This is a genomic window from Arthrobacter sp. 2RAF6 (assembly GCF_052115205.1).
In the GTDB taxonomy this organism is placed as follows: domain Bacteria; phylum Actinomycetota; class Actinomycetes; order Actinomycetales; family Micrococcaceae; genus Arthrobacter.
In genome coordinates this window covers 1-55,296 of sequence record NZ_JBFRGF010000027.1, presented here as the reverse complement: position 1 = coordinate 55,296, position 55,296 = coordinate 1, and the positions used below count along the sequence as shown (strand labels likewise).

The following is a 55,296-nucleotide window of genomic DNA, read 5'->3' as shown; positions in this document are numbered from 1 at the left end:
CTCGTGGCGTTGTCGGAGGGCGAGACGCGCCAATGGGCCATTGACGGGCTTGTCGACGCCGCGAAACGCAGCCAAGCCTGGGGAACTCCGGTTGGCCCCTTCGCCGGACTTTCGATCGACAACACGGCGCTGCCACTGCTGCCGGCCGGCGCCCCGGCTCCATAGGAAAGCCTTTCTTTGCTGGCGGCAGCAGTTTCCAAGTGCTTGGCTTGTACCATGGCTTCCATCGAAACTGCAGCCCTGCACGAGAACGAACCACACGCCAACGACCTCGCCCACAGACTCAATTGGCTCCGGGCCGGGGTCCTTGGCGCCAATGACGGAATCGTCTCCGTTGCCGCCATCGTAGTGGGCGTCGCCGGCGCCACGACGAACACCGGCGCCATCCTCACCGCCGGAGCGGCCGGACTCGTGGGTGGCGCGGTGTCCATGGCACTCGGCGAGTACGTATCCGTCAGCAGCCAAAGCGACAGCCAAAAGGCGCTCATCGAGAAGGAACGCCGGGAGCTCGCCGAGGAACCCGAAGAAGAGCTGGCGGAATTGACTGCGATCTACGAGGCCAAGGGCCTGCGGCCTGAAACCGCGCGGAAAGTGGCCGCGGAGTTGACGGAGCACGACGCCTTGGCCGCCCACCTTTCCGCCGAATTGAACATCGACGAGGACGACATCGTCAGCCCGTGGCATGCGGCCTTCGCGTCCGCCATTGCTTTCACCCTCGGCGCGGTGCTCCCCCTGCTCGCGATTCTGCTCCCGCCCCCGGGGTTGCGGGTGCCGCTCACCTTCATTTCCGTGCTGCTCGCGCTCGCAATCACCGGAGCCATAGGAGCATGGATCGGCGGCAGCTCGAAGACCCGTGCCGCCGTGCGCGTCGTCATCGGCGGCGCCCTTGCACTTGCCGCGACGTTCTTCATCGGAAGCCTCCTGGGCTCCTCCGGAGTGGTCTGAACCGCTCCCGGACCGGCTTGGGTAGGCTGACAGTGATGACTACCTTCGTTTCCATCCCTGGCGACCTCCAGGCACGCTACTCCCGCACAACGGAAGGGCGGGCGTGGCTCTCAGGGCTGCCCGGACTGATCAATGCCAGCCTGGATCGTTGGCAGCTGTCCGTTGACCTGGAACCCGGCGCGGAACCATGGAACGGCCACGGCGGCATCGTCATTCCGGTTCTCTACAGCGGCGCGCGTTCGGTGCTCAAGATAGCGTTCCCGCACGAGGAGGCCCTCGTTGAGCGGCATGCGCTGGCCCTGTGGGGCGGTACGGGAGCCGTAAAGCTGCTCGACGCCGATGCGGCCTCCTGCGCGATGCTCCTGGAGCGGCTCGACGCCGTCAGCTGGCTGCAGAGCGCCCCGATGGACGAAGCCCGCGACGCCTGGGGATCGCTCGTGAGGGAACTCAGCATCGAGCCGGACGAGCGGCCGGAATGGAAGGAGTTCGAGCACATAGCGGCCCGTGCCGAGCGTTGGAGCGATGAGTTGCCTGCCGACTGGGAGCACCTTGGCCAGCCTTTCCCCCGCTGGCTCCTCGAAGCCGCGTTGGAGGTGTGCCAAACGCGTGGCGCTGTCGGGCGCCGGGCGGGCAGGGACGTCCTGGTGCATTGCGACCTGCATTTCATGAATATCCTCCCCCATCTCAATGGCGCCCTCGGTGGCGCCGTCCGTGGCGCCCGGGCCATCGGAAAACGCGGATATGTGGCGATCGATCCGCAACCGAAGATCGGTGAAGCGGAATTCGCCGTAGCCCCGATCCTGTGGAACCGTATCCGTGATCTCTCCACGACGGCTCCGGAAGTTGCCCTCCTGGAGCGCTGCGCGGATTTCAGCAGCGCGGCTGGCCTGGACGGCGAAGCGGCCCGGGAATGGAGCCTGGTCCGCGAGGTCGAAAACGCCCTGTGGTATGCCGGAAAACCACGGCATGAGGGCGATCTGGCACGCTCCCTGTGGGTAGCCAGCACCCTCGCAGGACGGCCCCTGGACGGGCTGCCCGCGGCGCACGATCTGCCCGAACCGGGACTCGCCGCCTCGAATTAGCTTCGGGGGCGCCGGATCGTCCCGACGCCCGGCTTAGCCGGCGGCCTCCAGCGCGTCTTTGACGGCCTGCACCGCGATATCCAGGTCTGCCGAATCCGTTGACCAGTTGGTCACCGAAACACGCAGGATGTCCCTGCCCTGCCAGCGCGAACCGGACATCCAGACCCTCCCGTCATCCATGATGAAGTCCGTCACGGCCCGGGTCCTCTCGTCTGAACCGAAGGCCAGGGACAACTGCGTGAACACCACATCGTTGAGGACTTCCACGCCTGGCAGTTCGGCAAGCCGCCTGGCCAGTTCCGCGGCACACTCCGCACGTCCGGCGACAAGCTCCCGCACGCCGTCGCCGCCCAAGGAGCGCAAGGCCGCCCACACCGGCACTCCCCGGGCACGGCGGGACAATTCGGGCACTTTCTCCATAGGGTCGCCGGGGCCGTGGTCATCCTGTATCAGGTATTCGGCGTGCATGCCGACGGCGGACCGCAGGGCAGCAACGTCGCGTACCACCACGATTCCGGCGTCGTACGGCACGTTGAGGGTCTTGTGGGCATCGGTTCCCCACGAATCGGCCAACTCGACGCCCTCGACCAGATACCGCAGTCCCGGCACGGCCGCTGCCCATAAGCCGAAAGCCCCGTCGACGTGGACCCACGCGCCGTGATCCTTCGCAGCCGAAATCGCCTCGAGGAAAGGATCGAAGGCTCCGGAATGCAGGTTCCCAGCCTGGAGACACACGATTGCCGGACCGGAACCGGCTTCCAACGCGGCCCGCAGCGCGGCTGGATCGATCCTGCCTTGATCGTCCGCCCCGACAACTTCGGGTGCCCCAAACCCCAGGAAGCGCAATGCCATATCCAGGCTCTCGTGCCGCTCGGCTCCGACGAGGACACGCAGTTTCGGCGCGCCTTGGAGTCCCCCGGCGTTGACATCCCAGCCGACGCCGGCCAGTTGGCGCCATCGGGCGGCCGCGAGGGCCGTGAAGTTGGCCATGCTGGCGCCGGTCGCGAATCCGACGTCGGAGCCAACAGGTAGGCCGAGCAGCTCAAGGAGCCATTGACCGGCGGCCTCTTCGATCCCGGCAGTAGCGGGTGTGGCGAAGCGCAGACCGGAGTTCTGGTCCCATGCGGAAACCATCCAGTCCGCGGCCATGCCTGCCGGCACCGTACCGCCGATGACCCAACCGAAAAAGCGCCCCGATTGCATGGCCATCAGCCCGGGCTCGGCGTGTTCGGCGAGGAAATCAATGACTGCGGCCGGATCCAGTCCGGTGGCCGGCAAGGGTCCGCCGAAGACCGCCGTGATGTCATCGGCCGCAGCACTTGGCCGTACCGGCCGCCCAGGCAAGGCCCTCAACCACTCGCGGGTATGTTCCCATGCACGTTCGAGTGCGTGCTCATAGTCGCCGGAATCGACCCACATGAGTGCATGCTACGCCCGCGGGATCCCTCCGGCCATCGCTGGCGACAACCGGAAGACTACTTGGCGAAGTAGTCGTTCCAGACGTCCATACCGAGTTTGATGATCAACGCGCCGACCACGATCAGGAACACAACCCTTACAAAGCCGCTGCCCTGTTTCACTGCGGTCCGCGCGCCCAGGTAGCCGCCGGCCATGTTGGACAGGCCAAGCACCGCGCCGACGCCCCACAGTAGTGATCCGTGCGGCAGGAAGAAGAACAGGGCACCGGCGTTCGTGGCCATGTTGACGATCTTCGCCTTGGCGCTGGCCTCAAGGAAGGCATAGCCCATGGCCGAGACGAGGGCTATCACCAGGAACGAGCCTGTTCCTGGACCTATCAGTCCGTCGTAGAACCCGATCACGGCACCTATGGCGCAAGCCACGACGTAGTGCCTGTGGCCGTCGTGACGCAGGGCGGTCAACTCGCCTGCATTGGGCCGCAGCGCGGTGAAGAGCGCGACGGCGATGAGCGCCACTACGATGATGGGTTTGAAAACGCTCGCGGGAAGGTTGGCGGCCAGGAGGGCTCCGCCGAAACTGCCCGCGAGGGCAATCACCGCCATGGGTATGGCCGTCTTGAGGTCAGGGCCAACGCGTCGGTAATAGGTGACGGCACTGGTCGTTGTCCCGAAGATGGAGCCCATTTTGTTGGTGGCCAGCGCCTGGACCGGGGTGATCCCCGGAACCAGGAGCAAGGCGGGGAGCTGGATCAGTCCCCCGCCGCCCACCACTGCGTCTATCCAACCGGCTGCGAATCCAGCCACCACGATCATGATGAGCGTGGTGAGCTGGACCGATTCGAAGCCGGAGATCACTTCTGTCGTACGGCGTTGACCACGTAGTCGGCAGCCTTCTCGACTGCCACGTTTTCGGCCTCACCGGTGCGACGGTCCTTGATCTCAACAACACCGTCTACCAAGCCACGGCCAACCGCCACGATGGTCGGGACGCCCACGAGCTCGGCGTCACCGAACTTCACGCCCGGGGAAACCTTGGGGCGGTCGTCGTAAATGACGTCAAGGCCGGCGGCCTCGAGTTCGGCGGAGAGCTTCTCGGCTGCCGCGAAAATTTCCTCGCCACGTCCGACGGCGACCACGTGGACGTCCGCGGGAGCCACGGAGCGCGGCCAGATCAAGCCACGGTCGTCGTTGTTGGCCTCGGCCAGGGCGGCCACGGCACGCGTCACGCCAACGCCGTACGAGCCCATGGTGACCACAACCTGCTTGCCGTTCTGGTCAAGGACCTTCAGGTCGAGGGCCTCGGCGTACTTGCGGCCGAGTTGGAATATGTGGCCCATTTCGATGCCGCGAGCAGTCTCGAGGGGACCGGAGCCGTCCGGGGCTTCGTCTCCCGCGCGGACCTCGGTGCATTCAATGACGCCGTCCCAGGCGAAGTCGCGCCCCGCCACGAGACCGAAGACGTGCTTGCCGTCTTCGTTCGCTCCGGTGACCCAGCTGGTACCCGAGACAACCCGGGGGTCAACGAGGAAGAGCAATTTGGACGTGCCTTCGAGCCCGAGAACGGCTTCGCCGAGGACCAGTCCGGGGCCGATGTAGCCCTTGACGAGTTCCGGGATCTTCTTGAGGTCTTCCTCGTTGGCCGCTTCCAGCCCGATCTCCCCGCCAATGGGCAGGAATGAACCGATGTTGGCTTCGACCCGCTTGAGGTCCACCGCGCGGTCACCGGGAACGCCGATGACCACGATCTGGCGCTCGCGGGTGGGCAGCGTGACGGCGAGGACCACATTCTTGAGGGTGTCGGCGGCAGTCCAGGCGCCGCCGTCGGAATCGCTGCGGGGGGCGAGCTGGTTGGCGGCGGCCACGAGGGTTTCGATCGTGGGCGTGTCCGGGGTGTCCAGGACGCGTGCGGGAGACGCGTTGCTGAAGTCGATCTCGGCCGGGACCACGGTGGTCACGGCTTCGACATTGGCGGCATAGCCACCTGGCGAGCGCACGAAGGTGTCCTCGCCGATCTCGGTGGGGTGTAGGAATTCCTCGCTCTTGGAGCCGCCCATGGCGCCTGCCGTGGCGGCTACGGGGATGACCTCAAGGCCGAGGCGCTCGAAGATTTTCAGGTACGCGCCGCGGTGCGCCGCGTAGCTCGCGTCCAGGCCGGCGTCGTCGACGTCGAACGAGTAGGAATCCTTCATGATGAATTCACGGCCGCGGAGGAGGCCTGCCCGGGGGCGTGCTTCGTCGCGGTACTTGTTCTGGATCTGGTACAGGCTCAGCGGCAGGTCCTTGTACGAGGAGTACAGGTCCTTGACCAGGAGGGTGAACATTTCCTCGTGCGTGGGGGCCAGAAGGTAATCGGCACCCTTGCGGTCCTGGAGGCGGAACAGTCCCTCGCCGTATTCGGTCCAGCGGTTGGTGGCCTCGTACGGTTCCCGGGGCAGCAGTGCCGGGAAATGGACTTCCTGGGCGCCGATGGCGGCCATTTCCTCGCGGATGATCTGCTCGACCTTGCGCAGGACGCTCAATCCCAAGGGCAGCCATGTGTAGATGCCCGGTGCGGCACGGCGGATATAGCCCGCACGGACCAGGAGTCTGTGGCTTGCGACTTCGGCGTCGACGGGATCTTCACGCAGGGTGCGCAGGAACAGCTGGGAGAGGCGAAGGACCACGGGTCAGAATCCGTTTCTATGGCAAGAGCTGGCAAAAACTACTGTGTACCAATCTACCGGCTTGTGGCCGAGGAACCTGCCGTGGCCCGTCCCCGGGGTTCCTCCCCGAAGCAGGCACCTCACCAAACGAAGATGAGCCACGCCATGATGCGAGGAAGCCCCTGGCCGCTGGGCGGCTGGTCATCCTGCCATGGCGTGGCTCAGCGGCCGATCGGCCGCGGGCGCTGTCCTGGAGGCTTAGTCAGACCTGTCGAATGCCTTCGAAGGATCAACGCTTACAGCCATTTGGTTTGTGTTTCCTCTCTGAAACCGTCCGCGCCCCAGCGACACGGCTGGTTCTGAATTTATGTGATGGTGGACACTTTTTTCAAGGGCTTGGACTTATCAATATTTGTTGACGCACGTGGGCCTAGCCCTAGCAACGAACAACGCGGGGTCACTTAGCGCCCATCCGGAGGTCCGACATGGGCCGTAAGTGACCCCGCGTTGCAGAACGAAGGGCCAGATCCGTCCCCGAGGCTCACAGTTGACGAGCCTGTGTATCGGACTTACCTTTTATTCATCACCTGATGAATAAATCGGAGGCCGCGATGTCCCACAGCCCAGCGGGAAGTCCCGCATCAGGTATGTCCCCTGCGCCCCCGGCGGTCACAGTGGAGGGCCTGCATGTCACGCGCGGCCACAAGAAGATCCTGCGCGGCTTGGACTTCGCTATGGAGCCTGGGCGCATCACCGGCCTGCTCGGCCCCTCGGGGAGCGGCAAGACGACCCTCATGCGCTGCATCGTGGGAGTCCAGCGACTGACAGCCGGCAGCGTGGATGTATTGGGCCGTCCTGCGGGCACCCCGTCATTGCGGCACGACGTCGGATACGTCACCCAGGCACCGAGCGTCTACACGGACCTCAGTGTCGAGGCGAACGTCAGGTATTTCGGAGCCATGCACGGCGTCACGGCCGCCGACACCGCGGAGGCGATTGCCGCCGTCGGGCTCGAATCACTGGCACGGCGGAAGACGGCAGACCTTTCCGGCGGCGAATTCAGCCGGGTCTCCCTGGCCTGCGCACTCGTCTCCCATCCGAAGCTGCTGGTCCTCGACGAACCGACGGTTGGCTTGGATCCGGTACTGCGTGCCGAGCTGTGGGAGCGGTTCGCCGCGATGGCCGAATCGGGCACCACCTTACTGGTTTCCAGCCACGTCATGGAAGAGGCCTCCCACTGTTCCTCCCTGCTCCTGCTCCGCGACGGCTTGCTGCTTGCGCAGCTCAGTCCTGCGGAACTCAGCGAGCGGGGACACAGCAACGATCTGGAACGGGCCTTCCTGCACATCATCCAGGAAACGAGCGCCACTTCGAACCGCACTGGTGCCAATGAAAGCCAGGTGGCGTCATGAATTCAGGGATGATGTTTGCCACCACCAGGCGGGTTTTGGAACAACTAAGGCACGACCACCGCAGTGTCGCGCTCATCATGGTGGTTCCCGCCCTGCTGCTCACGGGCGTCTACTATCTGTTCGAGAACGAAACCCTGCCTCCCGGATTCCCCCGCACCTTTGACCGTGTGGGACTCATGATGCTGGCCATTTTCCCGTTTGTGGTGATGTTCCTGGTCACCTCGATCACGATGTTGCGCGAAAGGACTTCGGGGACGTTGGAACGCCTCCTGACGACGCCCATCCACAAAGCGGATCTCCTGTTCGGCTACGCGTTGGCGTTCTCCATCATGGCTGCCCTGCAATCGCTTGTAGCCACGGCCGTGGCCTACTGGATCTTCAATCTGGATATCAAGGGCGGTCCGGGTTATGTCGTGATGATCGCCGTCATCAACGCAGTGCTCGGTGTCGCCCTTGGCCTTTTGTGCTCAGCCTTTGCGCGGACCGAATTCCAGGCGGTGCAGTTCATGCCGGTTGTGGTGATTCCGCAGATCCTGTTGTGCGGACTCTTCGTGGCCCGGGACCACATGAACAGCCTCTTGGAGAGCATTTCCAACGTGCTGCCGCTGACGTTTTCGGTCGATGCGCTCCAAAAGATCGCCGACAACACCGAGGCGACGCAGGCCATGTGGCAGGATGCCGGGGTCATGGCGGCGATCGTCGTGGGAGTTTTGGTCCTTGCCTCGTTCACCCTCCGACGGCGGACCTCGTGAGCGGCGCCTTGCCTCCCGTGCGGCGGGGACGCCGCAGCGGAGGGAGTGACTCCCGCGAACTGATCCTTGCCACAGCGCGCAGGCTCTTCGCCGAGCACGGTTTCGACGGCACGAGCCTGCGGCAAGTGGCCCGCGAAGCCGAAGTGGACCCCGCCATGGTCCACCACTTCTTCAAGGGCAAGGACGAACTCTTCGCCCAGAGCATCGAACTCCCGGCGGACCCCAACGAGGTTCTTGCCGGCGTCGAATCATTGGATCCGTCGCAACGCTCGGAGGCAATCGTCCGCGCCGTCGTGCGTCTGTGGGAAAGCCCGGCGCAACACGGGCTTGTCGCGTTCGTCAGGGGAACGATCGGTTCCAAGGCCAAGACCGCCCTGTTGCGCGAGATGGTGGCGAGGACCATCCTCTCCAGGATCACGGCAGGGCTTCCCGGCTCCCCTGAAGAAGCAAGGATGCGGGGCAACCTTGTTGCCACGCAGATGGTCGGGCTCATGCTGATGCGCTACGTGGTCCGGCTCGAACCCCTGGCTTCGGCCTCCCAGGACGAAGTAGTCCGGTTTGTTGCACCGAACGTCCAGCACTACCTCACGGGCGGACTCACTCCACCCAACTAACTAGCATTTGTTGTCGTTATGAGCCCCCAAAACGACAACTACTGCGAGCCAGTTGGGCTGGTCAGTACAGAACTGTGGCGAAGGTTCCGAGGCGTTGGAATCCGACCCGCTCGTACGTGGCGCGTGCCCTGGTGTTGTATTCGTTGACGTAGAGGCTCGTGATCGGCGCGAACTGCTGGGCCAGGACAACCACTCCCGCCATGTACCCGGCGCTGAGTCCCTGGCCGCGGAACTCGGGGTTCATCCAGACGCCCTGCACCTGGGTGGCCTGCGCCGTGACGGCCCCGAGTTCGGCTTTGAACTTCACGGTCCCGCCGGCGTCGATGTGCACCAGGGAATGGCCTTGCCGGATCAGTCCGGCCACCCTGCGGCTGTAGAAGTCCTCGCTCCCGAGAAAGGGCGAATAACCCACTTCCTCTTCGAACATGGCCGCACAGGCGGGCAGGATCCGGTCGAAATCCGCGATGTTTCCGAAGCCGAGCTGCGGATTGGCTTCGACGGCGGGTGGCCCCGATATGGCCAGAAGCGGCTGGTCTGCACGTACCTCGTGGGCGAAATGCCCCAGTTGCTCCAAGCGGGAATGGAGCGCCAGCACGGTCTCCGCGGGCCCGAAGATCGAGGCGTAGCGACGGCCCGCCCGGTGTGCAGCCGCAGCCACTCGGGAAGCCAGTCCGGGGTCCAGCTGCACCGGAACCAGGTTGGCACCGGCCCAGCAGGCACCTACCAGGGCGTCGCCGTCGAACACTCCAAAGACGCTCGCGCCGCCGGAAGTGGGTGCGGCGCTCCCCGACGAATCGAGGTGCGCCAGAATGAAGACGTTCGCCACCGGGTCTTCCATCGCGAGCACGCGAAGGGCCCGGGTGTCGGCAGCGCCGAGCACCCGGACGGAAATCCCATCGGCGGCAGTCTCGTTACGAGACGCTAACCACGGGGCTACCCTTGACAGCATCTTCGCCATCGGCCTCCCCCATCTCTTCGGCGATACGCATGGCCTCTTCGATCAGTGTCTCAACAATCTGGCTCTCGGGGACAGTCTTAATGACTTCGCCCTTCACGAAGATCTGCCCCTTGCCGTTTCCGGAGGCTACACCGAGATCGGCTTCTCGTGCCTCACCCGGGCCGTTCACGACGCAACCCATGACGGCGACGCGCAGCGGGATCTCCATTCCTTCAAGCCCGGCCGTGACCTGCTCGGCGAGCGTATAGACGTCCACCTGGGCGCGTCCGCATGAAGGGCAGGAGACGATTTCGAGCTTGCGGGGGCGCAGGTTGAGTGACTGCAGGATCTGGTTTCCGACCTTGATTTCCTCAACAGGCGGCGCGGAGAGGGACACGCGGATGGTGTCACCGATGCCCCGGGAAAGCAGCGCACCGAAGGCCGTTGCGGACTTGATGGTGCCCTGGAAAGCGGGTCCGGCCTCGGTCACGCCAAGGTGCAGGGGCCAGTCGCCCTTTTCGGCAAGCATCTCGTAGGCCGCCACCATGATGACGGGGTCGTTGTGCTTGACGGAGATCTTGAAATCGTGGAAGCCGTGTTCCTCGAACAAGGAAGCTTCCCACACTGCCGACTCCACAAGGGCTTCCGGCGTGGCCTTGCCGTACTTCTTCAGGATGCCGGGCTCCAGGGATCCCGCGTTGACGCCGATCCGGATGGACGTACCGTGATCGCGCGCTGCCGCCGCGATTTCCTTCACCTGGTCGTCGAACTTGCGGATGTTGCCCGGATTGACGCGCACCGCGGCGCAACCGGCCTCGATCGCGGCGAAGACGTACTTCGGCTGGAAATGGATGTCCGCGATCACAGGAATCTGGGACTTACGGGCGATGATCGGCAGTGCCTCAGCGTCGTCCGCTGAAGGGCAAGCGACACGGACGATGTCACAGCCGGACGCCGTCAGCTCAGCGATCTGCTGCAGGGTGGCGTTGATGTCCGTGGTGGGCGTGGTGGTCATCGATTGCACGCTGATCGGTGAATCGGAGCCGACGCCGACCGAACCCACCTTGATCTGGCGGGTCTTGCGGCGGGGCGCGAGAACGGGGGGCGGGGCTGACGGCATTCCCAGGCTGACCGAGGTCACGTGGACTCCTTGGGTTGAAATGGGTGGATCGTAGGGCCGGAATCAGGACCCCGGCCGGTCATGCTGCTAGGAAGCGTGGGCGGAGAGCATTCCGATAATGGGGTTCCACTCGGACGTGCGGATGCCTGCAATCCCCCGGACGGCGGCGAACGGGTCCTCCTTCAGCGTGGCGTTCAGCTCGGACTCGTCGGCGGCCTCGAGCAACAGCAGCGCACCCGCGCCGTCGGTGTAAGGGCCGCTCGCCAGCAGGGTTCCCTGCTCGGCGAGGCTGGCAAGCCAGGCACGGTGGGCAGGGCGGTTCGCGTCGCGCACCTCGGCGGACTCGGCGTCGTACACGTACTCAACAGCGAAAACAGTCATATGGATAGCCTATCCCCCCAATTCAGGGGCCGGCCCAATCCGGGGCGTCCGCCGAGAGCTCATGCGCACCCGGATCAGCCGAAGAGGTTGACCGGCTTGACGATGTCCGCGTAGATCAGGAGTGCGCTCATGGCCATGAGGACACTCGCCACAACATAGGTGAGCGGCAGGAGCTTGGCGATGTCGAAAGCGCCTGGATCCGGTTTGCGGAACAGCTTGGCGATTCGACGCCGGGCTCCCTCGTAGAGCGCGCCCGCCACGTGTCCGCCGTCGAGCGGCAAGAGCGGAACCAGGTTGAACACGGCGAGGGCGAAGTTCAGTCCGGCGAGGAGCCCCACGAGGGCGCTGAGGCGCGATTGCAGCGGAACCTGATCCATGGCAGCCACTTCACCGGCCACCCGGCCGACGCCCACCACGCTGATGGGGCCGTTGGGATCGCGCGGTTCGGAGCCGAAAGCCGCTTGCGCCACGCCGACCACCCTGGCGGGGAGGTTGAGGATGACTCCTGCGATTTGCTTGATGTTCTCGCCGGCCATCGGAAGAACGGTCGACGCCGGTTGGGGCACCATCGCGGTCTGCGCGCCGATGCCGAGGAACCCGACTTCCTCGTACAACGGCTTGCCGTCGGCACCCTTGGCCTGCTGCCCGTTGTCGCCGATCACGGGACGAGCCGACAGCACCGGGGTTACTTGCGTGGTGACGCTCTTGCCGCCACGGTCCACGGTGACTTGGACTGCCTTGCCGGCGGATGCGCGGATCCAGCCGCTCATTTCCGCCCAGCTCGTCACCGGCTTGCCGTCAAAGCTCGTGACGACGTCGTTGGGCTGGAGCTTGGCCACTGCGGCCGGGGTCAGTTGGCAGTTCGGAGAGTTCGGATCGACGGTCTCGCCGGCCTTGACCTGGCACTTGGACACCTCGGCAATGGTGGTGGTGGCCGTGGACACGCCGAAGCCCATCAGCAACACCGCGGTCAGCACGAGGCCAATGAGCAGGTTCATGGCCGGGCCACCCAGCATGATGATGACCTTTTTCCAGACCGGCAGCCTGTAGAAGACCCTGTTCTCGTCGCCGGGGCCTACTTCCTCATGCGCCGCGGACCGGGCCTCGGTGGCAAGGGTCTGGAACATGCCGGTGCTGGACGGCCTCACACTGCCGTCTTCCTTGTTGGGCGGGTACATGCCGATCATGGCGACGTAGCCGCCCAGCGGGATGGCCTTGACGCCGTATTCGGTCTCGCCTTTCCGCGTGGACCACAGGGTAGGGCCGAAACCAATCATGTATTTCGTGACGCGCACCTTGAACAGCTTGGCAGGAAGCAAGTGCCCCACCTCGTGCAGCGCAATGGAGACGGCCACGCCGATCGCGACGAAGACGACTCCGAGAATGAACAGAATGACGGGATTCATGCCTTAAGTACTGCTTCCTAAAGGGTGCTGTTGGCTAAACGATCGTGGGTGCGCGTGCGTGCCCACCTCTCAGCATCCAACACGGAGTCCACCGTCAGCTCCAAGGATCCTGAATGTTCGCTGAGGACGGACTCCACCGTGTCCACGATGTCGGTGAAGCGGATCCTTCCGGCATGGAAGGCCTCAACGGCTTCCTCGTTGGCCGCGTTGAAGACGGCCGGAAAGGTGCTCCCGTGCTTTGCGGCGTCCTTGGCCAGCTCCACGGCCGGGAAGGCTACCGAGTCAAGGGGCTCGAACGTCCAACTGGTGGCCTGGCTCCAGTCGCAGGCCTTGGCGGCGCGGGGCACGCGGTCCGGCCAACCGAGTCCGAGCGCGATGGGCAGCCGCATGTCCGGCGGAGAAGCCTGGGCAATGATGGAGCCGTCCACGAACTCCACCATGGAGTGCACCACGGATTGCGGGTGCACCACGACGTCGATCCTGTCCAGGGGGACGTCGAAGAGCAGATGCGCTTCGATGACCTCCAGGCCTTTGTTAACCAGGCTGGCCGAGTTGGTGGTGACCATGAGGCCCATGTCCCACGTGGGGTGCGCAAGGGCTTCAGCCGGGGTGACGTCGCGGAGTTGCTCTCGGCTGCGGCCCCGGAAAGGCCCGCCGGAAGCCGTCAGGATAAGTTTCTCAACTTCATTGTCGGTTCCCGCGCGAAGGCATTGGGCGATGGCCGAGTGCTCGGAATCCACGGGCACGATCTGGTCAACGGCTGCCGCGGCCTTCACCAGTGCACCGCCCACGATCAGGGATTCCTTGTTCGCCAAGGCCAGGATAGCGCCGGACTTCAATGCTGCGAGTGTAGGCGCCAGACCAATGGACCCCGTGATTCCGTTGAGCACAACGTCCGCTTCGATCGCAGCAATCTTGGTGGACGCATCCGCCCCTGTGATGATCGCCGGATCGTAGTTCCGGAGCCCGGCGGCGGAGGCGGCGGCGCCGATAAGTCTCTGGAGTTCATGGGGATCGCCGTAGGCGATGCCGACCGCCTGGGCCTTGGTGTGGACGGCCTGCTGCGCGATGAGTTCCAGGTTCCCGCCGCCCGCGCTCAGCGCCACGACCTCGAAGAGATGGGGAGCGGCGTCGACGACCTCAATCGCTTGTGTGCCGATGGAACCAGTGGACCCGAGGAGGATGATCTTGCGCGGCTGCATTGCTTAAGTATCCCGCACCCCAGGCGTAGCGTTGACTTGTGGACTGGGTCTCGTGGTTCGAGGCGCCGGACTATGAATTCGCCCGGCAGGTGCTCCAGCGCGGCACGGCCGCGCTCTATTTCATCGCGTTCCTGTCCAGCCTCAACCAGTTTCCCGCGCTCCTTGGCGAACACGGGCTCCTGCCTGTCCCGAGGTACGTGGACGGCCACCGGGTCTTGCGCAGGCCCAGCCTGTTCCGCTGGAAGTATTCGGACGCTTTGCTCCGCGCCGTGTGCGCCGCCGGCCTTGCCGTTTCCTTGTCGCTCGTGGGTGGGCTGCCGCAGCTGGGCCCGCCGTGGCTTCCCCTGGCCGCGTTCCTGGCTTTGTGGTTGCTCTACATGTCGATCGTCAACGTCGGCCAGACCTTCTACGGCTTCGGTTGGGAAATGCTGCTTTTGGAAATGGGCTTCACTGTCGGCTTCCTCGGTTCGGAACAGACTCCCCCGCCCAGGACCATCCTGGTCCTGCTCGGGTGGCTGCTGTTCAGGCTGGAATTCGGCGCGGGCATGATCAAGATCCATGGCGGAAGTGAGTGGCGTGATTTAACCGCCTTGTACTACCACCACGAGACACAGCCCATGCCCGGACCGTTGAGCCGCCAGGCGCATCTCTTGCCGAAGCCACTTCACCGCATGGAAGTGCTCGGAAACCATTTCGCCCAACTCGTGGTGCCGTTCTTCCTGTTCGCCCCGCAGCCACTGGCCACGATTGCCGCCGGAATTGTCGTCTTCACGCAGCTTTGGCTTGTGGGGAGCGGAAACTTTGCGTGGCTCAATTGGTCCGCGATCGTGCTTGCCTTCGCTGCGGTGAGTGACCCCGTCGCCCACGCGGTGCTGCCTTTCATTCCGCAACGGCCGAACCCGGCAGCGGCGGTTCCGCAGACCCCGGTGTGGTGGCTCGCCGTCGTACTCGCGGTGACGGTGCTCCTCTTGGTGCTCAGCTATTGGCCCATCCGCAACCTGCTTTCGCGGGAGCAGCTCATGAACGCCAGCTTCAACCGATGGCAGTTGGTCAACACCTACGGCGCGTTCGGCACGGTGACGCGGCACCGGGTGGAAATCGTGGTGGAAGGCACGCAGGCCGACGTTCCCGTCGATGAGGCCGATTGGCGCGAATACGGCTTCAAGGGCAAGCCCGGCGATGTCCGCCGGCTCCCCCGGCAGTGGGCGCCGTACCACCTGCGCCTCGATTGGCTGATGTGGTTCCTGCCCTTGCGCACGGTGCATGAGGAATGGTTCTACGCGTTCCTCGGCAAGCTGCTCGACGCCGACCGGCCCACCTTGCGCTTGTTGCGCCGGGACCCGTTCGACGGCGAACGGCCGCGTTGGGTGCGGGCCCGCAGCTTCCTGTACCGCTTCGCCACGAGGTCCGAGTTCCGCGAGACAGGCCAGCGCTGGATCCGGATGGAGCTCTACGAGGTCATCGCCCCGTTGTCGCTGCCGAAGTCACGACGTCGCGGTCAATAGACCCGGCCGGAGCTGCTGGAATCCTTGTGTGGCCCTCAGGAAAGCCGGGCCCTGCGCAGCGTGGATTCGGCGTGTTTCAGGATGGGGCCGTCCACCATTTTGCCCTTGTGCTGGAACACTCCGGTTCCAGCCGCGGCCGCGGCGTCAAGCAGTTCCCGGGCCCCTGCGACGGCCTCGGGCGACGGCGCGTAGGCTTCGCGGACAACGGCAACCTGGTTCGGGTGGATGCAGGCCTTGGCACCGAATCCGCTGGCCACGGCGTCTGCGGATTCCAGGGCCAGCCCGGCGAGGTCGGGAATGTCTACGTAGACCGAGTCGATGGCTTCCTTGCCTGCGGCCTTCGCGGCCAGCAGCACGGTAGAACGGGAGTGCGTTGCGACGGCGCGGTAGCCGCCGTCGTCCTTGCGGCTCGAGGCGCCGCCCATCGAGGCGATCAGGTCCTCGGCACCCCACATGAGCCCGACGACGTTGGGAGCCTGGGCGATCTCGCTCGCGTTGATAATTCCCTTGGCCGTCTCGCACAGGGCGATGACGTGGTAACCCTCAAGTGCCTTCAGCTGTTCGCCGGTTTCGGCCTTGGCCAGCATGACAGTGCGGTAAGGGGTATGCGCGAGGCAGTGCAGGTCCTTCTCGAAGTCCGGGGTGCCCACCGGGTTGACGCGCACAATCGTGCGGCTGGGGTCGAGCTCGGCGGTCTCCCCGCCGGAGCCGAGCTGGGCGAGGATGGCGCCCCGGGCCCGCTTCTTGTCTGCGGGCGCGACGGCGTCCTCAAGGTCTACGATGACGGCGTCGGAACGCTCGGCGGCCTTTTGGAACCGTTCCGGACGGTCGGCGGGGCAGAAAAGCAAAGCGGGGCCCATGGTGAAGGTCATGTATTGATTGTCCCCTGTTGCGCCTCCAGATGCGCGGTCCGGGTCCACATGAGGCAAGCCCGCGTGGCCAGCGCCACAACTGTCCCGTCCTGATTGCGGCCGGTGTGTTTCATGGTCACTACGCCCTGCCCGGGACGCGACGACGACTCCCGTTTCCCCGCGACGACAGTCTCCGTGTAAAGGGTGTCGCCGTGGTAGAGCGGGTGCGGGAAAGACACGTCCGTGAGACCCAACTGGGCAATGATGGTGCCCTGGGTCAACTGGGTGACGGACTGTCCCACCATGGTGGACAAGGTGAACATCGAGTTCATGAGCCTTTGCCCGAAGGGCTGAGTGGCGCTCCAGGCCGCGTCCAGGTGGAGGGCTTGTGTGTTCATGGTCAGCGTCGTGAACAGCACGTTGTCCGCTTCGGTGACGGTCCGCCCGGGCCTGTGGGCGTAGACAACGTCTTCCTCGAGTTCCTCGAAGTACAGCCCCCGCTGCTCAACGATGCGTGGTTCAGGGACACGGGGTCCAGCGCCCGCGGTCATACAGTCAGCTCCTGGTCCTCTTCGAAAAGCTCGACGCCGGTCGCGGCGGCCACGTCCTCGGCGGAGACATTCGGTGCCAACTCGCGCAGGACGAGCCTCGAGACTCCGCCTTCGGAGACGACATCGATCACGGCGAGGTCGGTGATGATCCGATCCACGCAGCCTTTCCCCGTGACAGGCAACGAGCATTCCTTGACGATCTTGGGCTTGCCGTTGCGGTCCACGTGCTCCATCATCACGATCACCCGTTTGGCGCCGAAGACCAGATCCATGGCGCCGCCCATGCCCTTGACCATCTTGCCCGGGATCATCCAATTGGCCAGGTCCCCATTGGCCGCGACCTCCATCGCGCCAAGCACTGCTACGTCCACATGTCCGCCGCGGATCATGCCGAACGACGTAGCCGAGTCAAAGAACGCGGCGCCCGCGTTGACGGTGACCGTTTCCTTGCCGGCGTTGATCAGATCGGGGTCCACTTGATCGTCAGCGGGATAGGGGCCGACGCCCAGGATCCCGTTCTCGGAATGCAGGATCACCTCGACCCCCTCGGGGATGTAGTTCGGAATCAGGGTGGGCATCCCGATCCCGAGGTTGACGTATTGCCCGTTGGTGAGTTCGCGGGCTACGCGGGCGGCCAGTTCGTTCCGCGTCCAGCCTTTTCCCTCGTGGTGTTCGGCGCCGGCGCGGCGGTACTCGTGCCTGACCGCCTCGGGACGCGGCGGCACATCCTGGGTGATGTTCGATTCCATGGCTACGCTCCTGCCTGCGGGGTAGCCCCCGCGGACGCCGGGGTCAATGCGACCGTCCGCTTTTCGATGCGCTTCTCGGTATCCGGTGCAAGCACGACCCGCTGGACGAAGATGCCCGGAGTGTGGATATGTTGCGGATCGAGCTCGCCGGGTTCCACAAGCTCTTCGACCTCGGCGATCGTGATCCGGGCCGCCATGGCACACAGTGGGTTGAAGTTCATGGCCGTCGCATGGAAGACGAGGTTCCCGTGACGGTCGCCCTTCCAGGCGTGGACCAGTCCGAAATCGGGTGTCAGGGATTCCTCCAGTACATAGTCCGCCCCGTTGAAGGTCCGCACTTCCTTGGGTGAGGACGCGATCGCCACGTTGCCGTCGCCGTCGTACTTTTGGGGAAGGCCGCCTTCCGAGACCTGTGTCCCGACGCCGGCCGCCGTGAAGAACGCGGGAATGCCGGCGCCGCCGGCGCGCAGTTTCTCGGCCAGGGTGCCTTGCGGGGTGAGGACCACCTCGAGCTCGCCGGCAAGGTACTGCCGCGCGAACTCCTTGTTCTCACCAACATAGGAACTGATGGTCCGGCGGATACGCCCGTCCCTCAGCAGGATGCCCAGGCCCCAGTCGTCCACGCCGCAGTTGTTGCTGACTGTTTCAAGGTCCTTGGTGCCTTGATCGTGGAGCGCATCGATCAGCGCCACCGGGATACCGCACAAGCCGAACCCGCCGACGGCGAGAGAGGCGCCGTCGTGGATGTCCTTCACCGCTTCCGCGGCGCCGGCAACAACTTTGTCAATCATCGTTCACCTTCCCTGACGGTTAAAGGCCCAGCTCGCGGGCGATGAGCATCAACTGGACCTCCGTGGTGCCTTCCCCGACTTCCAGGATCTTGGAGTCGCGGTAGTGGCGTGCCACCGTGAATTCGTTGATGAAGCCATAGCCACCGAACACCTGGGTGGCGTCCCGTGCGTTGTCCATGGCTGCCTCGCCTGCGACCATCTTAGCGATGGCCGCTTCGGTCTTGAACGGCTTGCCTGCCAGCATCCGCGCGGCCGCGTCGTAGTAGGCCAGGCGCGCTGTGTGGGCCCGTGCCTGCATGCGGGCGATCTTGAACTGGATGGCCTGGTACTTGCCGATGTTCTGTCCGAAGGCCACGCGTTCCTTGGCGTATTTCACGGACAAGTCGACGCAGCCCTGCGCCGCACCGGTGGCGAGCGCGGCGATGGCGATACGGCCTTCGTCCAGGATCGACAGGAAGTTGGCGTAACCCCTCCCCCGGACGCCGAGCAGGTTCTCTTCGGGTACCCGGACGTTGTTCAGCGTCAGCGGGTGGGTGTCGGAAGCGTTCCAGCCCACCTTGTTGTAGGCCTTTTCCGCGGTGAAACCGGGCGTGTCGGTGGGAACCAGGATGGTGGAGATTTCCTTCTTGATGCTCCCGTCCTTGCGTTCGTGCTGCCCGGTAACGGCGGTAACGGTGACGAGCCGGGTGATGTCGGTCCCGGAGTTGGTGATGAATTCCTTGTTGCCGTTGATGACCCAGTGGCCGTCTTCGAGGTGCGCGTTCGTTTTAGTGCCTCCGGCGTCCGAGCCGGCTTCCGGCTCGGTCAGTCCGAAGCCTGCGAGCGCTTCGGCCGAGGTCAGTTGGGGCAGCCAATGTTCCTTTTGCGCCTGGGTGCCGAAGCGGTACACCGGCATGGCGCCTAGCGAGACGCCCGCTTCGAGGGTGATGGCCACCGACTGGTCCACCCTGCCCAGCTGTTCCAGCGCGAGGGCGAGCGCGAAGTAGTCCCCGCCCATGCCGCCGAACTCTTCAGGGAAAGGCAAGCCGAACAGGCCCATCTCACCCATCTGCTTGACTACCTCGTACGGGAAGCTGTGTTCCTCGTCGTGCTTGGTGGACACAGGGGCCACTACCTCGTCGGCGAATTCCCGGACGGAGTCGCTCAGGTCCTGGTATTCCTCGGTGAGTTCAAAACTTGCCATGGCTAGACTTCCTCGTCTTTCTGGTTTTCTGCTGTGACTTCGGGGGCGGGTTCTTGGGTGGGTTCCGCCGCCACGTGGATGGTGGCGAGGACTTGGTCGGCCTTGACGAGGTCCCCGGTCTTGCTGCTGAGGTGCACGGTGCCGGACACCGAGGCCACCAATTGGTGTTCCATCTTCATTGCTTCCACTGCGAGGAGGACGTCGCCCGCTTCCACGTGATCGCCGTTGTGCACCGAAACGGAGACGACGGTTCCCGGCATGGGAGACCGGACTTCAGGGTCCGCGGCGCCTTCTTCGCGCTGGATGCCCGCGAGGATGCGTTGGAGCCGGTCCTCGCGGTCCAGGATCTCGAGCCGGCAGGACCAGCCGTCGCTGCCCAGCCAAAGTTCGCCTGCCTCACGCCCCGGAGACGGTGAGCCGTGCGCGAAATGGTGCTCAACGCCGTCGAGCACCAGCACCGCATGCCCGGCAGACCCCGGCCGCATGGCGGCAGAGTGCTCGAAGCCGTTGTCCACACGCCCCGCGAAGCCCGGCCCATTAACGGTCAACCCCACAGTGGCCAGGCCGCCGTCGGGGCGTCCGATGGTGGTCTTCCACGGAGCGGGGGCGCCGACGCGCCAGCCATCGGCAGTGTTCCAGGGTGCTGCCGCCCCGGTCGGAACCGGTTCCGGGCGGTTAAGCAGGGCTGCGGCGATCAGCTCGACGTCGGTCACTTGACGGAATTCCATCCCATCGAGCTTGCGCTCGATCAAGCCGGTGTCGAGGCGGCCGGCGCGGACGTCGTCGTCGGTGATCAGGAGCCGCAAATACTCAACGTTGGTGTGCACGCCCAGCAGCGTGTAGTCCCCCAGTGCGTGGTCAAGGGTGTCCAGCGCCGCTTTGCGGTCCGGGCCCCAGGCGATGACCTTTGCGAGCATGGGATCGTAGTCGCCGGTGACGGACAGTCCGGGAAGCATGGCGGAGTCGACGCGGACGCGTGGATCGCTGCTTGCGCGTTCCCGGAGCGCCACGATTTCGCCGATGGATGGCATGAAACCGCGTTCGGGTACCTCCGCGTAGACGCGCGCCTCCACCGCGTGGCCGTCAAGCACGACGTCGGACTGCGCCACCGTGAGGACCTCACCTGCGGCGATGCGCACTTGCCATTCGACAAGATCGACGCCCGTCACCATTTCCGTAACAGGGTGCTCCACCTGGAGGCGGGTGTTCATCTCCATGAAGAAGAAGTGCTCCGGGTCCTGGTCCGAGACCAGGAACTCGACCGTGCCCGCACCGCTGTACTTGACGCTCCGGGCAGCCTGGCAGGCGGCCTCACCGATCCGGGCCCTGACCTCGGCGCCGTTCACGAGGGACTCCAGCAAGGGGGACGGTGCTTCCTCGATGACTTTCTGGTGGCGGCGCTGGAGCGAGCATTCGCGCTCGCCGAGGTGGATGACGTTGCCGTGGCTGTCGGCGAGGACCTGGACCTCGATGTGCCGGGGCGCCTGGATGAGCCGCTCGAGGAACAGGGTGTCGTCACCGAAGGCACTCGCCGCCACGCGGCGGGCCGTCAGCAAGGTGGCCGCCATATCCTCGAGCCGCTCCACGATGTGCATGCCTTTGCCGCCTCCCCCGGCCGAAGGCTTGATGAGCAGGGGGAAGCCGACGCCGGGCGCCGCCTCGATCAGTGCCTCGTCGCTCAAGCCCGGTTCGGCGATGCCCGGAACACAGGGGACGCCGTAGGACATGACGTGGTTCTTGGAACGGATCTTGTCGCCCATGATCTCGATGGCGTCAATGCCGGGCCCGATGAACGCGATACCGGCCGCGTCGAGGGCCTTGGCGAATTCCACGTTCTCGGCGAGGAATCCGTAACCCGGATGGACGGCCTGGGCGCCGCTTTGCAGGCAAGCCTCGATGATCGCGTCTATCCGGAGGTAGCTGTCCGCCGCCGCGGCTGTGCCGATCCGGACGGCAGCGTCGGCTTCGCGCACGTGGCGGGCACCGGCGTCGGCGTCTGAATAGACCGCCACCGAACGGATGCCCATGGCCTTGAGGGTGCGGATCACGCGGCAGGCGATCTCGCCGCGGTTGGCGACGAGGACGGTGTCGAAGGAGTTGATTGTCATGGGGTCACATCCGGAAGAGGCCGAAGGAGGTATCCGGCAAGGGGTGGCGGGAGACAGTGTCCAAGGCCATGCCCAGGACGCGCCGGGTGTCTGCGGGGTCGATGATGCCGTCGTCCCAGAGCCGTGCGGTGGAGTAGTAGGGGCTGCCTTGGTCCTCGTACTGCTGCTTGATGGGGGCCTTGAAGGCTTCCTCGTCCTCGGCCGACCATTCTTCGCCGCGGGCCTCGTATTGCTCCCGTTTGACGGTGGCCAGCACGCTGGAGGCCTGGTTCCCGCCCATGACGGAAATCCGGCTTGCCGGCCACATCCAGAGGAAGCGCGGGGAGTAGGCCCGTCCGCACATGGAGTAGTTTCCGGCACCGAAGGAACCGCCGATCACCACCGTCAGTTTCGGCACGCGGGCAGTAGCGACGGCGGTGACCATTTTGGCGCCGTTCTTGGCGATGCCGCCGTGCTCGTAGTCCTTGCCCACCATGAAGCCGGAGAGGTTCTGCAGGAAGACCAAGGGGATGCCGCGCTGGTCGCACAGCTCGATGAAGTGCGCGCCCTTGAGCGCGGACTCGCTGAACAACACACCGTTGTTGGCGACGATGCCCACGGGGTGGCCATGCAGCTTCGCGAACCCCGTGACCAAGGTGGTGCCGTAGTTCTTCTTGAACTCGTGGAACCTCGAGCCGTCCACGAGCCGGGCGATGACTTCGCGGACGTCGTATTGCGCGTTGACGTCCGTGGGAACGGCACCATAGATTTCGGCCGGGTCCACCACGGGCTCGACGACGGCGTCCACGTCCCACGTGGGGGCTGCCGGTTTGGGCAGGGTGGCGACGATATCGCGGACGATCTGCAAGGCGTGCTCGTCGTTTTCGGCCAAGTGGTCCGTCACACCGGAAATCCGCGAGTGGACATCGCCGCCGCCGAGCTCTTCGGCCGTAACGATCTCCCCGATGGCCGCCTTCACGAGCGGCGGGCCGCCCAGGAAAATGGTGCCTTGGTTGCGGACAATCACGGTTTCGTCGCTCATGGCCGGAACGTAGGCACCCCCGGCCGTACAGGACCCCATGACCGAAGCGATCTGCGGGATCTTTGCCGCTGACATCTTCGCCTGGTTGAAGAAGATCCGGCCAAAGTGCTCCTTGTCCGGGAACACCTCGTCCTGCCTGGGCAGGAACGCTCCCCCGGAATCCACGAGGTAGACGCAGGGCAGCCTGTTCTCCAAGGCGATTTCCTGGGCCCGGAGGTGCTTCTTGACCGTCATCGGGTAATACGTCCCGCCCTTGACCGTGGCGTCGTTGGAAACCACCATCACCTGTCGTCCATGGATCAAACCGATTCCCGCGATCACGCCGGCGCCCGGCGAATCATCGTTGTACATCCCGTTGGCCGCCAACGGGGCGATCTCCAGGAACGGGCTGCCCTCGTCCAGCAAGTAGTTGATGCGCTCGCGCGGCAACAACTTTCCCCGGGAGATATGCCGCTCACGCGACTTCTCCGGGCCACCGAGGGCGGCCACGGCAAGGCGCTTCTTCAGCTCGTGCACCAGTGACAGCTGCGCTTCCGCGTTGGCCGCGAACTGATCGCTGCTGGTATCCAGCTGGCTGGCGAGTGTCTCCATCGACTGTGTCCCATCCCGGCCAATGGCCATCTCAGTTAGTACCGCATAACTGGAATTTAGGTTAGTCTCTATTAACTGTGTTGTCCATCACCTCGACGCTGGGCCCGTCCCGGCATCGACGCTGAATTGGACGCGTGCAAAAGGAGGAATTGTGGTCACCTTCCAGCGGAGCTCCCAACAGGACGGCCCAACCCCGCGGAGCCCCAAGCAAGACAGCCCGACCCCAAGAAGCCAAGCCAAGGAAACACGGCGCAAGGCCCTCCTGACCGCCGCAGCCGGGTTGTTCGCCGCGGACGGTTTCAACCGCGTGTCCCTTGAGGACCTGGGGGCCGCGGCAGGAGTCAGCGGCCCTGCGGTGTACCGGCATTTCCCGGGAAAACAAGCCGTGCTGGCCGAACTGCTGTTGAGTGTGAGCCGGAATCTGCTCGACGGCGGCCGCACCGTGGCGGCCGAAGCCCCCGACGCCGAAGCTGCATTGCGCGGATTGGTGGAGTTCCACGTGGACTTCGCCCTCAGCAACCCCGATGTCATCCGGGTCCAGGACCGCGACTTCAGCAACCTCAGCGACTCCGACCAGGCCGAAGTCCGCACCTTGCAGCGCAACTACGTGGAACTGTGGGTGGGAGTGCTCGGCGAACTGCATCCTGACACGGATCCTGCCGAACTACGGGTCCGCGCCCACGCAGCCTTCGGCCTCATCAACTCGACACCCCACTCCGTCCGGCACCACGGACGACGCATGGCGGTCAAAAGCGCCCGGCCAATCCTCGAACGCATGGCACTGGCGGCCTTGACGGTGCGCTAGCTAGGCCCAACTGACTCGCAGCAGATGTCGTTATGAGCCTTCAAAACGACAACAACTGCGAGTTAGTTGGGCCTGAGAGCTCTACTAGATCATCGTCATGACGGTTGCAGGGTCGGACAGGATCGCACCCAGGTCGGCAAGGAATTTAGAGCCCTGCTCGCCGTCCACCAGCCGGTGGTCGAACGACAGGCTCAGTGACATCACCTGGCGCACCGCGAGTTCGTCGTTGTGCACCCAAGGAGCTTTGCGCACCGATCCCAGTGCGACGATGGCAGCCTCGCCCGGATTCAAGATGGGAGTCCCGGCGTCGATCCCGAACACTCCGATGTTCGTGATGGAAATGGTCCCGCCCGTCAGATCTGCCGGGGAGGTCTTGCCTGAACGTGCCGTGTCCGTGAGAGCGGACAAAGCCGTGGACAGTTCCAGCAGCGTCATCCTGTCGGCGTCTTTGATGTTAGGAACGGTCAGTCCCCGCGGCGTGGCTGCCGCGATACCCAGGTTCACGTAATTGAACTGCACGATCTCCTGTGCGGCCTCGTCCCAGCGGGAGTTCAGGGTCGGGTTCCTGCGCAGGGCAATCAATACCGCCTTGGCCGCGATGGTCAACGGCGTAAGCTTGTACCCGGCAAATTCGCGGCTTGCCTTGAGCCGCGTCAGCAGTTCCATGGTGGGCGTGACGTCAACGGTCAGGAACTCCGTCACATGCGGCGCAGTGAAGGCACTTTGCACCATGGCAGCGGCCGTGAACTTGCGGACTCCCTTGATAGGGGTTCGGGTCTCGCGTTCAGCGGAAACCCCGACGGCGGACGCGGCGGCCGGGGCGAGCTCGGGAACGGCAAGCTGCGGCTGAGCCCCGGCTGCGAAGTCCTGGACATCCGAACGGGTGATCAAGCCTGCCGGACCGGTTCCCTTGACGAGTTCAAGGTCAATTCCGAGATCCCTCGCCAACTTACGGACCGGAGGGGTGGAACGGGGACGCTCTTGTTCCACCACGGGCTCGTTTGGAACGGCGAGCGGTGCGGGCTGTTCAACGACGGGAACGGGTTCGACAGCGGGCTGTTCGACGAAGGGAACGGGCTCCCGGACAGGCTCGCGTTCGGCGGCGCTCTCGTCAAAGGTCCGCTGGCGTCGGGCCGGGCGTCCGGATTTTTCGACGACGGCACCGTAACCTACGAGGTTCGGCTCACGCTTCGCCGCGGTCTCTGCAGTGCTTTCCGTGGAGGCGGCCTCACCGGAACCGGCAGCACCGGAAGGTGAGGCTCCGGCGTCGTCGACTTCAAAGGAGACGATCGGCTTGCCGACCTCGACAACCGAACCGGCCTGTTCGTGCAAGGCTGCGACGATTCCCGCGAAGGGCGACGGTAGCTCAACCACGGCCTTGGCCGTCTCGACCTCGGCAATGACCTGGTTCAAGGTCACGGTGTCCCCCACAGCAACCTTCCAGCTGAGAATTTCCGACTCAGTGAGTCCCTCACCGAGGTCGGGCAACCTGAATTCCTTGATCATGGTGGCGCTCATCCTTCCAGCCCGCTCAGGGAGTTGCCGCGGCCGAGCGCCCGGTCCACGCCGTCAAGAATCCTGTCCAGATCCGGCAGGTGGTGCATCTCGAGCTTTGAATACGGGTAGGGGATGTCGAATCCCGTGATCCGGACCGGCGCCGCTTCGAGGTAGTTGAAGCAGCGCTCGGTGATGCTGGCGGCGATTTCGGCGCCGAGCCCGCCGGACTGCGCAGCCTCGTGGGTGATGACGAGCCTGCCGGTCTTGCGGACGGACGCCTCCACTGCCTGGAAGTCGATCGGAGCCAGCGATCGCAGGTCGATAACCTCCACGGAGACTCCTTCGTCGGCAGCGGCCATGGCCGCGTCGTTCGCGGTTTTCACGAGCGGGCCGTACGTCACCAGGGTGACGTCGCTGCCTGGTGTGACCACCCTGGCCTTCTCCATGGAGAGCGCCGCGGACAGATCTGCGGTCTCATCCACTTCGCCCTTGTCGTGGTAGCGGCGCTTGGGCTCGAAGTACAGCACCGGATCGTCCGAGGCGATCGCCTGCTGGATCATGGTGTACGCATCCTGCGGGTTGGAGACACTGATAACGCGGAGGCCCGAGGTGTGGGTGAAGTAGGCTTCCGGGGACTCGGAGTGGTGCTCGGGTGAACCGATTCCGCCGCCGAAGGGAACCCGGATGGTGATGGGCATCTTAACGCGGCCCTGTGTCCGGTAGTGCATCTTGGCTACCTGGCTGACGATCTGGTCGAATGCCGGGTAGATGAAGCCATCGAATTGGATTTCGCAGACCGGACGGTAGCCGCGGTAGGCCAATCCGACGGCGGTGCCGATAATCGCGGATTCGGCCAGAGGGGTGTCAACCACCCGGTGTTTGCCGAAGTCCTTCTGGAGGCCGTCGGTGACCCGGAAGACGCCACCGAGCGCTCCGATGTCCTCACCCATGAGGACAACTTTGGGATCGTTTTCGAGGGACTTGCGCAGCCCTGCGTTGATGGCGCGGGCGAAGGTCAGTTTGCTCATCAGAGTGCACCTTCCTGGGTTGATCCGCTGAAGCTTTCCAGATAGCGGGAGTAGTGGTCCTTCTGGCGTTCGATCCAGGAGTTGGGGGTGCTGTACACGTGTTTGAAGAGGTCAAGCGGCGCGGGATCGGGCATGTTGATGACTCCTGCCCGCAGGTTCCTTGCCACCTCGTCTGCTTTGGCCTGGGTCTTGGCTTCGACCTCTTCCGTCAGGAGGCCCTTGGTACGCAGCAGCGCCTTGAGCCGGGTAATCGGGTCCTTGGCCGCCCAGTCCTCAAGCTCGTTGGCGTCGCGGTAACGGGTGGGATCATCCGCCGTCGTGTGCGGGCCCATGCGGTAGGTCACCGCTTCGATGAAGGTAGGTCCGCCGCCCTTGCGGGCCCGGTCCAGCGCAATACGCGTAACGGCCAAAACTGCCAGGACGTCGTTCCCGTCGACCCGCATGCTGGGGATTCCGAAGCCCGAAGCACGGTCGGCGATCTGGATGTGGGACTGAGTCCGGACCGGTTCGGAGATGGCCCAGTGGTTGTTCTGGCAGATGAAGACCACGGGCACTTGGAAGCTTGCCGCGAAGACCATTGCCTCGTTGACATCGCCTTCGCTCGTGGCGCCATCGCCGAAGTAGGCAACCGCGACGGAGTCTGCCCCGTCGTGCTGGATACCCATCGCGTAGCCGGTTGCGTGCAGCGATTGCGAACCGATGATGATCTGCTGGGTGGCAATGTTGTGGCGGTAGGGGTCCCATCCGGCCGAGGCGTTGCCGCGCCAGGCACGGACCAAGTCTGTTGGCTCTACTCCGCGACAGTAGGCAACGCCGTTGTCACGGTAGCTGGGGAAGACAAAGTCGTCGTCCCGAAGGGCCCGGCCCGAGCCGATCTGCGATGCTTCCTGGCCGAGCAGGGGCGGCCACAAGGCCAACTCGCCCTGACGCTGCAAGGCGGTAGCCTCGGCGTCGATGCGGCGGATGACCATCATGTCCTCGTACAGCGAGCACAGTTGCTCGTCCGTGACATCGCTGACCCAGAGATCGAACTCCGGGTGGCTGATGCGTTCCCCTTCCGGGGAAATCAGTTGGACCAGATCCCCGCCGGTCCGACGCGGGCTTGCTGCACTGATTCCGGGATTCGAAGCCTTGTAGGCGTCCTGGCCGGGTTCGTCCGTCAACACAGTTGATCGCACCTTTCAGCTCGTCCTCGCAGGCCTTTGGAGGGACTTGTGATCCAGCCGCGGGCCAGCATCCGGGCGTCGTCGCCTGGATTAATTGTGACCCTACTCACAATGCTCATTGGGTACAACCACCATTGAAAATTCTGCGCATTCTGCCCTATCCGGGCGGTCTGCACCGTGCTAACGTTGCGCATTATGCAAGCTTTAGATGGCACCGACACACGCCTGCTTTCAGCCATGGCGAAGGACCCCCGCGGCACGGTAGTTGCCCTGGCGCAGAAGCTGGGACTATCGCGGAATACGGTTCAGGCGCGGATGGCCCAACTGGAAAAGAAGCATGCGTTTCTCTCATTCGAACGGCGGATCAACCCTGCCGCCCTCGGCTACCCCCTCATGGCGTTCATCTCGGTGCATGTGCAGCAGCAAAAGCTTGGGCAGCTTGCCTTGGACCTCGCCGAAATCCCGGAAATCCTGGAGGGATACGGCCTGACCGGTTCGGCTGACCTGCTGCTGCGGGTGGTGGCGCTCGACGCCGAGGATTTGTTCCGGATCAACGGCAAGATCCTTGCGTGTGACGGAGTGGAACGAACGGACACCGCCATGTCGATGGGCGAACTGATTCCCTTCCGGGTGCAGCCGTTGTTGAACCGCAGTACCAAGACGGCGCTCCGAACCGGCTGAGCCCACTCTGGCCATCCGTCTCCGGCCGCAAGGTTGACGCCGAAAAAAGTCGAAAAAAATCGTCCCATCCCACCCATCCATAGCCCGTGGTGGTCCGAATATCTGGTTGAGAGCCCCGTCCGGGGTTTCAACCACAGGCCGGATACAAAACCGGCCATACCGGAAGGTTTGGACCATGCGCACTTCGCCCAACCGCCTGATCGCCACCATCTTTGGAGCCGTCTACCTGCTCGTGGGTGTCGTTGGATTCTTCGTCACCTCGGGAATTGGATTCTTCGCGACCGAGGGTGCCAATCTGATCATCTTTGCGGTAAACCCCCTGCACAACATCATTCACCTCGCCATCGGCGCCGCGCTGCTCTACTCGGGCATGAACAGCACTGTGCTGTCCAAGACCGTCAACACCACAGTCGGCGCCGTCTACTTGCTTGTTGGCATCCTTGGACTGTTCCTCGTGGGCTCCGCACTGAACATCATTGCCCTTAACGGCGCAGACAACGTCCTGCACCTGGCCAGCGCTGTGGTGCTTCTCGGCATCGGTCTCTCGCAGGACAAGGTTCCGGTCACCACCGCCAGGGCCCACGTCTAGAAAACTTCGAAGCCCGGAAGGAGCCGTCCGTGCCAGCTCAAGCAGCGACGTCCGTGGGACCCACCGCCGGGGCATCCCTCACCTTGTTTTCGTGTTTCGCGGGAATGGGGGCCGGCCTCGTGGAGCTTTCCATCGCCTCGAGCTATATTTCGGGGCGGGGACCTCTTGTCTGGGCGGGCGGCATCTTCGCGGTCTGGGGCCTGGCGTTGCTCGCCGGTTCGATTGCCAGCCTCCAACGGGGGCGGCTCCGGTTCCGTAAGCCAACGACCATAGGCCTCCTCGCGGCCGTGCTGGTCCACGTCGCCGTGGTGATGGCCGGCATGGCCCAAAGAGTGCTCGACGGCGGGCATCTGGCGGCCCTGTTCCTGGTCCTGATGGCCCTGGGATCCTCTTCCTGGCTCGCCCGAAGGTTCCGCGACCACGTCGGCGGAGAAGCGTCGGCTCCCCCACGGGCCGGTGCGCTTTTGGGGGCTGCCTTCGCCGCCGCCGTCGTCGTCGCAGCAATTACGACGCCGGGGCTCGCCGCCTCGGTGGCCGGAGCGCACGCGGTACCGCATGGAGAGCACTCCCTGCCGGGCGGCCATAACCACTAAGCACTCCCTGCCAAGCGGCAACAGCGATCCCTCCTGCAGATCTTTCTGCAGGAGGGATCCGCTATTTGGCCTTGTTTGTGAGCGAGCGTCACGCCGAACGGCCTGATATGTGAGCGAGCGTCGGACCGGTACTCCTAGTGGTTCACCGCTTTCTCGGCTCCTACGCCGGTCAGGGAACGGACTTCCATCTCGGCCTGCTTCGCCGTGTCTTCGCGCCGCTTGTCCACCACGGTTCCGAGCCAGCCAAGCAGGAAGGCGAGCGGAATGGACACGATTCCCGGGTTGCTCAACGGGAAGACGGCGAAGTTGGCACCCGGGATCATTGACGTCTTGGCACCGGAAACAACGGGCGACAAGGCAATGAGGATGATGGCCGCCGACAGTCCGCCGTACATGCTCCAGGTAGCACCCTGGGTAGTGAACTTCTTCCAGAACAGGGAGTAGAGGATGGTCGGCAAATTCGCTGACGCCGCCACTGCGAAGGCGAGCGCCACGAGGAAGGCTACGTTCTGGCCGTTGGCGAAAATACCGCCAAGAATCGCAAGGACCCCGATAACCACCACAGTGCGCCGGGCCACCTTGACCTCGGTCCCGGCGTCGGCCTTGCCCTTGGAAATGACGTTCGCATAGATATCATGTGCGAACGACGCCGCTGCCGTGATGGTCAAGCCGGCCACCACGGCAAGGATGGTGGCGAATGCGACGGCCGAGATGAAGCCCAGCAGCAACGGCCCGCCCAGGTGGAAGGCGAGGAGCGGTGCAGCGGAGTTCACGCCGCCAGGGGCCGACTTGATGGTGTCGGCTCCGACGAGGGCTGCCGCGCCGTAGCCGAGGACCAGGGTAAACAGGTAGAACAACCCGATCAGCCAGATGGACCAGACCACCGATTTGCGGGCTTCCTTCGCCGTGGGCACCGTGTAGAAGCGCATCAGCACGTGTGGCAGGGCGGCCGTGCCGAGGACGAGTGCCAAGCCAAGGGACAGGAAGTCCAGCTTGGAGGTCTCGGTCTTGCCGTACTGCAGGCCGGGGTTGAGCACATTGGGGTTCTTGGCAGAGTCTGCGGCAGCACCCAACAGGTTCGACAGGTTGAAACCGTAGATCGACAGCACCCAGAGCGTCATGACTGCCGCACCGCAGATAAGCAACACGGCTTTGATGATCTGCACCCATGTGGTGCCCTTCATTCCGCCGATCAGCACGTACATGATCATGAGGGCGCCGACGACGACGATCACCAGGGCTTGTCCGCCCCAGTCGCTGATGCCCAGGAGCAAAGAGATGAGGCTTCCTGCGCCGGCCATCTGCGCCAGCAGGTAGAAGAAGCAGACGGCCAAAGTGGAGAGGGCGGCGGCGATCCGCACCGGGCGCTGGCGCAGCCGGAAGGAAAGCACATCCGCCATGGTGAACTTGCCCGTGTTGCGCAGCAGTTCGGCGACAAGCAGCAACGCCACAAGCCACGCGACGAGGAACCCGATGGAGTATAGGAAGCCGTCGTAGCCGTTGACCGCGATTGCCCCGGTGATCCCGAGGAAGGAAGCTGCGGAGAGGTAGTCTCCGGCGATGGCAGTGCCGTTCTGCGAACCGGTGAACGAGCGCCCGGCGGCATAGTAGTCGGCAGCCGTTTTGTTGTTCCGGCTGGCCCGGAAAACGATCACCATGGTGACCAGGACGAACAGGGCGAAGATGCCCATGTTCAACAGCGTGGTGTCCTTAAGAGCGGCAACGTTGACCATCGGGACCATGGCGCTCATTTTGCCGCCCCTCTCACGGTGCTGCCTTTATCGAACTCATGGCCCTCGATCTCATTCCGGATTTCCGCGGCGATCGGGTCCAGTTTCCGGTTGGAGTAGTGAACGTACCAGGCCGTAATTCCGAAAGTTGAGACGAACTGCAGCAGGCCCAGGACCAGGCCGACGTTGATGTTGCCCCACAGCTTGGTGGACATGAAGCCCACCGCGTAGTCGGCCAGCAGGACGTAGGCGAAGTACCAAAGCAGGAATGCGATGGCCATTGGAAAGACAAAACTACGGTGGCGCTTGCGGAGCTCCTGAAACTGCCCCGTTTGCTGGACTTCCTGGAAATCCACGGACGCCGCTGCGTCCGGTGTCTGGGCCTCGTTACCCATGGCTTCCTCCTGTTGTGGGTGTCTACATCGACCACACGCTCCGAGTCGATGTGACTGGAATCACTATCCGCCGGGCAACCGCGCCACTTCCAGATTCGCCGGCATAGGCGTCGCCCAGCGGACACGTTGCTGCGCCGAACGGCGGGTTCGCTAGTCTTGCTCCATGCCGGATTCCCCGCTCGTCACCGCCGCCGCCATTGCGGTCATCGTGCTCGCCGTGGCGGTCGTCGTGGGGGTCGGCCTCAAGGTGATCCGTTCCTTCCGCGAGCTGGGAACCGACGCCGAGAGGGCCACTTACCAGACCCTGCACGCGGCGTCGCGCGCGGGACAGCACCTGCGCACCGGCCTCCACGCGGCGGGAGCGGCCAAGGCGAGCAAGCAATTGCGTTCCCTGCTTGGCTGTGACGCCCTGGCGATCACGGACACCGAGTCCGTCCTGGCGTGGGACGGCGCGGCAGAAGAACTCAAAGCCGTCCTGATGGAGCTCGCCTCGGGAGTTCTCTCCGACGGACGGACCGTGGTTGTCCCGGCTTCGCACGCACTGAACGCCGTCGTCGCGCCGATCAGGGCAGGAAACCGCGTGGCGGGAGCCGTCGCGGCCTTCGCCCCGCAAACCGGCGCCGGGTTGATCCGGGCGACAAGCGAGCTGGCCGACTGGGTTGCCGTGCAAGTGGAATTGGCCGAACTCGACGCTTCCCGCACCTTGCTCATGGAGGCCGAAGTCCGGGCCCTGCGCGCACAAATCAGTCCCCATTTCATCTACAACTCCCTCAACGCCATTGCCTCGTTCATCAACACTGATCCGGCCAGGGCGAGGGAGTTGGTGGTCGAGTTCGCGGATTTCACCCGATATTCCTTCCGCCGCCACGGCGATTTCACCACCCTGGCGGAGGAACTCCGGAGCATCGACCGCTACTTGCTGTTGGAGAAGGCACGCTTCGGGGACCGGGTTCAAGTGAGCCTCAGGATCGCGCCCGAAGTCCTAAGCACGGTGATTCCTTTCCTGAGCCTGCAACCGCTCGTGGAAAACGCCGTGCGCCATGGGCTTGAAGCGAAGGAAGGACCGGGGCACATCACGATCTGTGCCAACGACTCCGGGGCCTTCGCGGAGGTCACCATCGAGGACGACGGCGTGGGCATCGATCCGGAACACCTGCGCTCGGTCCTGGCCGGGCACGCCGACGGCGACCATGTCGGACTGCGAAACGTCGATGCCCGCCTGCGCCAGGTCTACGGGGACGAACACGGCTTGGTCATCGAGACCGCGCCGGGCGAGGGCACCTTGATCACGATCCGCGTACCGAAGTCCCAGCCGAGCCATGATGCCTGAGGCTAATCTATAACCATGATCAACGTACTCGTCGCCGACGACGAGCTCCCCGCCGTTGAAGAGCTCGCCTTCCTTCTGGGTCGGGACGAGCGCATCGGTGCCATCCACCGCGCAGCCTCAGGTGCGGAAGCCCTCAGCGCCCTCGAAACTGAATCCGTGGACGCGGTCTTCCTGGACATCCATATGCCCGCGCTTTCCGGCTTGGACATCGCCCGTGCCATCTCGCGCAGCGCCCGGCCTCCCGCCGTCGTCTTCGTCACCGCCGACGAGGACTGTGCGCTCGAGGCGTTCGAACTGGCCGCCGTCGACTATCTGCTCAAGCCAGTGCGTGCCGAGCGCCTGGCCCGGTCCATCAGCCGCATCAGCGAGCTCATCAAGGACGGCAGCAAGGTCCCGGAGATGATCACGGTTGACCAGGGCGGAACCACACGGATGATCCGGCGGGACGATGTCAGCTACGTCCAAGCCCAGGGAGACTACGCCCGATTACACACCGCGGAGGCGAGCTACTTGATACGGGTACCCCTGAGCGACCTCGAACAGCAGTGGGCGGAAGCCGGATTCATCCGCATCCACCGTTCCTATCTAATGTCCCTCAACCACGTGGGACATATGAAACTCGCCGCGGCACGGCCAAGCGTCACGGTGGCCGGAGCCGAACTGCCGATCAGCCGCAGGCACCTTCCGGCCGTGCGGGACAAGCTCGAGGCCACCCGGATCCGGCCACAAGGATGACCCGGGTCAGGGTCACGGCCCCGCAGTCGTCTGCCCGGATAGCCCCCACGCGTCCATACCAGTCGCGCGAAGCTGCCGAGGACTCGGACGTCGGGCAGGTCTTCGTCCGGTCACTCATCCGTTCGCAGCTGCGCCTTGCTGTGGTTGTGGCTTCCGGATTCCTACTGGTGCTTGCCGCCTACGGCTCCATGGTGGCGCTGGTGCCTCAGCTCGCGCAAATGCGGATTCTCGGTATCCCGGTAAATTGGATCATCCTCGGAGCGGCGCTCTATCCGGTGATCGGCCTGAGCGCTTGGCTGTACAACCGCTCCGCGGCAAGGAACGAAGCCCGCTATCGCGATCTTGTGGAGGAGAAGTGAATCCCGCCGTCGGGCTCGCCGCTTTTCTGGGTGTGGCGCTCGCGACGGCGGCGATCGGCTTCTACGGCCTGCGCATTTCGCGCACGACGGGCGACTTTTACGTGGCATCCCGCACTGTCCGCCCATGGTGGAATGCCTCGGCGATCGGGGGCGAATACTTGTCGGCAGCGAGTTTCCTGGGCGTCGCGGGGCTGATCCTGTTGACCGGAACGGACGCTCTGTGGTTCCCCGTGGGCTACACGGCCGGCTATCTGATGCTCTTGCTGTTCGTGGCTGCCCCCTTGCGCCGATCGGGTGCCTACACGATCCCGGATTTCACGGAGGCCAGGCTCGAGTCGAAAACCGTCCGCCGGGTTACGAGCCTTGTCGTTGTTGCCGTCGGGTGGCTCTACATCGTGCCGCAGCTTCAGGGCGCCGGGCTCACCATCCGGATCAGCACGGGATTGCCTTCCTGGGTGGGCTCCGTCGCCGTCGTCGCGGTGGTCTGCCTGACGGTGGCGGCTGGTGGCATGCGCTCCATCACCTTCGTCCAGGCTTTCCAATACTGGCTCAAATTGACGGCTTTGGCCGTGCCTGTGGTGTTCCTGCTACTGAACCAGACGGGCGGCGGCCCACCGGTCCTGGCGGAGGCATCCAGCAATCCCACTGGCCTCCCCGCAGCCGGGCTTTACCAGACTGTCTCGCTCCTGGTGGCGCTGCTTTTCGGAACACTGGGACTCCCCCACGTCCTTGTCCGCTTCTACACCAACCCGGACGGCCAATCAGCCCGCCGGACCACCCTTATCGTGCTCGGCCTGTTGTCGGTCTTCTATTTGTTCCCGACGGCGTCCGGCCTGCTTGGGCGGGTCTTCGCACCTGAGCTTGCACGCAACGGACGGCCGGACGCCCTGGTCCTGCTGCTGCCTGGAAAGCTACTGGGTGGAGTGCCCGGCGATCTGCTGTCGGCATTGGTGGTTGCCGGTGCGTTTGCGGCATTCCTCTCGACGACGTCGGGATTGGTGGTATCGCTGGCCGGCGTCATCAGCCAGGACCTTCTTGGCGGGAGCGTGCGCGGATTCCGGGTGGCCGCATTCCTGGCCGCAGCCGTCCCCCTCGCTTTTGCGTTCACCACGGATTCCATGGCCTTGGCCGGCAGTGTAGGGCTGGTGTTCGCTTTCACCGCGTCCACCATTTGTCCGGTCCTGGTCCTGGGCATTTGGTGGCGGGGCCTGAGCGACGCAGGCGCGATTGCCGGCATGCTGACGGGAGCCGTCCTCTGCGGGGGTGCGCTGGTATCGAGCACGATCATCGGTTCGGCCGCACCCGGATGGATTGCCCAGCCCGCGGCGTGGACGGTGCCGGCCGCGTTTGCCGTGATGGTGCTGGTCTCGCGGGCCACGAAACACCGGGTCCCCGGGACCGTGACCCGGCTGATGACAAGGCTTCATGTCCCGGAGCGGCCGGTGGCCACGGAGCGCCAGCTCCGCTGAGGGTGCGCGGAGCTGAGGGCGCGCGGAGCTGAGGGGGCGCGGGCGTCCGCCTGGGTTTAGCTAGTCGATCGCCGCCATGAGTTCGACAACCCGGTCGAGGAAGGCATCAACCTGCGACTCTTCGTAGCCGTCGCGCCCTCGGGCCTCGGAGAAAGCGGCTCGGCGGACGTTGTCGACGCTCAGCGGTTTGTCGTTCTCCAGGTAACCGATCAGGGAGACGCACAAGGCATCGACCTCGGCGATGTTGTAGCTACGCGCGCGCTTCTTGTCCGGCCGGCGGAAACGTTCGCCATCAGGCCGGTGCAAACGGCCGCGCAACACCCCGGAGAGTTTACCGATCTTCAGCAACCAGGCTTCCTCGCCTTCGGCCGCTATCAGCTCGTCGCGTTCACGCCGGGCGAAGGCATCTTCGAGGCGGTCCAATGCGGCGTCCACAGCGGTGGCGTCGTAGCCGCCCTTGACAGGATCAAACGAAACCGCGCGGACATCGCTACTGCCGATTTTCTCCGATGCCTCGGCCCGGTTTTCAAAGGACAATCGGGCGCGCTGGAAAAACTGGTCCACTTGCCTTGCGTTGTAGCCATACTTGCTGTGCGCCACGCGCTCAAATGCTGCGGGGATCTGGCGACGAATGTCCACTGCCACTGCTTTCCTTCTGGGTGGTTGTCAGGCGCCGCTCAACAGCGCGAAAAGAATATATGCTGCCGGAGCCGCGAAGACGATCGAGTCGAGGCGGTCCATGACCCCGCCGTGACCGGGCAGGATGCTGCTCATGTCTTTGACGCCAAGTTCCCGTTTGACCATGGATTCCGCGAGGTCACCGGCGGTAGCGGCGGCCACCATGCCTACCGCAAGCACCACGCCGACCCACCACGGCCTGCCCAGGACGAAGATGCTGGCGAGGATCCCGATGACCATGGCACCTGCCACCGAGCCAGCGAACCCTTCCCAGGTCTTTTTGGGGCTGATCTTGGGAGCCATCGGATGCTTGCCGAACAGCGCCCCGACGAGGTACCCGAAAGTATCGTTGGACACCACCAGCAGCAACATCACGGCAATCTGCCAGGCACCCGCCGGAACCTGCCCAGCGGGCCATGGACCCGCCGTCGTCGCTCCCCCGCCTGTATGGAGAGGCAGGATGGCAAAGCTGATCAGGAATGGCACCCAGGCAAGCGTGAAGATTCCGGAGAAGACGCTGCGCGGAGCTCCGGCCGCGCTTTCAAGGGAACGCCAGAGCAGTACGGCCGTGCTGCTCAGCACCATCGCGAAGAGCAGGCTTTCTGTGCCACCGAAGTAAGCCGCCAGCGGCATCGCCACGGTACCGGTCAGCACGGGGATGATGGGCATCCTGGTGCCCTGGGCTTCGAGCGCACGGAAGATTTCCCACACGCCGAGGACCGCGAACCCAGTGGTCAGGAGAACGAACCCCAGGGGCAGGAACAGCAGCCCGCCGAGAACGGCAAAGAGCATGGCGAGCCCGACGCCGATGGCGGCCGGAAGATTCCGGCCGGCCTTGGGCGTTGGGTTGCCTCGTTGGCGTCTGGCGCGTGTGGGAATTCCCTGCGCGGGTGCCGGCTCAGCCTCGCTCATCAGACCTCGAGCAGCTCGGCTTCCTTGCGCTTGAGGAGCTCGTCGATACCGTCGACGTGTGCCTTGGTGATAGCGTCGAGTTCCTTTTCGCCACGGGCACCCTCGTCTTCGCCGGCTTCGCCGTCCTTGACGAGCTTGTCCAGGGCGTCCTTGGCCTTGCGCCGGATGCTTCGGATGGAAACCTTTGCGTCCTCACCCTTGCCCTTGACGATCTTGACGTATTCCTTGCGGCGTTCCTGGGTGAGCTCCGGGATAGTGATCCGGATGACGTTGCCGTCGTTGGACGGATTGGCGCCGACCTCGGAGTCGCTCAAGGCCCTTTCGATGTCGCGCATTGAGGTCTTGTCAAAGGGCGTGATCAGGATGGTCCTGGCGTCCGGAATAGCGAAGGAAGCCAGCTGCTGCAGCGGTGTGGGGGTGCCGTAGTATTCCACGATCACCTTGTTGTAGAGTCCGGGGTTCGCACGACCGGTACGGATCGACGCGAAATCCTCCTTGGCTACCTCGACCGCCTTGTCCATCTTTTCCCCGGCTTCGAGCAAGGTTTCTTCGATCACGGTTTCTCCTCAGAAATAGTCGCGCCCCGGTCCGCGGGCCGCAATGCACAATAAATTTCCGCCCCTGCGGGCGGAAGAGTCCTAGAAATATCCTAGCCCTTGCTAGGGGGTGACCAGGGTGCCCAGCTTTTCGCCGAGAATGGCCCGGGTGACGTTCCCTTCGCCTTCCATGCCAAAGACAACCATGGACAAATTGTTGTCCTTGCACATGGTCATGGCGGTCTGGTCCATGACGCGGATGTCACGGCGCAGGGCCTCGTCGTAGCTGAGCTTTTCGAGCTTCTCAGCAGTGGGATCCTTCTTGGGATCCGCGGTGTACACGCCGTCCACACCGCTCTTCGCCATGAGCACGACGTCGGCATGCACTTCGAGTGCTCGTTGTGCAGCCACGGTGTCTGTGGAGAAGTACGGAAGGCCTGCGCCAGCACCGAAGATGACGACGCGGCCCTTCTCCATGTGGCGGATGGCACGGCGCGGAATGTAGGCCTCGGCTACCTGTCCCATGGTGATGGCGCTCTGAACGCGGGTCTCGACGCCCGCCTGTTCCAGGAAATCCTGCAAGGCCAGGCAGTTCATGACAGTGCCGAGCATTCCCATGTAGTCGGCGCGTGAGCGGTCCATGCCGCTCTGGGACAGTTCGGCGCCGCGGAAGAAGTTACCGCCGCCGACGACGATTGCCACCTCGACCTCGGAAACAGCGGCGGCGATTTGCTTGGCGATGGCGCGGACGGTTTCCGGGTCCACTCCAAGCTTTCCGCCGCCGATGACCTCGCCGGACAGCTTCAGCAGTACACGACGACGGGTCTTCTCCGGATGGATTGCAGTGTTCTCGGTTTCCATGGTGCCTTCCCGTTTGTGGACTCTGGCTAGATTATCTTGCTGGGGGCCGGGCAGAAAGCTGCCGGCTGTAGATGCACTCGGTGCGGGCCTGCCGTTGCATGCAAAAGGGGCGGCCACCGAAGTGACCACCCCTTTTGTATGTCTAACTAGTTTCCGACGCGGAAACGGGCAACGGCAGTTGCCTTGACGCCGGCCTCTTCGAGGACCTGTGCAACGGTCTTCTTGGAGTCCTTGGCGAATGCCTGGTCCAAGAGAACTTCGCCCTTGTAGAAGCCCGTCACGCGGCCTTCGACGATCTTGGTGAGAGCGGCTTCCGGCTTGCCTTCGGCCTTGGCGGTCTCTTCGGCGATGCGGCGCTCGGACTCGACCAGTTCGGCCGGGACGTCTTCGCGGCTCAGGTAGTTCGGGGCCATGGCTGCAACGTGGACAGCGACGTCGTGGGCTGCGGTAGCAGCGGCGTCGCCCTCGCCCTCAACGGCGAACAGGACGCCGACCTGGGCCGGGAGGTCCTTGGAGGTCTTGTGCAGGTAAGCGTCAACCGTGCCGCCTTCAATGCGGGCAATACGGCGGACAACAACCTTTTCGCCGAGAACGGCGCCTTCTTCGACGACAACCTCGGAAAGGGGCTTGCCGTCGACGTCGATGGCCAGCAGGGTCTCGAGGTCGGCAGCGCCGGACTCGACGGCGACAGCCAGGACCTTGTCGGCCAGCTGGATGAACTTGTCAGCCTTGGCGACGAAGTCGGTCTCGCAGTTGACCTCGATCATTACGCCAACGCCGCCGGTGACCTTGGCTGCAACCAGGCCTTCGGCGGTGGAGCGGCCTTCACGCTTGGTAGCGCCCTTGAGGCCTTTGATGCGGATGATCTCGATGGCCTTCTCGGCGTCGCCGTTGGCCTCGTCAAGAGCCTTCTTGACGTCCATCATGCCGGCGCCGGTGCGCTCGCGCAGGGCCTTGATGTCAGCAGCAGTGTAGTTCGCCATGTGAACCCCTCTGTCTAGAAATTTATGTGTTTACGGACTGACAGGACGGCAGCCCACCTGGTGGGCCGCCATCCTGTCAGTAGCTCCCCGCACCGAAATTGGTGCGGGAAAGGTCCGGATTTACTTGTCCGCTTCGGCTTCGCCAGCAGCAGCTTCGGTGGCCTCGGCGGCCGGGGCTTCGGCAGCTTCCGCAGCCGGAGCTTCGACAGCCTCGGCGGCCGGAGCTTCAGCAGCTTCGGCCTTGCTGCCTTCGAGGAGCTCACGCTCCCACTCAGCGAGCGGCTCTTCCGGGGCCTCTGCAGCACCGGTTGCGCGCTGGTTACGGGCGATGAGGCCCTCAGCAACGGCGTCGGCAACCACGCGGGTCAGCAGGTTTACGGAGCGGATGGCGTCGTCGTTACCCGGGATCGGGAAGTCAACTTCGTCGGGGTCGCAGTTGGTGTCCAGGATGGCAACAACCGGGATGTTCAGCTTCTTGGCTTCGTCAACAGCCAGGTGTTCCTTCTTCGTGTCAACAACCCACAGAACGGAAGGAGCCTTGGTCAGGTTGCGGATACCACCGAGGTTGGTTTCCAGCTTGGTGAGTTCACGCTTGAGGAGCAGGAGCTCCTTCTTGGTGTAACCCGAGCCTGCGACGTCCTCGAAGTTGATCTCTTCGAGTTCCTTCATGCGCTGGATGCGCTTGGCAACGGTCTGGAAGTTGGTGAGCATACCGCCCAACCAACGCTGGTTGACGTACGGCTGGCCAACACGGGTAGCCTGCTCAGCAATTGCTTCCTGGGCCTGCTTCTTGGTGCCGACGAACAGGACGGTGCCGCCGTGGGCGACAGTAGCCTTGACGAACTCGAAAGCGCGGTCGATGTAGGACAGCGACTGCTGAAGGTCAATGATGTAGATGCCGTTGCGCTCCGTGAAGATAAATCGCTTCATCTTCGGGTTCCAACGACGGGTCTGGTGTCCAAAGTGGACGCCGCTGTCAAGCAGCTGGCGCATAGTTACGACGGGCATGCCGACGCTCCTTCCGGCAGGTCATTCATGAGAGAGCCACACGGGCCGCTCTTACCCTGCCAATAGTTGACGGTTAATTAGCCGGACCCGAACGGGCCTTGGCTCCTGGCATCCATTGCACTTCTCATCCGGCCAATGACTCGCCGGACCGCAAGAGGCACAATCCTCCGCAGCACTGAATCCGCGAGGATTCGCAATTGGAGGGTTGGATACGCGTAGTCAGCCTGGGACCCCCGCGCAACTGAATGAGAAGCGCTTCTAAACAAGCTTGAGGGCACAGCAAACTGCTCCACCAAGTGTACTACAGCGCCTTCAGCCTTATGACCGCAAAAGCCCCGGGTTCAGCCTCAATCGTTCGGCAGATTTCCCGCACCGTTTTCCACATAGCCGAACTGGCGGCTTTCGGACCCTGCGGCGCCAGCGAAGGCTTGCTCCATGAGAACTGCACATCTTCCGGCCTGCATTCTTTTGCTCGTTGTCCTGGTCACGGCGCCTTCCGTTGGATCGCCGCCGCCGGGCGGCAGCACCCCGCCCGGCACCCGCCCGGGCTGGGTGTGGCCGCTCTCCCCCAAGCCTGCCGTCGTTCGCGGCTTCGACCCTCCGGACAAGCCGTGGTTGAGCGGGCACCGCGGCGTGGATTTACAAGCAGCGGACGACGGCGTCACGGTCGCCGCCCCCGCCGACGGCACTGTGAGCTTCGTGGGTGTCGTGGTGGATCGTCCGGTGATCACCATCGACCACGGGAGCGGGCTACGGAGCAGCTTTGAGCCCGTGGACAGCGAACTCGCGGAGGGGGTTACCGTGAACAAGGGCCAAGCCATCGGCGTAGTGGGAATGGGCCACTGTGCGGGATCACCGTGCCTCCACTGGGGAGTTCGGCATGGGGAGGACTACGTCAACCCGCTAGCCTTCGTCACGGATCTCCGTCCGTCCGTGTTGCTGCCCCTAGACGATTTGCTGGCGCTAGACGATGGCGGAAATCCCCGTGATGGCCCGCCCCGTGACAAGGGTGTTGATTTCGTGGGTGCCTTCGTACGAGTAGATGGCCTCGGCGTCGGCGAATATCTTGGCCATCTCGTAGTCCGTGACAATGCCGTTGCCGCCCAGGATGCCCCGGCCGAGGGCAACGCTTTCACGCATGCGGGCCGTGGTGAAGGCTTTCGCCAGCGCGGATTGCTCGTCCTTGGCCACACCGGCATCCTCAAGCTGGGCGAGACGGACCATCATGCCCATGGAGCTGACCGTGTTGCCCAGGATCTGCACGAGTTGTTGCTGCACCAATTGGAACGATGCCAGGGGCCTCCCGAACTGCATCCGCTCAACCGCGTAGCGGCGGGCAACGTCGAACGCGGCAAGCTGCTGGCCCACGGCCTGCCATGCGACCGAAAGCCGCGTGACTTTGAGGACTTTGTTGGTGTCCCTGAAGCTGTTGGCATTGGCCAGCTTGAAGAAGTCCGGGACCACCACGTTCTCGAGGGTGATATCGGCATTCTGGACGGTCCGTAGCGAAATCTTGTTCTCGATCTTGCTGGCTTTGAATCCGGGGAGGCTCGTGTCTACCAGGAAGCCCTTGACCTGATTGTCGGCGAGGTCGCGGGCGAAGACCACAACCCAGTCCGAGAAGGTAGCGTTGCCGATCCAGCGCTTGGCCCCGTTGAGGATCCAGTTGCCGCCGTCGCGCCGCGCAGTGGTCCGGGTGCCGCCTGCAACGTCCGAGCCGCCTAAGGGCTCGGTCAGTCCGAAGGCGCCGATTTTCCGGAGGGAGTAAACGTCCGGCAGCCAGGTGTCCTGTTGCTCTTGAGATGCCAACGCCTCGATGGAGCCGGTGAACAAGCCGTCGTGAACGCCCATGAACGTGGCGATTGAGGCATCGGCGCGGGTTGCCTCGGCGTGGACAAGGCCAGCGAAAAGGTTGGAATAGCCTTGCCGCCTTACCGGGCTGACCAGGTCAATCTCGGCCAGTTTGGGGATCAGGTCCATGGGGAACTCGCCACGGTTCCAGCAATCGACGGCAATCGGCTTGACCTCACGGGAAAGGAAAGCCCGAATCTCAGCCAGCCGGTCTTGTTCCTTGCCCGTGAGCAATTGCTCAAAGCCATAGAAGTCGCCGTCGGCGTACGGGAGGTTCTCGAGGTCGATTGCTGCCTTGGACATGGCACTCCTTCGCATAAGTTACTGGTGAGTAACTTACAGGAACGGCAGTCCTCCACACAAGCAGAAACAGTCGCCGTTGACCTCCGGGTCTCCCGGTGTTTGTCCTTTGCACGGCTCGCTTCCAGCAGCTCATACAACAATCTGAAGGTGCGCTCCCGGTCAGGAGCTTTGGAAGGGTGCCTCATGCTCTATACCTGCCTGTCCCCCGAGCAAGTGTGTAGCACCCAAGGAATTGATGCCGGGAATCAACCCTCGCGGTCGTCCCGCCCGAGTGATTCAGCCTGCTGGGCCCAGCTGAACTCGAAGCCATGCGTCGATGTGTTCGAGAGCGGCTCGCGCCATCGGCGTCGCGTGTCCGGTGAATCCGTGGGGGGAGTCTGGAAAAACACGCAGATCGACCTCGACACCGGCGTCCGACAGCCGCCTGGCCATGGCGAGGTTGTCTTCCAGAAGGATGTCCTCGCTCCCGATCACAATCATGATCGGCGGTAGGCCCGCGAGCTCGGCGAAGAGTGGTGAGAGGTCGGGGTGGGTGCGATCCGGAGCGGTCCCCGCATAGGCGTCAAGAAAATACTCGTCGGCGATCCGGCGTCCGGCCGGCGTTTTCGCGGCGAGGTCATAGGTGCCGAACTGCAACACGCCGCCGTTGAATGCCGTGACCCCGCGGTCGCGCAACCGCACAAGCGTCGACACCGCCAGCGTCGCACCGGCAGAGAAGCCACCGATAGCGAGTTTCGCTGTGCCAAAACGGCTTTCGGCGTGCTCTACCAGCCACAGTGCTGCTGTTTCGCAGTCGTCGGGTGCGGAAGGCCACGGGTGCTCGGGAGCGAGCCGGTAATCCACACTGACCACTGCAACACCCAACGCTTCCGCCAGCCGCCTGTTGCGAACATCGCTTCCGGCGGCCGAGCCCATGTAGAAGCCGCCGCCGTGGATTTCCAGGAACACGCCCGCCACCGGCGTGCCGACCGGCATATGGATCCTCACTGGAACGCTTCGGCCAAGTGCGCTTGCCAGCTCTGCGATTGGCCGTGGATCACACTCGGCAGGTGCTGCAGCGCCCGCTCGGAATGCGAGCAGCTCTTCCCGGCTGCCCGGACCGCGGCCGGTTGGCCGCCGGACGTAGAAGGCACGGGATTCATCGACGAGTGACCACAGTTCAGGATCGATCAGCGATGGCAATTGGAAGCTCACGGGATAACTCTAGGATGCGCATGCGGCTCGTGAGTCCAGTGACGACTGCCCGCAGCCCGCCGTGGCGCGTTCGGCCCGGTAGGAGCAGTATGGAGGGATGAACGCTCCCAGCGCCGATAGTCCGGCGCAGGGTGGCTCCGTTGGTTCCGGGGCTCGCCTGCACCCGTGGAGCCGTTATGTGGCACTGGGTGATTCGTTCACCGAAGGGGTAGGAGATCCGGAGCCTCGCAGCCCGGGAGGCCTGCGAGGCTGGGCGGACCGGGTCGCCGAAGAACTGAGTGCCGGACACGACGATTTCGCCTACGCGAATCTGGCAGTCCGCGGACGGTTGCTCCATCAGATCCTGGATGAGCAGGTCGGCACTGCACTGGCCCTGCAGCCGGATCTGATCACTCTCAATGCCGGAGGCAATGACCTGATCTTCCGCAGAAGCGATCCCGACAAACTCGCGATCCGGATGGACGCCGGCGTGCAACTCCTCGCCGCTGCCGGCGCAACGGTTGTACTGTTCGCCGGACCGGACTGGGGCGCCACGCCCGTGCTGGGACACACCCGCGCCAAGGTGGCCATCTTCAACGAGAACCTGCGCACCATCGCCGCGCGCCACGACGCGATAATCGCCGACCTCTGGGCCTTGCGTCAACTCACCCACCCTCGAATGTGGGATCCGGACCGGCTGCACTTCTCTCCCCTGGGGCAGCACACCATCGCCATCATGGTGCTCGATACCCTCAACGTCCCCCACACCATGGAACCGATGACACCGAAAGACCTACCCGGACGCACTTGGCGCGGGGCAAGGACCGATGACATCATCTGGGCGCGCGAGCACTTGTTCCCATGGGTCCTGCAACGGCTCAAACAAAGAGTCTCCGACGACGGGCGGCGCGCTAAGCGGCCTGATCCGGGCCCGGTCTTTGGCGCCTGGATGCCGCCAGGGACCTTCCTGGGAAACGATCAACCAAGCTAATTGCAATCTCTCAGATTGCAGCCCGTCTGATGCCTCTCCACAGGATTTCCCAAGGATTTCTCCGGGGACGCTACTCCTGGCCATCCTCCCTGTGAGCATAGTCCGGGGACGACGACTCGGTCCGCTTCCAGTGGGAGGGGCCACCGACACGGGAGAAGTTGAGGAAGATGTCCGACGCCGGACCAGCACGGCGAACGGGCGACACCGGAAGGAGCCCCGCGGATTCCAGCATCAAGCCTCATGATTCGGGCTGCTCCCGGCAGGCCGCCAATCGCTGCAAGGATGTGCGTGCTTTGCACTCGCGCGTGCCTTCAGCCCTGGTCCTACGGGACCTGCGGTCACCCTTGTGACTGGTGTGGCGTTTGACGCGGTCCGGGCCTGACGAGCGAGTGCACGTTTTCTCATGATCTCCGCACGCTATTGCGAGCTGCCAGTAAGTTACCGCAAAGTAACTAGGGATGCCGCGGACATAGGGGTTCGCGGCCAGGAGAAAGGCAAGGCCATGCGCCGATTCCGACTCACCGCTGTGCTCGCTGCTGCGGCGCTCACGATTGGACTCTTCGCCGCACCCGCGGCTCAAGCCGACTCGATCTCGCCAGACCCGCCCGGAGCCAATGATTGGACGTGCAAGCCATCGAGCGTGCATCCGTACCCAGTGGTCCTCGTCCCGGGAACCTTCGAGACGATGTACAAGAACTGGGCGCTGCTTTCACCCGTGCTCAAGGATCAGGGGTACTGCGTCTTCGCGCTCAACTACGGGGTAGTCAACAATGTCCCCGCCAGTGGGGCAATTCGGGACTCCGCGGCTGAGCTTTCGACGTTCGTGAAATCAGTTCTTGGCGCGACGGGTGCAAAGAAGGTCGATCTCGTCGGGCACAGCCAAGGCGGGATGATGCCGCGCTACTACATCGGCTTCCTCGGAGGCGCCAAGTACGTGCACCACCTCGTCGGCATTGCGCCGTCGAGCCACGGCACGCAAGGCCTCATCGCGCCGTCGCCCGCGGGGATGATTCTCGACACCACCGCAACGAGCACCCTGTGCCAGGCCTGCGCGGACCAGCATGCGGGGTCGGCGTTCATGGCCGAGCTCAACTCGATCGGCGACACCGTACCCGGCCCGTCCTACACTGTCATCTCGACCCGTTACGACGAGGTCGTTACCCCTTATACGAGCCAGGCTCTTGTTGGGTCCGTGAAGCAGGTGTCCAACCTTGTGCTCCAGGACTACTGCCCTCTCGACACGTTCGAACACGATCAATCTCCCAACGATCCAAACGTGTGGTCCCTTGTCTCCAACGCGCTCCTCCAGAGCGGCCCAGCAGATCCCGCGTATCGCCCGGAGTGCGTGTAGTAAAACGCACGAGAGCCCCTGACCTGCGTTTCCGCAGCTCAGGGGCTCTTTTCGGGTAGGGCTACTCGGACTTGAACCGAGGACCTTAGGATTATGAGTCCCGCGCTCTAACCAGCTGAGCTATAGCCCCGAGTCGGCCAGGCGACCGCTTTGTCAGCGTCCTCCCGGCCAAAACACTCTAGCAAAACAATTCGGCTCCCGATGCCAAGCGGCAGACTACGCCGGGTCCGCGTGGCTAGATGACCTTGTCCTCATAGCCCGCCCCACGGTAGAGGTCCTCGAACGTCTGCAGTGTGCCTTGGATGCTGTGCGGCTCCACCATGGCGCGGCTCGCCTTGCCCATGGCTTCGAGTTCGCCGGCCGGCAGACGGAAGAGCTCGGTGATCCGGGCTGCCAACTCATTGCTGTCCCCCGGCGTGAACAGATGCCCGTTCTCGCCTTCGCGCACCAGGTGCGGCAGGGCCATCGCATTGGCGAGAAGAACCGGCGTCGACGCCGACATCGCCTCGAGCGTCACGAGGGACTGCAGTTCGGCGGTTCCGGGCATGCAGAACAGGTCAGCGCGAATGTACGCCTTCCTTAGGTCCTCATCGCTCGCGAGGCCCAGGAACCTGACCCGCTCGCCCAGGCCCAGGCGCTTGGCTTGGGCCGCCAACGCGGCACGGACCTCGCCGCCGCCGACGATTTCAAGATGCACATTGAGTTCGGCGGGTGTTTTGGAAACGGCGTCGATCAGGACGTCCACATGCTTTTCTTCGGCAAGGCGGCCGACAAAGAGAACGGTGGGGTTGGCGTGCGGCTCGATCTCTTCGCTCGGCCCCAGTTCGTAAGCGGCCGCGTCAATACCGTTGGATAGAGGCAGGACCTTGCGGAGGAAAGCGTGCTGGTGCATGGCCTTCGCGGCAAGCGGCGTGGGAGTGGTGACGACGTCGGCCTGGCCCATGACCTTACCCATGTCTTTCCACGAGACCCGCCCGATGATGTCCTTGAACCACTGCGGGAACGGCAAGAACGGGTTCAGGTTTTCGGGCATGAAGTGGTTGGTGGCTATGATCCGAATGCCGCGCTTCTTGGCCTCATAGAGAACGTGTTCGCCGATCATGTAGTGGCTTTGGATGTGAACGACGTCGGGCTGCACCTTATCGAAGAGCAGTCGAATGTCGTTCTTGATTTCCCAGGGGTAGCAAATGCGAAAGTACTCGTGCGTAAAGACCCCGTGGGACTTCAAGCGGTGCACGGTGCCTTCATCCCCGAACTCGGTGAAGCTCTTGCCGTTGTCCGCCCGGCAGGCCAGCACATGGACATTGTGCCCCCGCGCCTTCATGCCTTTGGCAAGCCGGTACCCGAACTGAGCAGCACCGTTGACCTGCGGGCGGTAGGTCTCCGCCGCGATCAGGATGGTGAGGGGTTTGTTGGTTTCGGGAACGGTCACGTGGAGAACTCCTGATGGTCACGGTGCGAACATCGCAAAACGTTTGGCCCTGCGGTGTCTTCGCCGGTCGCCTGCCGCGGGTGTGCGGGGCACGGTTGTCGAACTCTGCCCTAGGCCTTCCGGCTTGCAGCCGCCTTCGCGTCACGCTTTCGCTTGGTGACCTCGGGATGGTGCCGGCTCAGGGCAATAACCCCAACGATAGCAAGGGAAGCGGCCACAGCCATGGCGATTGCCAGCACGGCGTGGACATCGGGACGAAGCTCACCCAAAATTGCGATCCCGATGGCAATTCCGACAATGGGGTCGATCACAGTCAACCCGGCGATCACCAGATCCGGCGGCCCGCCCGAATAGGCGCTCTGCACGAACCAGGAACCGAGCCCGCCGGCAGCGGCAATGGCGACCACGGTGTACCACTGCACGTTGAGCAGAAAGTGCCCGTTAGGGTCGAGCAGGTGCCGGCCGATGATGCGCGTCAGGACCGCGACGAACCCGAACAACACCCCGGCGCCCAGGATGTAGACAAAAGCGCTCATGCGGTGCCGGAACATGGCGGCCAACGTTCCAAAAAGCCCGACGGCGAGTGCCAGCAGGAGGACGATGGTTATCTCGTCCTCGCCGCTGACGTGGTGGTTCTCCTGGGTGGCGTTGACGGCCAGCAGGACGAACATCGCCGAGCCGGTCACGCAAGCAGAGATCGCCACCACCGTGCCCCGGTTGATACTGAGTCCCTGGTCCTTGGCGTTGACCACCGTGGTAATGACCAAGGCGATGGCTCCGATGGGCTGCACCACAGTCAAGGGTGCTGACACCAAGGCAATGGCGTTCATGCCCATGCCCAAGGCAAGCAACAGCAGGCCGAACATCCACCGCGGATTTCGGAGCAGCCTCAGGAAGCCATGCGAACTCAGGGCGAGCCCACCGGTATCCGCTTTGACGGCGCTGCCCTGGCGCTGGGCGCCAATGGCAAGGCAGAAGGCGCCAAGCACCGCAAGAAGGACTGCGAACCAGACCATCAGCTGCGACCGCCGTCGTTGGCTTTGAGTTCTTTGCCCTTCCGCAGGATTGCCCAGAAATAGTTGTAGGCCGCTACCCAGTGCCCTAGCAGGCCAAAGCCCAGGCAGACCCACGCGATCACGAAGTAGACACTGGTGTAGGGAATCGCGAGCTTGGAGAGGACCAGGAGAGGCGTGCCCAGGAGCAGGAACGCCGTCCGGATCTTGCCGATCCGGCTCACGGGGAGGTCGGGGTGGCTATGGAAATAGAACCATGAGGCTGTGGCAAGGACGGCGTCGGGCACCACCAGGGCGGCCAGGTACCACCAATCCACCACCCCGGCGATGACGAGCGTGACAGCGACGGTGATGAGTGCCAGGCGGTCCGCGACGGGATCGAGGATCCGGCCCAGTTTGGAGGTTTGGTTGAAACGCCGCGCGACGTAGCCATCCACCCAGTCAGTGCCGCCCATGATGGCAAGAACCAGCACGGCGAAACCGTATTCCCTTTGCCACAGCACCAGCCACACGAACAGTGGGACGCCCATGAAGCGCAACACCGTCAGGAAATTGGGGACAGTGAAGATGAGATCGTGGTCGATCTGTGGCTGGCCCGGGCGCGCGCCTGCACCGATGAACTTCACCTGTCCCCCTTTCTGTAGTCCGCAGCTGCCGCTGCTGCTTGGCGCCCCTATTACTTCTTGAACAGCTTCCGCAGTCCTACTGCGGCCACCGTGGCGGAAGCGGCGAAGAGAAACAGCTCTTTCCAGCGCGCGGCGAGCCGCTCCGACATCCCGGCCGGAACCTTTTCACTGAAATCTGCGAGTTTATCGGCAGCGAACCGGCGTCCGTCGTCGAGCTTTTGCCCGGCAACGTCGCGCAGGACCTTGCCTTGGGTTTTGACGTCGAGCTCGACGCCGAGCTGATCGCGAACGTCGGCGAGGTGCTCGCGGCGCTGCTCCAGACGGCGGAGCAGCTCAGCTTCGCTTGGGGCGGGGGGTTGCTCGGCTTTCTTTGCTTCTGCCTTGGCGGCTTTTTCGGCCTTGGCTTTCTCAGCCGCGGCGGCTTTCGCTGCCTCCGCTGCCTTGTAGGCTTCCGACGAGGGATCGAGGATGCTGGCGTCGAAGGAAGTGCCCTCCTTGACGATGCCGAGATCGTGCTTGATGCCGCGGATGGTCTTCTCAGGCACAAGCGGCATGGCCCCCTTGAACGCGCGGAAGGCGATGAGGGCACCGATAAGAATGATCAAAAGGAACGCCGCCGCAACCACAAGCGCAGCCAGCCAGGGGGGCATGACCGTGGCGAGGCCCAAGATGGCCGCCACAACCAGGGCGATGACGAGCAATGAGAAAAAGATCAGCGCAACGCCAACGAAAGCGCCGGCAATGCCCAACTGTTTGCCTTTGCCCTTAAGTTCAAGCTTGGCCAGGCTGATTTCGTCGTTGAGCTGCCGCGGCGCGAGCCGGGCTGCAAGTTTCAGGGTGTTCGGCAACGCCGAAATGCCCGGGCGTTGGCCAACCCGGCCGCCGTGACGTCCACTCATAGGTTCCGCCTCACTGCTTCCATCTTGCTCCTACCCGGCTCCGGCACGGAGACGAACACAACCGCCCACGCGCACCTGTCCACAAAACTACCATTCAGCTTCAGCCTCAACTTCCGGGACGGTCCAGCGGCGCGCCCCAGCCATCGCTGATAAATATGATCTGTCGCACATAGGATTGATAACCGTGAACACTCCCCCTGTACCGGGCGATTCCCTCAGCCGACGCGAAAAACTCCTCTATATCCTGCTCCTCGGCGCATTGACCGCCTTGGGTCCATTTACCGTGGATCTCTATCTGCCCGCGTTTCCCGCGCTGGAGCATCATTTCAACGTGTCAGCGGCTGCGATCCAACTCACACTGACCGGCACAACGGTGGGCTTCGCCATTGGCCAATTGGTGGTGGGTCCGTTCAGCGACAAGTTCGGGCGCCGCATGCCCTTGATCCTGGCGACGGCCCTGCACATCGGTTCCTCCCTCGGCGCAGCACTGTCCACGGACATCAGCACACTCGCCTTGTTCCGCGTCCTCATGGGCGTCGGTGCAGCCGGCGGTGGCGTGGTGGCCATGGCCATGGTCCGGGACCTCTTCGCCGGTTACGCCATGGTGCGGATGTTCTCCCGCATGTCTCTGGTGAATGGCCTGGCGCCCATCCTGGCTCCGATCATCGGTTCACAACTGCTGTTGGTGATGCCATGGCCCGGGATCTTCTACTTCCTGGCAAGCTACGGAATCCTCGTGATCATTGCTGCTGTGTTCCTCATCCGGGAAACGTATCCCGCCGAGCTCCGCAGGCAGACGACGTCGACGGCGGGCCAACGCTACAGGGCCGTGTTCGCCGACCGGGTTTTTGTCGGGATGTTGCTGGTCGGCGGGTTCAACTTCGGCGGACTGTTTGCTTACCTTTCCGCGTCCACTTTCCTGTTCCAACAGGTCTACAACTTCTCCCCGCAGGAATACGGCCTGCTGTTCGGTGTCAACTCCCTGGGCATCGTCGCCGGCGTCCAAATCAGCTCCAGGGTCATCAGGCGAGTAGCACCCCAATGGATCATGGCGTTCGCCACGGCCTGGATGCTACTGATGGCTCTTTTGATTGTGGTGTTCGATCTGCTCGGCTTCGGCCTATGGGGCGTCATGGTCCCGCTGTGGTTCTACATCCTTGCCACCGGGTTCATGTTCCCTTGCGTCCAGGTGATTGCCCTGGCCAACCATGGCGCGCAGGCCGGAACGGCGGCTTCCTTGCTGGGTGCCTCGAACTTCCTGATGGCCGGCATCATCCCGCCCGTGGTTGGCTGGCTGGGCGTCAGCTCTGCCGTTCCCATGGGGGCCGTCCAGGCCGCGTGTCTCGCAGGCGCCGTGTCGGCCCTCTGGCTCGTCGTGCGGCCCCGGTCCGTCCCGTCCATCCACTGATGCGCCCGTCCACTGATGCGCGAGCCCGGACGTCCGCATGGAGAAGTAGGCTCAAGCCATGACGCGCAAACCGCACCGCAACGGCAGGGGCCTCTTCCTCGGGGCGATGCTTGGCGCCGTCGTCGGCTTCTTGCTGGGCCGCGGGGTCGGAAACCCTGTGTTCGGAGCCCTGCTGGGCGCCGTCGTCGGTTCCGCAATCCTCTACCGGATCAATCCCGGGCCATGGAAACGGGACTAAGCACGCCTTCCGTTGCTTCGAGGCCTGTTGCCGGTCATGGCCCGGCGATAAAGTTGAGATGTGCCCCGTTGGCAGGAACTACAGCCTATTCCAGCCCCATGGCAGCGCAGGGATGATGGCATCCTGCCGCTGTGGTGGGATCGTCTGTGCACCGTGACAAGCCCGCAATCCGCGGCCCTTTATGCGGCCGGGCTGTTCACGGAGGACCGCCGCCGCCCGATTGCGCAATGGTTCAATCCGACAAATGGCGCGGCCCTGCTCGTGGCTCCGGAGACCTCTCCCGAATGGCCCGTCCAACGCTTCGGAATCTTCTACGCACCCCCTGGCGGCGGATTCACCCGCGTCCACTCCGCCGCCCACGAATGGCACCCGCGGGAGCCGAGGACGCCGCCCACCGAAGACGACGCCTTCCAGTCCGCCGTGGCCGAGGCAGCGAGGTTCCTGCAAGTGGAAATGGACTTCGTTTGACGAATTGGCGATGAGATTCTGCCATTCGAATAATTGCGCAGATCAGACAAACCGAGGCAAAAAAGCAGGCCCCGCACCTGTAAAACAGGTGCGGGGCCTTTGCGCTCCTCCGACTGGACTTGAACCAGTAACCCTTCGATTAACAGTCGAATGCTCTGCCAATTGAGCTACGGAGGAATGAAGCGGTTATGACTTTAGCAAAGGTTTTGCCGCAAGTGAAATCGAGCCTCGGGCACTGCGGATACGATGGTCCGGCGCACTGTGACGCATCCCTGGAGCAAAGGAACAGAAGGAAGCATGTCGAACAACTGGTCAGCAGAGGCCAACGTGACGGAGGTTGCCGAGGACGTCTTTTTCGTCCAAGGCCCTGCAGTCAACTGGACCATCCTCAAGCGGGGCAAGGAATTCACCCTCATTGACACGGGCTATCCCGGGAATTGGCCATTGCTCCAATCGAGCCTGAATTTCCTTGGACTGGCTATGGAAAATGCTGCCGGAGTTCTCCTGACGCATGGTCACTCGGATCACATCGGCAATGCCGCGAGAATATCCGCAATGGGCATTCCGGTATTTGCGTCCCAGACTGAGTTGCCAAACATCCGCCGGGAGGTCCTCGAACAGGTCACCGTCAAGGATTTTGGTTTGCGGATCCTCCGCCCCAGGGTCGGCGCGTGGGCCGTACACGCCATCCGATCCGGGGGCCTGTCCGACGTCGCGGTCCCGGGCGTCGCTGCGATGACCCAGGACATTCTGGACGCGCTCCCGGGATCTCCCCGGATCGTTGCCACGGGCGGGCACACCAGTGGCCATGCGTCCTTCTTCGTCCCTTCAGCCAAGGCAGTGGTGACCGGGGACGCGCTCGTCACTGGCCACGCCGTCAGTCCGGTCCGCGGGCCGCAGTTGTTGCCCCCTGTTTTCCATCACCGCCCGGCGGAGACCTTGGCCAGCGTGGAGGTCCTCAGGCAGCTGGGAGCTGAGATCATCCTGCCGGGTCATGGGCCGGTGGTGGGCGTGCTCGACGGAACAATCGAGCTCGTCTCTGACGGAAGGTACGCCCCTTTCGCGTGAGTCGGCAGCCTTCCGGCCGAGTACGTGTAGCGGAGCCTGAGTGGAGAGAGCGGGAGACAGGTTCCAAAACGGGTACCACCCACTCTTAACCCGTGCCGTGCATAGCCAATAGGCTTCGGATCTGGGGATTCCGGTCCGGTCTGTTCAGAAAAAGGGGAAGCCGATGCGGCTCCTGACCATACTGTTCCGGCGGCCGACATTAATCCGCCAGCAGGGGCGTCCTTCCGCTGGGCGTGCCTCCGCCTGGCGGGGGAAAACACCTGGGGTCCGCAACGCGTGGTTCCGCCGGGCCACGGCCGCGTCCGTGCTGTTCTTGATTGGGTACTCCGCTGTCTATTTGGGGCCCCCTGCGCGGGCGGCAGTGCCGAAGACAATCATCAGCCTGACCTTCGACGACGGCAATGCCGATCAGCTCCCGGCCGAACAGTTATTGAAGTCACTCGGATTGCACGGCACCTTCTTCATTACGACCAGCTGGATCGATAATCCGTCATGGCTCACCCGAGCCAACCTGAACAGCATCGCTGCGGACGGCAACGAGATCGGTGGCCACACCATCACCCACCCGGACCTCACCACGTTGTCCACCTCGGCCGCAACTAACGAGGTTTGCGGCGGGCGGACCACGCTTGCCAGCTGGGGGTTCAACGCCACCGATTTCGCCTATCCCTTCGCCGCCGAGAACTCTTCCGTCGAGCAAATCGTGAAGAATTGCGGTTTTGCCAGTGCGCGCAATTTGGGGGACATCCGTTCACCCGCGAGCTGCTCGGGATGCCCCTTCGCTGAAACCCTCCCCCCGGCCAATCCATACAACACAGCGGCGCCGGATGAAGTCGACAGCAGTGGACGCTGCAGAACCTCGAGGACCTGGTTACCAACGCGGAACCGGGAGGGGGCTGGGTCCAACTGACCTTCCACCACATCGCCGTCGGAACAGATCCCACGTTGACCATCGATCCCAATCTCTTCAAGACCTTCGTCACATGGCTGGCTGCGAGAACGGCCAACGGAACCACGTCCGTTCAAACGGTCGCCCAGACCCTGGGCAATGTGCCCAACCAGCCCCCGGTAGCCGCCTTCACATCCTCGACGACGGGTCTCACTGCCACCTTTGACGGTTCGACCTCGACCGATCCGAACGGGACCGTGGCCTCTTACGGCTGGGACTTCGGCGACGGCTCCCCGGCAGGCACGGGCGTGAAGCCTTCGCACACCTACGCCGCAGCAGGAACCTACCAAGTGAAGCTGACGGTGACCGATAAGTCCGGCCTCACAGGGACCGTCACGCACGCGGTAACCGTAGCCGCCGCGGCGACGGCCCCGGCGGCACCCACCGGGGTGACCGCGACGGCGGGCAACGCCTCGGTGGTGGTGTCGTGGACGGCGCCGGCCAACGGCGGCTCCGCGATCACCTCCTATGCCGTGACGCCTTCGTCCGGTGGCACGGCTTTGGCTCCGGTGACGGTCTCCGGGAGTCCGCCCTCGACGACGGCGACCGTCACCGGATTGACTAACGGCACGGCTTACACGTTCACCGTGACGGCGAGCAACGCCGTCGGGACGTCTGCACCGTCTGCGGCGTCGGCTCCGGTCACGCCGGCGGCCCCGGCTCCCGGCGTCACCAACGGCGGCTTCGAATCCGGGCTGGCGTCCTGGACCACCGGCGGCGTCAGGGCACCCGTGCCCTCCACCGCCGCCCACACCGGCACCGGTTCCGCGCTCCTGGGCCTGGCATCGGGGGCCGAACCGCTCGGGGACAGCAACCTGGCCCAGACCATCACCATGCCGGCTGCCGGGACGTCCACGCTGTCCTTCTGGTACCAGCCCCACACCGCGGACGACACCTGCACCGGCACCAC

At 64.0% G+C, this 55,296-nt stretch carries 55 protein-coding genes, 2 tRNA genes and 1 pseudogene (1 of these 58 only partly in view); 24 read left to right on the top strand and 34 right to left on the bottom strand.

The genetic code is table 11. The annotated features are described in order from the left end of the window. The 3 genes in view from AB4Z38_RS17785 to AB4Z38_RS17775 are tightly spaced (at most 51 nt apart) and all read left to right on the top strand, a layout consistent with a single transcriptional unit that may run on beyond the window. On the top strand, positions 1 to 165 hold the end of the coding sequence (locus tag AB4Z38_RS17785; protein WP_441430932.1) for a DUF4439 domain-containing protein. The gene continues 837 nt to the left of window position 1, outside the view; the window shows 165 of its 1,002 coding nt (coding positions 838-1,002); its start codon lies beyond the left edge, outside the window; the stop codon is at positions 163 to 165. A 51-nt stretch (positions 166 to 216) separates the two neighbouring features. Beyond that, a complete protein-coding gene (locus AB4Z38_RS17780) occupies positions 217 to 945 on the top strand; it encodes a VIT1/CCC1 transporter family protein (protein ID WP_441430931.1) in 729 nt (242 codons plus the stop codon). 35 nt (positions 946 to 980) lie between these two features. Beyond that, positions 981 to 2,027 carry an aminoglycoside phosphotransferase family protein gene (locus tag AB4Z38_RS17775; RefSeq protein ID WP_441430930.1) on the top strand — a complete coding sequence of 349 codons (1,047 nt, stop codon included), beginning with the start codon at positions 981 to 983 and terminating at the stop codon, positions 2,025 to 2,027. Between the two features lie 33 nt (positions 2,028 to 2,060). On the opposite strand, the gene AB4Z38_RS17770 is transcribed toward AB4Z38_RS17775, so the two are convergent. The 3 genes from AB4Z38_RS17770 to AB4Z38_RS17760 are packed head-to-tail and all read right to left on the bottom strand — an operon-like array spanning position 2,061 to position 6,108. Next, positions 2,061 to 3,446: a pyridoxal phosphate-dependent decarboxylase family protein gene (locus AB4Z38_RS17770; RefSeq protein ID WP_441430929.1), complete on the bottom strand. Its 1,386-nt coding sequence runs from the start codon at positions 3,444 to 3,446 to the stop codon at positions 2,061 to 2,063. A 56-nt stretch (positions 3,447 to 3,502) separates the two neighbouring features. Beyond that, positions 3,503 to 4,300 carry a sulfite exporter TauE/SafE family protein gene (locus AB4Z38_RS17765; RefSeq protein WP_441430928.1) on the bottom strand — a complete coding sequence of 266 codons (798 nt, stop codon included), beginning with the start codon at positions 4,298 to 4,300 and terminating at the stop codon, positions 3,503 to 3,505. Then, positions 4,297 to 6,108, bottom strand: coding sequence for a proline--tRNA ligase (locus AB4Z38_RS17760; protein ID WP_441430927.1), 1,812 nt, complete (start codon positions 6,106 to 6,108; stop codon positions 4,297 to 4,299). Before AB4Z38_RS17760 ends, AB4Z38_RS17765 begins: the two co-directional genes overlap by 4 nt. A 590-nt stretch (positions 6,109 to 6,698) precedes the next feature. Here AB4Z38_RS17760 and AB4Z38_RS17755 point away from each other — a divergent pair. From AB4Z38_RS17755 to AB4Z38_RS17745, 3 genes are read left to right on the top strand one after another with little or no spacing between them, the layout of a single operon-like run. Next, the gene (locus tag AB4Z38_RS17755; protein WP_441430926.1) at positions 6,699 to 7,499 is read left to right on the top strand and encodes an ABC transporter ATP-binding protein; all 801 of its coding nucleotides are present in this window, start codon (positions 6,699 to 6,701) and stop codon (positions 7,497 to 7,499) included. Positions 7,500 to 7,507: 8 nt separating this feature from the next. Continuing rightward, positions 7,508 to 8,251, top strand: coding sequence for an ABC transporter permease (locus tag AB4Z38_RS17750; protein WP_441430945.1), 744 nt, complete (start codon positions 7,508 to 7,510; stop codon positions 8,249 to 8,251). Then, the gene (locus AB4Z38_RS17745) at positions 8,248 to 8,865 is read left to right on the top strand and encodes a TetR/AcrR family transcriptional regulator (RefSeq protein ID WP_441430925.1); all 618 of its coding nucleotides are present in this window, start codon (positions 8,248 to 8,250) and stop codon (positions 8,863 to 8,865) included. Before AB4Z38_RS17750 ends, AB4Z38_RS17745 begins: the two co-directional genes overlap by 4 nt. 61 nt (positions 8,866 to 8,926) lie before the next feature. On the opposite strand, the gene AB4Z38_RS17740 is transcribed toward AB4Z38_RS17745, so the two are convergent. The 5 genes from AB4Z38_RS17740 to dxr form a co-directional block, all read right to left on the bottom strand. After that, complete coding sequence (locus tag AB4Z38_RS17740) at positions 8,927 to 9,814, bottom strand: GNAT family N-acetyltransferase (RefSeq protein WP_441430944.1); 888 nt, start codon at positions 9,812 to 9,814, stop codon at positions 8,927 to 8,929. Further along, the gene (gene ispG / locus AB4Z38_RS17735) at positions 9,777 to 10,943 is read right to left on the bottom strand and encodes a flavodoxin-dependent (E)-4-hydroxy-3-methylbut-2-enyl-diphosphate synthase (protein WP_013600504.1); all 1,167 of its coding nucleotides are present in this window, start codon (positions 10,941 to 10,943) and stop codon (positions 9,777 to 9,779) included. The genes AB4Z38_RS17740 and ispG overlap by 38 nt, the downstream gene beginning before the upstream one ends. Positions 10,944 to 11,009: 66 nt before the next feature. After that, complete coding sequence (locus tag AB4Z38_RS17730; RefSeq protein ID WP_234753085.1) at positions 11,010 to 11,303, bottom strand: YciI family protein; 294 nt, start codon at positions 11,301 to 11,303, stop codon at positions 11,010 to 11,012. 74 nt (positions 11,304 to 11,377) lie between these two features. Beyond that, the gene (locus AB4Z38_RS17725; protein ID WP_441430924.1) at positions 11,378 to 12,709 is read right to left on the bottom strand and encodes a M50 family metallopeptidase; all 1,332 of its coding nucleotides are present in this window, start codon (positions 12,707 to 12,709) and stop codon (positions 11,378 to 11,380) included. A 17-nt stretch (positions 12,710 to 12,726) separates the two neighbouring features. Further along, positions 12,727 to 13,911 carry a 1-deoxy-D-xylulose-5-phosphate reductoisomerase gene (gene dxr, locus AB4Z38_RS17720; RefSeq protein ID WP_441430923.1) on the bottom strand — a complete coding sequence of 395 codons (1,185 nt, stop codon included), beginning with the start codon at positions 13,909 to 13,911 and terminating at the stop codon, positions 12,727 to 12,729. Between the two features lie 38 nt (positions 13,912 to 13,949). On the opposite strand from dxr, the gene AB4Z38_RS17715 reads away from it, so the two are divergent. Next, entirely contained in the window at positions 13,950 to 15,416 is a 1,467-nt protein-coding gene (locus AB4Z38_RS17715) for a lipase maturation factor family protein (protein WP_441430922.1), read from the top strand. A 35-nt stretch (positions 15,417 to 15,451) separates the two neighbouring features. On the opposite strand, the gene AB4Z38_RS17710 is transcribed toward AB4Z38_RS17715, so the two are convergent. From AB4Z38_RS17710 to AB4Z38_RS17680, 7 genes are read right to left on the bottom strand one after another with little or no spacing between them, the layout of a single operon-like run. Beyond that, positions 15,452 to 16,288: an HpcH/HpaI aldolase/citrate lyase family protein gene (locus AB4Z38_RS17710; RefSeq protein WP_441430921.1), complete on the bottom strand. Its 837-nt coding sequence runs from the start codon at positions 16,286 to 16,288 to the stop codon at positions 15,452 to 15,454. Further along, positions 16,285 to 16,818: a MaoC family dehydratase gene (locus AB4Z38_RS17705; RefSeq protein ID WP_441430920.1), complete on the bottom strand. Its 534-nt coding sequence runs from the start codon at positions 16,816 to 16,818 to the stop codon at positions 16,285 to 16,287. Before AB4Z38_RS17705 ends, AB4Z38_RS17710 begins: the two co-directional genes overlap by 4 nt. Further along, positions 16,815 to 17,567 carry a CoA transferase subunit B gene (locus AB4Z38_RS17700; RefSeq protein ID WP_441430919.1) on the bottom strand — a complete coding sequence of 251 codons (753 nt, stop codon included), beginning with the start codon at positions 17,565 to 17,567 and terminating at the stop codon, positions 16,815 to 16,817. Before AB4Z38_RS17700 ends, AB4Z38_RS17705 begins: the two co-directional genes overlap by 4 nt. A gap of 2 nt (positions 17,568 to 17,569) precedes the next feature. Continuing rightward, complete coding sequence (locus AB4Z38_RS17695; protein WP_441430918.1) at positions 17,570 to 18,358, bottom strand: CoA transferase subunit A; 789 nt, start codon at positions 18,356 to 18,358, stop codon at positions 17,570 to 17,572. Between the two features lie 19 nt (positions 18,359 to 18,377). After that, positions 18,378 to 19,541 carry an acyl-CoA dehydrogenase family protein gene (locus AB4Z38_RS17690; protein ID WP_441430917.1) on the bottom strand — a complete coding sequence of 388 codons (1,164 nt, stop codon included), beginning with the start codon at positions 19,539 to 19,541 and terminating at the stop codon, positions 18,378 to 18,380. A 2-nt stretch (positions 19,542 to 19,543) separates the two neighbouring features. Continuing rightward, positions 19,544 to 21,649, bottom strand: coding sequence for an acetyl/propionyl/methylcrotonyl-CoA carboxylase subunit alpha (locus tag AB4Z38_RS17685; protein WP_441430916.1), 2,106 nt, complete (start codon positions 21,647 to 21,649; stop codon positions 19,544 to 19,546). A gap of 4 nt (positions 21,650 to 21,653) precedes the next feature. After that, on the bottom strand, positions 21,654 to 23,261 hold the full coding sequence (locus AB4Z38_RS17680) for a carboxyl transferase domain-containing protein (RefSeq protein ID WP_441430915.1): 1,608 nt from the start codon (positions 23,259 to 23,261) through the stop codon (positions 21,654 to 21,656). 151 nt (positions 23,262 to 23,412) lie between these two features. On the opposite strand from AB4Z38_RS17680, the gene AB4Z38_RS17675 reads away from it, so the two are divergent. Beyond that, positions 23,413 to 24,066: an SACE_7040 family transcriptional regulator gene (locus AB4Z38_RS17675; RefSeq protein ID WP_441430914.1), complete on the top strand. Its 654-nt coding sequence runs from the start codon at positions 23,413 to 23,415 to the stop codon at positions 24,064 to 24,066. Positions 24,067 to 24,150: 84 nt separating this feature from the next. Here AB4Z38_RS17675 and AB4Z38_RS17670 read toward each other — a convergent pair whose 3' ends face one another. From AB4Z38_RS17670 to pdhA, 3 genes are read right to left on the bottom strand one after another with little or no spacing between them, the layout of a single operon-like run. After that, the gene (locus AB4Z38_RS17670) at positions 24,151 to 25,584 is read right to left on the bottom strand and encodes a dihydrolipoamide acetyltransferase family protein (protein WP_441430913.1); all 1,434 of its coding nucleotides are present in this window, start codon (positions 25,582 to 25,584) and stop codon (positions 24,151 to 24,153) included. Further along, positions 25,581 to 26,591: an alpha-ketoacid dehydrogenase subunit beta gene (locus AB4Z38_RS17665; protein WP_441430912.1), complete on the bottom strand. Its 1,011-nt coding sequence runs from the start codon at positions 26,589 to 26,591 to the stop codon at positions 25,581 to 25,583. The genes AB4Z38_RS17670 and AB4Z38_RS17665 overlap by 4 nt, the downstream gene beginning before the upstream one ends. Next, on the bottom strand, positions 26,591 to 27,757 hold the full coding sequence (pdhA, locus tag AB4Z38_RS17660) for a pyruvate dehydrogenase (acetyl-transferring) E1 component subunit alpha (protein WP_441430911.1): 1,167 nt from the start codon (positions 27,755 to 27,757) through the stop codon (positions 26,591 to 26,593). Before pdhA ends, AB4Z38_RS17665 begins: the two co-directional genes overlap by 1 nt. 195 nt (positions 27,758 to 27,952) lie before the next feature. Here pdhA and AB4Z38_RS17655 point away from each other — a divergent pair, with 195 nt between their 5' ends. From AB4Z38_RS17655 to AB4Z38_RS17645, 3 genes are all read left to right on the top strand, one after another. Beyond that, positions 27,953 to 28,438 carry an Lrp/AsnC family transcriptional regulator gene (locus tag AB4Z38_RS17655; RefSeq protein WP_441430910.1) on the top strand — a complete coding sequence of 162 codons (486 nt, stop codon included), beginning with the start codon at positions 27,953 to 27,955 and terminating at the stop codon, positions 28,436 to 28,438. A 175-nt stretch (positions 28,439 to 28,613) separates the two neighbouring features. Further along, the gene (locus AB4Z38_RS17650; protein WP_441430909.1) at positions 28,614 to 29,027 is read left to right on the top strand and encodes a DUF4383 domain-containing protein; all 414 of its coding nucleotides are present in this window, start codon (positions 28,614 to 28,616) and stop codon (positions 29,025 to 29,027) included. A gap of 29 nt (positions 29,028 to 29,056) precedes the next feature. Further along, entirely contained in the window at positions 29,057 to 29,620 is a 564-nt protein-coding gene (locus AB4Z38_RS17645; protein WP_441430908.1) for a hypothetical protein, read from the top strand. A 134-nt stretch (positions 29,621 to 29,754) separates the two neighbouring features. Here AB4Z38_RS17645 and AB4Z38_RS17640 read toward each other — a convergent pair whose 3' ends face one another. Then, on the bottom strand, positions 29,755 to 31,371 hold the full coding sequence (locus AB4Z38_RS17640) for a solute symporter family protein (protein ID WP_441430907.1): 1,617 nt from the start codon (positions 31,369 to 31,371) through the stop codon (positions 29,755 to 29,757). Beyond that, positions 31,368 to 31,745 (bottom strand): DUF485 domain-containing protein, encoded by a 378-nt coding sequence (locus AB4Z38_RS17635; protein WP_284983984.1) that lies wholly within the window; start codon positions 31,743 to 31,745, stop codon positions 31,368 to 31,370. The genes AB4Z38_RS17640 and AB4Z38_RS17635 overlap by 4 nt, the downstream gene beginning before the upstream one ends. Positions 31,746 to 31,908: 163 nt before the next feature. Between AB4Z38_RS17635 and AB4Z38_RS17630 the strand changes: the two genes are divergently transcribed. From AB4Z38_RS17630 to AB4Z38_RS17615, 4 genes are read left to right on the top strand one after another with little or no spacing between them, the layout of a single operon-like run. Continuing rightward, complete coding sequence (locus AB4Z38_RS17630) at positions 31,909 to 33,075, top strand: sensor histidine kinase (protein ID WP_441430906.1); 1,167 nt, start codon at positions 31,909 to 31,911, stop codon at positions 33,073 to 33,075. Between the two features lie 15 nt (positions 33,076 to 33,090). Next, a complete protein-coding gene (locus AB4Z38_RS17625; protein ID WP_441430905.1) occupies positions 33,091 to 33,810 on the top strand; it encodes a LytR/AlgR family response regulator transcription factor in 720 nt (239 codons plus the stop codon). Continuing rightward, on the top strand, positions 33,807 to 34,169 hold the full coding sequence (locus AB4Z38_RS17620; RefSeq protein ID WP_441430904.1) for a hypothetical protein: 363 nt from the start codon (positions 33,807 to 33,809) through the stop codon (positions 34,167 to 34,169). Before AB4Z38_RS17625 ends, AB4Z38_RS17620 begins: the two co-directional genes overlap by 4 nt. Further along, positions 34,166 to 35,638: a sodium/solute symporter gene (locus AB4Z38_RS17615; RefSeq protein ID WP_441430903.1), complete on the top strand. Its 1,473-nt coding sequence runs from the start codon at positions 34,166 to 34,168 to the stop codon at positions 35,636 to 35,638. Before AB4Z38_RS17620 ends, AB4Z38_RS17615 begins: the two co-directional genes overlap by 4 nt. Before the next feature lie 60 nt (positions 35,639 to 35,698). Here AB4Z38_RS17615 and AB4Z38_RS17610 read toward each other — a convergent pair whose 3' ends face one another. From AB4Z38_RS17610 to rpsB, 6 genes are all read right to left on the bottom strand, one after another. Further along, positions 35,699 to 36,283 carry a DivIVA domain-containing protein gene (locus tag AB4Z38_RS17610; RefSeq protein ID WP_441430902.1) on the bottom strand — a complete coding sequence of 195 codons (585 nt, stop codon included), beginning with the start codon at positions 36,281 to 36,283 and terminating at the stop codon, positions 35,699 to 35,701. A gap of 21 nt (positions 36,284 to 36,304) precedes the next feature. After that, positions 36,305 to 37,228, bottom strand: coding sequence for a phosphatidate cytidylyltransferase (locus AB4Z38_RS17605; protein WP_441430901.1), 924 nt, complete (start codon positions 37,226 to 37,228; stop codon positions 36,305 to 36,307). Then, complete coding sequence (frr, locus tag AB4Z38_RS17600; RefSeq protein WP_078105729.1) at positions 37,228 to 37,785, bottom strand: ribosome recycling factor; 558 nt, start codon at positions 37,783 to 37,785, stop codon at positions 37,228 to 37,230. Before frr ends, AB4Z38_RS17605 begins: the two co-directional genes overlap by 1 nt. Positions 37,786 to 37,887: 102 nt before the next feature. Continuing rightward, positions 37,888 to 38,625, bottom strand: coding sequence for a UMP kinase (pyrH, locus tag AB4Z38_RS17595; protein WP_059387847.1), 738 nt, complete (start codon positions 38,623 to 38,625; stop codon positions 37,888 to 37,890). Between the two features lie 146 nt (positions 38,626 to 38,771). Continuing rightward, positions 38,772 to 39,608 (bottom strand): translation elongation factor Ts, encoded by an 837-nt coding sequence (gene tsf / locus AB4Z38_RS17590; protein WP_234753056.1) that lies wholly within the window; start codon positions 39,606 to 39,608, stop codon positions 38,772 to 38,774. 120 nt (positions 39,609 to 39,728) lie between these two features. Next, positions 39,729 to 40,616, bottom strand: a complete 888-nt coding sequence (rpsB, locus tag AB4Z38_RS17585) for a 30S ribosomal protein S2 (protein ID WP_441430900.1) — start codon at positions 40,614 to 40,616, stop codon at positions 39,729 to 39,731. Between the two features lie 435 nt (positions 40,617 to 41,051). On the opposite strand from rpsB, the pseudogene AB4Z38_RS17580 reads away from it, so the two are divergent. Then, positions 41,052 to 41,564: pseudogene (locus AB4Z38_RS17580) on the top strand (M23 family metallopeptidase); the annotation flags it as partial. A gap of 15 nt (positions 41,565 to 41,579) precedes the next feature. Here AB4Z38_RS17580 and AB4Z38_RS17575 read toward each other — a convergent pair. Both AB4Z38_RS17575 and AB4Z38_RS17570 read right to left on the bottom strand, forming a co-directional pair. Beyond that, positions 41,580 to 42,770, bottom strand: a complete 1,191-nt coding sequence (locus AB4Z38_RS17575; protein ID WP_441430899.1) for an acyl-CoA dehydrogenase family protein — start codon at positions 42,768 to 42,770, stop codon at positions 41,580 to 41,582. A gap of 276 nt (positions 42,771 to 43,046) precedes the next feature. Further along, entirely contained in the window at positions 43,047 to 43,745 is a 699-nt protein-coding gene (locus AB4Z38_RS17570) for an alpha/beta hydrolase (protein ID WP_441430898.1), read from the bottom strand. Between the two features lie 316 nt (positions 43,746 to 44,061). Between AB4Z38_RS17570 and AB4Z38_RS17565 the strand changes: the two genes are divergently transcribed. Both AB4Z38_RS17565 and AB4Z38_RS17560 read left to right on the top strand, forming a co-directional pair. Then, on the top strand, positions 44,062 to 44,934 hold the full coding sequence (locus tag AB4Z38_RS17565; RefSeq protein ID WP_441430897.1) for an SGNH/GDSL hydrolase family protein: 873 nt from the start codon (positions 44,062 to 44,064) through the stop codon (positions 44,932 to 44,934). A gap of 502 nt (positions 44,935 to 45,436) precedes the next feature. Beyond that, positions 45,437 to 46,285, top strand: coding sequence for an esterase/lipase family protein (locus AB4Z38_RS17560; protein ID WP_441430896.1), 849 nt, complete (start codon positions 45,437 to 45,439; stop codon positions 46,283 to 46,285). Positions 46,286 to 46,341: 56 nt separating this feature from the next. On the opposite strand, the gene AB4Z38_RS17555 is transcribed toward AB4Z38_RS17560, so the two are convergent. The 5 genes from AB4Z38_RS17555 to AB4Z38_RS17535 form a co-directional block, all read right to left on the bottom strand. Continuing rightward, a tRNA-Ile gene (locus AB4Z38_RS17555) sits at positions 46,342 to 46,415 on the bottom strand. Between the two features lie 105 nt (positions 46,416 to 46,520). Continuing rightward, positions 46,521 to 47,717: a glycosyltransferase gene (locus AB4Z38_RS17550; protein ID WP_441430895.1), complete on the bottom strand. Its 1,197-nt coding sequence runs from the start codon at positions 47,715 to 47,717 to the stop codon at positions 46,521 to 46,523. A gap of 110 nt (positions 47,718 to 47,827) precedes the next feature. After that, positions 47,828 to 48,733, bottom strand: coding sequence for a DMT family transporter (locus AB4Z38_RS17545; protein ID WP_441430894.1), 906 nt, complete (start codon positions 48,731 to 48,733; stop codon positions 47,828 to 47,830). Continuing rightward, entirely contained in the window at positions 48,733 to 49,356 is a 624-nt protein-coding gene (locus tag AB4Z38_RS17540) for a CDP-alcohol phosphatidyltransferase family protein (protein ID WP_441430893.1), read from the bottom strand. Before AB4Z38_RS17540 ends, AB4Z38_RS17545 begins: the two co-directional genes overlap by 1 nt. 50 nt (positions 49,357 to 49,406) lie before the next feature. Further along, positions 49,407 to 50,255 carry a phage holin family protein gene (locus AB4Z38_RS17535; protein ID WP_441430892.1) on the bottom strand — a complete coding sequence of 283 codons (849 nt, stop codon included), beginning with the start codon at positions 50,253 to 50,255 and terminating at the stop codon, positions 49,407 to 49,409. Between the two features lie 184 nt (positions 50,256 to 50,439). On the opposite strand from AB4Z38_RS17535, the gene AB4Z38_RS17530 reads away from it, so the two are divergent. The 3 genes from AB4Z38_RS17530 to AB4Z38_RS17520 are packed head-to-tail and all read left to right on the top strand — an operon-like array spanning position 50,440 to position 52,369. Next, entirely contained in the window at positions 50,440 to 51,663 is a 1,224-nt protein-coding gene (locus AB4Z38_RS17530) for a multidrug effflux MFS transporter (protein WP_441430891.1), read from the top strand. 58 nt (positions 51,664 to 51,721) lie between these two features. After that, the gene (locus AB4Z38_RS17525) at positions 51,722 to 51,901 is read left to right on the top strand and encodes a glycine zipper domain-containing protein (RefSeq protein WP_441430890.1); all 180 of its coding nucleotides are present in this window, start codon (positions 51,722 to 51,724) and stop codon (positions 51,899 to 51,901) included. A 60-nt stretch (positions 51,902 to 51,961) separates the two neighbouring features. After that, a complete protein-coding gene (locus AB4Z38_RS17520) occupies positions 51,962 to 52,369 on the top strand; it encodes a hypothetical protein (RefSeq protein ID WP_234750734.1) in 408 nt (135 codons plus the stop codon). A gap of 104 nt (positions 52,370 to 52,473) precedes the next feature. Here the strand turns inward: AB4Z38_RS17520 and AB4Z38_RS17515 are convergent. Next, positions 52,474 to 52,546, bottom strand: a tRNA-Asn gene (locus AB4Z38_RS17515). Positions 52,547 to 52,666: 120 nt separating this feature from the next. Between AB4Z38_RS17515 and AB4Z38_RS17510 the strand changes: the two genes are divergently transcribed. The 3 genes from AB4Z38_RS17510 to AB4Z38_RS17500 all read left to right on the top strand — a co-directional run. Then, the gene (locus tag AB4Z38_RS17510) at positions 52,667 to 53,437 is read left to right on the top strand and encodes an MBL fold metallo-hydrolase (protein WP_441430889.1); all 771 of its coding nucleotides are present in this window, start codon (positions 52,667 to 52,669) and stop codon (positions 53,435 to 53,437) included. A 361-nt stretch (positions 53,438 to 53,798) separates the two neighbouring features. Continuing rightward, on the top strand, positions 53,799 to 54,347 hold the full coding sequence (locus AB4Z38_RS17505) for a polysaccharide deacetylase family protein (RefSeq protein ID WP_441430888.1): 549 nt from the start codon (positions 53,799 to 53,801) through the stop codon (positions 54,345 to 54,347). Positions 54,348 to 54,382: 35 nt separating this feature from the next. Next, positions 54,383 to 55,296 (top strand): PKD domain-containing protein (locus AB4Z38_RS17500; RefSeq protein ID WP_441430887.1); only part of this gene is annotated, 914 nt, incomplete at its 3' end.

Excerpts from the sequence above, each read along its gene's own strand:
- AB4Z38_RS17780 (WP_441430931.1), top strand. The coding sequence starts at position 217 with ATGGCTTCCATCGAAACTGCAGCCCTGCACGAGAACGAACCACACGCC.
- AB4Z38_RS17775 (WP_441430930.1), top strand. The coding sequence starts at position 981 with ATGACTACCTTCGTTTCCATCCCTGGCGACCTCCAGGCACGCTACTCC.
- AB4Z38_RS17770 (WP_441430929.1), bottom strand. The coding sequence starts at position 3,446 with ATGTGGGTCGATTCCGGCGACTATGAGCACGCACTCGAACGTGCATGG.
- AB4Z38_RS17755 (WP_441430926.1), top strand. The coding sequence starts at position 6,699 with ATGTCCCACAGCCCAGCGGGAAGTCCCGCATCAGGTATGTCCCCTGCG.
- AB4Z38_RS17750 (WP_441430945.1), top strand. The coding sequence starts at position 7,508 with ATGATGTTTGCCACCACCAGGCGGGTTTTGGAACAACTAAGGCACGAC.
- AB4Z38_RS17740 (WP_441430944.1), bottom strand. The coding sequence starts at position 9,814 with ATGCTGTCAAGGGTAGCCCCGTGGTTAGCGTCTCGTAACGAGACTGCC.
- AB4Z38_RS17730 (WP_234753085.1), bottom strand. The coding sequence starts at position 11,303 with ATGACTGTTTTCGCTGTTGAGTACGTGTACGACGCCGAGTCCGCCGAG.
- AB4Z38_RS17725 (WP_441430924.1), bottom strand. The coding sequence starts at position 12,709 with ATGAATCCCGTCATTCTGTTCATTCTCGGAGTCGTCTTCGTCGCGATC.
- dxr (WP_441430923.1), bottom strand. The coding sequence starts at position 13,911 with ATGCAGCCGCGCAAGATCATCCTCCTCGGGTCCACTGGTTCCATCGGC.
- AB4Z38_RS17710 (WP_441430921.1), bottom strand. The coding sequence starts at position 16,288 with ATGACCTTCACCATGGGCCCCGCTTTGCTTTTCTGCCCCGCCGACCGT.
- AB4Z38_RS17705 (WP_441430920.1), bottom strand. The coding sequence starts at position 16,818 with ATGACCGCGGGCGCTGGACCCCGTGTCCCTGAACCACGCATCGTTGAG.
- AB4Z38_RS17700 (WP_441430919.1), bottom strand. The coding sequence starts at position 17,567 with ATGGAATCGAACATCACCCAGGATGTGCCGCCGCGTCCCGAGGCGGTC.
- AB4Z38_RS17695 (WP_441430918.1), bottom strand. The coding sequence starts at position 18,358 with ATGATTGACAAAGTTGTTGCCGGCGCCGCGGAAGCGGTGAAGGACATC.
- AB4Z38_RS17690 (WP_441430917.1), bottom strand. The coding sequence starts at position 19,541 with ATGGCAAGTTTTGAACTCACCGAGGAATACCAGGACCTGAGCGACTCC.
- AB4Z38_RS17685 (WP_441430916.1), bottom strand. The coding sequence starts at position 21,649 with ATGACAATCAACTCCTTCGACACCGTCCTCGTCGCCAACCGCGGCGAG.
- AB4Z38_RS17680 (WP_441430915.1), bottom strand. The coding sequence starts at position 23,261 with ATGGAGACACTCGCCAGCCAGCTGGATACCAGCAGCGATCAGTTCGCG.
- AB4Z38_RS17670 (WP_441430913.1), bottom strand. The coding sequence starts at position 25,584 with ATGAGCGCCACCATGATCAAGGAATTCAGGTTGCCCGACCTCGGTGAG.
- AB4Z38_RS17665 (WP_441430912.1), bottom strand. The coding sequence starts at position 26,591 with ATGAGCAAACTGACCTTCGCCCGCGCCATCAACGCAGGGCTGCGCAAG.
- AB4Z38_RS17655 (WP_441430910.1), top strand. The coding sequence starts at position 27,953 with ATGCAAGCTTTAGATGGCACCGACACACGCCTGCTTTCAGCCATGGCG.
- AB4Z38_RS17650 (WP_441430909.1), top strand. The coding sequence starts at position 28,614 with ATGCGCACTTCGCCCAACCGCCTGATCGCCACCATCTTTGGAGCCGTC.
- AB4Z38_RS17640 (WP_441430907.1), bottom strand. The coding sequence starts at position 31,371 with ATGAGCGCCATGGTCCCGATGGTCAACGTTGCCGCTCTTAAGGACACC.
- AB4Z38_RS17635 (WP_284983984.1), bottom strand. The coding sequence starts at position 31,745 with ATGGGTAACGAGGCCCAGACACCGGACGCAGCGGCGTCCGTGGATTTC.
- AB4Z38_RS17630 (WP_441430906.1), top strand. The coding sequence starts at position 31,909 with ATGCCGGATTCCCCGCTCGTCACCGCCGCCGCCATTGCGGTCATCGTG.
- AB4Z38_RS17625 (WP_441430905.1), top strand. The coding sequence starts at position 33,091 with ATGATCAACGTACTCGTCGCCGACGACGAGCTCCCCGCCGTTGAAGAG.
- AB4Z38_RS17620 (WP_441430904.1), top strand. The coding sequence starts at position 33,807 with ATGACCCGGGTCAGGGTCACGGCCCCGCAGTCGTCTGCCCGGATAGCC.
- AB4Z38_RS17605 (WP_441430901.1), bottom strand. The coding sequence starts at position 37,228 with ATGAGCGAGGCTGAGCCGGCACCCGCGCAGGGAATTCCCACACGCGCC.
- pyrH (WP_059387847.1), bottom strand. The coding sequence starts at position 38,625 with ATGGAAACCGAGAACACTGCAATCCATCCGGAGAAGACCCGTCGTCGT.
- tsf (WP_234753056.1), bottom strand. The coding sequence starts at position 39,608 with ATGGCGAACTACACTGCTGCTGACATCAAGGCCCTGCGCGAGCGCACC.
- rpsB (WP_441430900.1), bottom strand. The coding sequence starts at position 40,616 with ATGCCCGTCGTAACTATGCGCCAGCTGCTTGACAGCGGCGTCCACTTT.
- AB4Z38_RS17575 (WP_441430899.1), bottom strand. The coding sequence starts at position 42,770 with ATGTCCAAGGCAGCAATCGACCTCGAGAACCTCCCGTACGCCGACGGC.
- AB4Z38_RS17570 (WP_441430898.1), bottom strand. The coding sequence starts at position 43,745 with ATGCCGGTCGGCACGCCGGTGGCGGGCGTGTTCCTGGAAATCCACGGC.
- AB4Z38_RS17565 (WP_441430897.1), top strand. The coding sequence starts at position 44,062 with ATGAACGCTCCCAGCGCCGATAGTCCGGCGCAGGGTGGCTCCGTTGGT.
- AB4Z38_RS17560 (WP_441430896.1), top strand. The coding sequence starts at position 45,437 with ATGCGCCGATTCCGACTCACCGCTGTGCTCGCTGCTGCGGCGCTCACG.
- AB4Z38_RS17545 (WP_441430894.1), bottom strand. The coding sequence starts at position 48,733 with ATGGTCTGGTTCGCAGTCCTTCTTGCGGTGCTTGGCGCCTTCTGCCTT.
- AB4Z38_RS17535 (WP_441430892.1), bottom strand. The coding sequence starts at position 50,255 with ATGAGTGGACGTCACGGCGGCCGGGTTGGCCAACGCCCGGGCATTTCG.
- AB4Z38_RS17525 (WP_441430890.1), top strand. The coding sequence starts at position 51,722 with ATGACGCGCAAACCGCACCGCAACGGCAGGGGCCTCTTCCTCGGGGCG.
- AB4Z38_RS17510 (WP_441430889.1), top strand. The coding sequence starts at position 52,667 with ATGTCGAACAACTGGTCAGCAGAGGCCAACGTGACGGAGGTTGCCGAG.